This is a genomic window from Oceanimonas pelagia (assembly GCF_030849025.1).
Classification (GTDB): Bacteria; Pseudomonadota; Gammaproteobacteria; order Enterobacterales; family Aeromonadaceae; genus Oceanimonas; species Oceanimonas pelagia.
In genome coordinates this window covers 1082541-1137392 of record NZ_CP118224.1, presented here as the reverse complement: position 1 = coordinate 1137392, position 54852 = coordinate 1082541, and the positions used below count along the sequence as shown (strand labels likewise).

The window sequence follows — 54852 nt, the reverse complement described above, 5'->3', positions numbered from 1 at the left end:
CCTGGGAGGCCACCGACAAGGCCGCCCTGCTGCGCGACGCCGCCGGCCTGAAGTAAGCATCAAGGGGAAGCAAACGCTTCCCCTTTTTGTATGCTGATTACCCGTCCATCATGCGAATCAGCAGTGCGGTTGCACTTCACGACACGCTTCGGTGAAAGCCACTCACTAAAAATACCTGCTGCGGACATACTCAATGTTCGGTCAGGCATTTTTACTTCGTCACGGCGTGCCGGAGAAGCAGTGCGCTTTGCCTGACGAAAGCGCACCGTATCGCAAACGGCAAGGACCTGAGGCCCAAAGACAAGCTCACCGCTCTACAAACATGAAACCTGACGATTCCCTTTTTCAGCAAGTACAGAACCGGGTCAGCGAGTGCCTGGCCCTGGCCGAACGCCATACCGGCCGGCGGTTCGACCCACCCCTGGTGTGTTTTAACCAGCGCGGCCGCATTGCCGGCTCTGCCTGGCTGGAACAGTGGGAGCTACGCTTTAACCCGGTGTTGCTGACCGACAACGCCCACGACTTTCTGAGCGAAATCGTACCTCACGAGGTGGCCCATCTGGTGGTCTTTGCCCTTTACGGCAAGGTAAAACCCCATGGCCGGGAATGGCAGGCCATCATGGCAGAAGTATTCGGCCTTGAGCCCCGCACCCGGCACCGGCTCAACACCGAGAAAGTCGCCCCGGTTTTCAGCTATGATTGCGGCTGCCGCATTCATAAACTGAGCCTGCGCCGGCACAACAAGGTACTGCGTGGCCAGCTGCGCTACCAGTGTCTGCACTGCGGCCAGCCATTAATCCGGGTCAAAGCCCCACACAAGAGGAAAACAACATGATTCAGCCCGGCACCGCCCTGCCCCGGCACGACTTCACCTTTATCACCGACAGCGGCAAGACCAGCGCCGACACGCAAAGCCTGTTCGCCAGCAAGAAGGCGGTGATCTTCGCCGTGCCCGGCGCCTTTACCCCCACCTGCTCCCAGGCCCATCTGCCGGGGTTTGTGACCCTGGCAGACGAATTCCAGCGTCAGGGCGTGGCGCTGTTCTGCCTGTCGGTGAACGACGCCTTCGTGATGCGCGCCTGGCAGCAAAGCCAGAATGCCGGCGCCATTACCATGCTCGCCGACGGCGATGGCAGCTTTACTCAGGCCCTGGGGCTGGCCAAGGACACCGGCGCCTTTGGCGGCCTGCGCGCCCGGCGCTTCGCCCTGGTGGTGGACAACGGCATGGTCACTCAGGTGTGTGTGGAACAGCCCGGCAAGCTGGACGTCTCTTCTGCCGAGGCCATGCTGAAGCTGATTTAAACGTAAACGTCATACCGGGCACCGTCCCGGTATCCCCCCCCTTTTCCCCGCCCCGCCGCCGGTGGTAAGCTTGCGCGCACAAAAACCAACATAACAACGAGTCGTGCGCTATTTTCTTCTGATCCTGAGCCTGTGCTCCACACTGGCTTATGGCGAAGCCATGTCGTTTCGCCAGGCCAAAAAGGTGGCACCGGGCATTTACACCGATCATCCGGTAAGCTTTTACTGTGGCTGCAACATAGAAAAACAGGGTAAAAAACTGGTGCCCGATCTGGCCGGTTGCGGCTACCGGATTCGCAAACAGCAACAGCGGGCCAGCCGCATCGAGTGGGAACACGTGGTACCCGCCTGGGAGTTCGGCCACCAGCGCCAGTGCTGGCAGCAGGGCGGGCGCAAAAACTGCACCCGCAAGGATGAGCTGTTCCGGCAAATGGAAGGCGATCTGCACAACCTGGTGCCGGCGGTGGGCGAGGTCAACGGCGATCGCTCCAACTACCGTTTTTCCGAATGGAACGGCAAGCCGGTACAATATGGCCGCTGCCAGATGCTGGTGGACTTCAAGGGGCGCAAGGTGCAACCCCCCGAGCAAACCCGGGGGGCCATTGCCCGCACCTACCTGTATATGCAACAGCAATACAAGCTGAAGATTGCCCGTCAGCAGCAGAAACTGTTTGAAGCCTGGAACCGGCAATACCCGGCGAGCCCTTGGGAATGCGAGCGCGACAGGCGCATCGAGCGCATTCAGGGCAACCACAACCCCTTTGTTCAGGAGCAGTGCAAAAACTATGCGTATACCCCGAATCCATGAGCCGAGCGAGCTTGCCAGCGGCCGGGAGCTGACCCTGTCGGAAGACGGCGCCAACCACGTGGGCCGGGTGCTGCGCATGCAGGCCGGCCAGGCCCTGGTGCTGTTTAACGGTGAGGGTGGCCAGTATGCCGCCGAGATAGTGGAGGCCGGCAAAAAAACCGTGCGGGTGCGCGTGGGCGCATTCAGCGCCGGTGAGGTGGAGTCGCCGCTGCACTTTCACCTGGGCCAGGTGGTCAGCCGGGGCGAGAAGATGGAGTTCACCATTCAGAAGTCGGTGGAGCTCGGGGTGAACGTGATCACTCCGCTGTTTTCCAGCCGCTGTGGCGTCAAGCTCAGTGGCGAGCGGCTGGAGAAGAAGCTGCAACAGTGGCAGAAAATTGCCATTGCCGCCTGCGAGCAATGCGGTCGTAACCGCATTCCCGAAATCCGTCCGGCCATGGAGCTGAGCCTCTGGCTGGCAGAACACACCGACGAGCTCAAACTCAACCTGCACCCCCGGGCCGAATACAGCGTCAACACCCTACCCGCCCCCGAGGCCGGCGTGCGCCTGCTGATCGGCCCCGAAGGGGGCCTGTCGGACGAGGAAATCGTCGCCGCCCGCGACCAGGGCTTTATTGATATACTGCTCGGACCGCGGGTGCTGCGCACCGAAACCGCGGCGCTCACCGCCATTACCGCCCTGCAATGCCGATTTGGAGATCTCGCATGACCATCAAACTGGGAATCGTGATGGACCCCATTCAGTCCATCAACATCAAGAAAGACACCAGCTTCGCCATGCTGCTGGAGGCCCAGCGCCGGGGCTATGAGCTCTGGTACATGGAAATGAGCGATCTCAGCCTGCGCGACGGCGAAGCCTATGGCAGCATGACCCGGCTGTCGGTCAGGGAAGACGCCAGCCAGTGGTATACCCTGGCCGAGCCCGAGCTCAACCCCCTGCACAGCCTGGACGTGATCCTGATGCGCAAGGATCCGCCCTTTGACACCGAATTCATCTACGCCACCTACCTGCTGGAGCGTGCCGAGGGCGAAGGCGTGCTTATCGTCAACAAGCCCCAGAGCCTGCGCGACGCCAACGAAAAGCTCTACACCGCCTGGTTTGCCGAGCATACCCCCAGCACCCTGGTCACCCGCAAGGCCGCCGACATTCGCGCCTTTCACGCCGAGCACAAGGATATCATCATGAAGCCCCTGGACGGCATGGGTGGTGCCTCCATATTCCGGGTGAAGGAAGACGATCCCAACCTGGGGGTGATCATCGAAACCCTCACCGAGCACGGCAGCCGTTACTGCATGGTGCAGACCTATCTGCCCGCCATCAAGGACGGCGACAAGCGGGTGCTGGTGGTGGACGGCGAGCCGGTACCCTACTGCCTGGCGCGCATTCCCCAGGGCGGCGAAACCCGGGGCAACCTGGCCGCCGGCGGCCGGGGCGAGGCCCGCCCGTTAAGCGACAGTGACCGCCGCATTGCCGAGGCCCTGGGCCCGGTGCTGAAGCGCAAGGGACTGATCTTTGTGGGTCTCGACATTATCGGCGACAAGCTCACCGAGGTGAACGTCACCAGCCCCACCTGCGTGCGCGAGATCGAGGCCGCCTTTCCGGTCAACATTACCGGCATGCTGATGGACGCCATTGAAAAACGGCTATCCTGACAGTAACACTCACAGTACCCCGGTCACGCCGGGGCCTGATACTCATAACGAGACACCATGGATTCACTGGAACATCACTTTCTCATCGCCATGCCCAGCCTCAAGGATCCCTTCTTTGCCGGCTCCGTGACCTACATCTGCGAGCACAACGAGGAAGGCGCCATGGGGCTGGTGATCAACATTCCGGTCGAGATGCAATTGCACGAGCTGCTGCACCAGCTGGAGCTGGAGCCCGACGACGTGCCCGAGCTGGATCAGCCGGTACTGCAGGGCGGTCCGGTGTCCGCCGACCGGGGCTTTGTGCTGCACACGCCGGTGGAAGGCTTTGGCTCCAGCCGGCTGCTTTCCGACAACCTGATGATCACCACCTCCCGGGACGTGCTGGAAAGCCTGGGTACCCGTCAGGCGCCGGAAAAATTTCTGGTGACCCTGGGCTATGCCGGCTGGACCCCGGGCCAGCTGGAGCAGGAGCTGGTGGAAAACAGCTGGCTGACGGTGCCCGCCGACAACAGCCTGATCTTCGACACCCCCATTGGTCAGCGCTGGCATCAGGCCATTGGCCGGCTCGGCATCGACTCCCGCCAGCTGTCGTCCCAGGTGGGCCACGCATGAGCCGCACCCTGCTGGGCTTTGACTACGGCCTGAAAAGCATCGGCGTGGCGGTGGGCCAGGAGCTGACCGCCAGCGCCCGGCCGTTGCTGGCATTAAAGGCCAACGACGGCGTACCCAACTGGGAGCAGATCGAAAAGCTGCTCAGGGAGTGGCAGCCGGCGCTGCTGGTGGTGGGCCTGCCCCTCAACATGGACGGCACCGAGCAGGACATCAGCCGCCGCGCCCGCAAGTTCGCCAACCGCCTGCACGGCCGTTTTGGCCTGCCGGTGGAGCTGCAGGACGAGCGCCTGACCACCACCGACGCCCGCGCCCGGCTGTTTGAAGCCGGCGGCTACAAGGCCCTGGGCAAGGACGCGGTGGATGCGGTCTCGGCCCAGCTGATCCTGGAATCCTGGATGGAAGCCCACCCGTGAGACGTGAGACGTGAGACGTGAGACGTGAGACGCATGGAGTGCCCCCGATAAAGTAGACACTTAAGTTAAGCGGCAGCTGCGTAGGCATCGGGAGTCATCCCTCCCAGCGCCATGTGGCGCCGCACTTTCGGGTAATACTCGTCTGTATAATACCGGACTTCATCTGCCATTTCGTCTCTTCCGAGCACGCCCAGAGGGCGAGTCCACTCCTTCTTGAGTAGCGCGAAGAAGCTTTCCGAACAGGCGTTATCCCAGCAGTTACCTCGGCGTGACATGCTGATGGTGATTCCCCGTGTATTCAGCCATCTCATCACCTCTCCGTTGCGATACTGACTCCCTTGGTCCGAGTGGAACAACAGCTGTTTCCCATCTGGCCGCTGATGTTGCCATGCCTGCTCAAGGGCCTCCAGCACCAGTTGGGCGCTATTGATGGCACCCATGGCTCGGCCCACCACGCGGCGTGTGCCCAGGTCTAGGACTGCTGCGATGTAGAGCCAGCCTTCACTGCACCGGATTTGGGTGATATCTGATACCCAAACTCGGTTCGCTGAACCCACCGAGAACTGGCGATTCAACAGATTCGGTAACACAGGCAAGGACGATGTTGGCTTTTGATATCCTGCTTTAGGAGCCGTGCATGAACGATAACCAGCGTCTCTCAGCAAGCGCTGAACCTGGTTCTTGCCGCAGCAGAACCCGGCATCCCGTGCTTCCAGCCACAGCTTGCGATAACCCGGCACATTCTTCAGTTGCCTGGCTCGCTCGAGCAGGAAGGTGTTCAGCGTCCGTCGCTCGATGGCACGCGCCCCCGGAGAGTGTTGACGTGTTCGCCAGCGATAATATCCCGCTCGTGACACGTCGAGTACTTCACACATTATCGAGACCCGCCAGCGTTGACTTCGGTGGGCCTCGATAAAGGCAAACCTTACTTGCCGTGCTTGGCGAAGTACTCTTGCGCCTTTTTTAGGATTTCGTTCTCCAGCTCTTTCCGCTCAAGCTGCTTCTTCAGCCGAGCTACCTCGCGCTCCAGCTCCTGCAGGCTTTTTTCTGGTCCGGTGTTTTCAACGGCTTTGTCGGATGATTTCTTGGTCATGCTCCACTCTCTACGCCAGCGACTCAATTGGTTAGGATGGATCCCAAGTCTGCCAGCAAGCTGAGCTTGTGTCTCTGTGGTGGAGAGCGAGGCCTCGACGGCCTCACGTTTGAATGCATCGCTAAAGCGACGGTGGGGTTTGTATTTCATAACACCTTCTCATCTAATGAAGGTGTCTACTTTTCTCGGGCCAGTCCAACCCACGTTTTACCCCTGAGACAGCTGCCAGCAGTGCAGCAGCTCGGCCATATTGGCCGCCTCCAGCTTGGCCATGGCCGACGCCCTGTGTACTTCCACGGTGCGCACCGCCACGCACAGCTGCTCGGCAATGGCCTTGTTGGTCAGCCCCTGCGCCACCAGGCTCACCACTTCATGCTCCCGGGCCGAGAGCCGGGTTACCCGGAGCCGAGCCCCGGCCTGCTCGCCCAGCACCCGGGCCTGCTGTTGTGCCCGCGCCAGCACCTCGGCCAGGCGACGGGCATCCACCGGTTTTTCCAGAAAGTCCACCGCCCCCAGCTTCATCGCCTGCACCGCCTGAGGCACGTCGCCATGGCCGGTGAGCAGGATCACCGCCACCGGACACCGGCGGCGGCCCAGCTCCGTCAGCACCTCCAGCCCGTCCAGCTCCGGCATGGCCAGGTCCAGCAGCAATACCGCCTCGGCCTGGTCGTCAAACTCCGCCAGAAAGCGCTCCGGCTCCGACCAGCCCTGGCTCTCAAAACCCATCGCCTTTAACAGGAAGCCGTTGGCGGCCAGCACCTTGGGATCATCGTCCAGCAGGTAAATGTGCATTATTGCTCCTTTGGCAAAAACAGTTCGGCCCGGGTGCCCTCGCCCACATTGACCAGGGTCAGACTACCACCCAGCCGGCGGGCCAGCCGGTAACTGACCATCAGGCCAATGCCCATGCCGTGAATGCGGCTGGCGGGCAGGGTATGTCCAAGCGCCTCGATCACCGCCGGCGACACGCCGCCGGCGGTGTCTTCCACCGTCAATCGCCAGCCGTCGGCCCGCCGCGCGGCGGCAAGCCGCAGCCGTCCCCCCTGGTTTCGCCGCTCAAAGGCATCCAGACCGTTGCCCAGCAGATTGGACAATATCTGCTCCACCGCCGGCCGTACACTCAGCAGCACGCCCTCGTCCGTGGTCACGTCCAGCCGCACCCCGGCGGCCCTGGCTCTGGGCGCCAGCCGCTCGGCCAGCTCCCGGCACAGCTCCCGGGGCGAAAAGGCATCCGGCCCCGGCAGGGGCTGGCTGGCCCACTGACGAAAACGGCGAATAATGTCGGCACCGCGCTCGGTTTCACTGACAATATGATTAAACACCTCACGGCTGTTTTGCTCACCGGTCATCAGCTCGCCGGCCTGAGCATAGGCCTGAATGGCCGACAACGGCTGGTTCAGCTCATGGGCCAGGCCCGTGGCCATTTCCCCCAGCAGGGTGGCCTGACGCGCCCGGGCCAGCTCCTGCTCCCGGCTCTGAATAAGATGGTGCAGCCGGTCCCGTTCGTCGGTGCGCCTGAGCAGCAGACGGGTGACCCGCACATGGTGCAGGGCGATCACCAAGAGCACCAGCATCAGCCCCGCCAGCCACTGCCAGTAACCCAGCAGCACCCGGCGCAGGGTCTGCCAGGTCGGCGCCTCGCCGGCGTCGGGCTGCCAGTCCCGCAGCAACTGCTCCACCTCGTCCAGCCGGATGGGGGCGCCCCACAGCGGCCGGCCCTGTTGCTTCATGGCCAGCAGGGCCTGGGTGATGTCCCGCAGCAGGGTTTCGTTCCGGCTGTCGACGGCGGCAAAGCTCCAGCCCGGATACAGCGGCGTGGAACGCACACAGGGCGCGTCCGCCTGGATCATCAGCGCCCTGAACTCGGCCGCATTCACCAGCCCTTCCTGCGCCATTTGCTCCAGGGTGCAGGCAGGCACCATGGCCGCATCCAGGGCGCCATCGCGCAACAGATACACCAGGGCGTCCACCGGGTAGCCGCGAAACTGAATATCCAGGCTGTTCGGCGCCACGCCGCGCCGGCGCAACTGCTCGGCCACCAGCAGATAACCGCCAAAGGCCTGCTCGTGCACCGCCCCCACCCGCAACCCGGCCAGCAGCCGGGTACCGCTGATGCCGCTGTCGGCGCGCACCAGCAGGGTGGCCGCCACGCTTTCCCGGGCCGAGCCAAAGCGCGGATCCAGCCAGGACGCCAGCCAGTTCAGCCCCTGGTGGCGGCTCAGCACGTAATGGGCCGGGTTGGTCACCACAAAATCGAGCCGGCCCTCATTCAGTTGCCGATCCAGCTGCTGCTGAGTCAGAAACACCCCTTCGAAATGATGTGCCGGCAGCGCCCGGTTCAGGCCATCGAGCACCGGCTGCCATTCCGCCCGCCCCTGGGCTTCACCCCGGTAGGCCAGAAAGCCGATTCGGTAGTCATCCGCCATGGCCGGCAGTACCATCAGCAACCAGCAGGGCAACCACCGCAAAGGCCGTAACATGGGCTTACTCCTTGAGCACGCTGTCATATAAAAAAGCATAGGCGCCGGCCACGCCGGTGCGGCCAGTGTACACCAGAGTCAAATGGGCTGCTGGCTCGGTAAATGGCCATCATGAACGGAAAGCAGGCGGGAAACGGACGCTCCCGCCGAATATCAGGCCAGAGAAGGCACCGGCAGCCAGTGGGGAAGGTGGCCGGTCTGCTCGGTAAAGCGCAGCAAATCGGCGCGGCTCAGCAGCACGGTGGCGGTATTGCGCAGCGGGTGGCAGTGAAAATCGTCGCCATCTTGCAGGTCTTCATCCAGCCACAGTTCCACCTGCAACTGCGTATCGTTGACCAGTGCCAGCACGGAGACATGGCCCGGGGCCACCCCCAGGTAACGCGCAAGCCGCTCGGCCGAGGCAAAGCCCAGCCGCGACCAGCCCTGCTGGCGCGACAGCACCTTGAGATCCACCTGCTTGTCGTGGCGGGTGAGCAGCAGCGCGTGCCGGCGACCGTAGTTGTCCCGCAGAAACAGATTTTTCAGCCGGGTGCCGGGCCGGTTCACCAGCAGGCGGTCGGCATCGTCACAGGTGTGCAGCGGCGGATGCTCAATCAGCGGCGGCCTGATGTGCCAGTCCGCCAGCCGGGCCATGATGTCCATCACATTAACGGGCCGGGTTCACCGCCAGCACGTCGGCACGGATCACCGACTGCTCGGCGATCAGCTCGTTGACCACGGCGCGGCTGGCCTGGTAGTGCGGAGTTTCCTTGTGGGCGGCCAGGGCGGCTTCGTCCTGGTAGATTTCGTAAAGCCAGAACAGCTCGGGATCGGCCCTGTCCTGCAGCACGTCAAAGGTGTGGCAACCGGGCTCGTCGCGCACCGAGGCTTCGGCATTGGGCAGCATGGCGTCGAGAAAGGCCTGGGTGGTGCCGGGCTTGAGCTTGGTTTTGACAATAATTGAATACATTGTAAACTCCAATTGTTTATGTAAATTCAACAAATAGTACACAAATATTCAGGTAACTTCCAAGGAGCCCAGAATGGACAGACCCGGTCGTTTTAACGGCATGCGCCACATCGCCTTTACCATGCCCAACCTGGAGGAGTGCGTCCAGTTCTACACCGAGATCATGGGCATGGAGATCCTCAACCGCGCCAGCGACAACCTGGTGTACCTCACCTGCGGCAACGACAACCTGTCGCTGGGCCGCGCCGATGTGCCCGCCAGCGGCGTGCAGAGCATGGATCACTTCGGCTTTATCGTGGACACCAAGGAAGAGCTGGAGCAGTGGTACCAGTACTTCAAGGCCAAGGGCGTGACCCTGCTGGACCAGCCCCACGATCACCGCGACGGTGCCCGCAGCTTTCACATCACCGATCCCGCCGGCAACGTGATCCAGCCCATCTATCACCCGGCCATCTCCGGCCAGCGCTTCAGTTGAGTACGGTAATTAAGTCATAAAATTCAAAAGCCGTGGTTTTCCCTGCCACGGCTTTTGGTTATGTTAAGGGCATTGTGCTACCGCACGCCATTCTTTCAAGCAGGCCCTACCATGCCCTCATCCACCGACGAACTGAGAAGCCGCCCGCTGGCGACCCTGATCACCCCCCATCAGCTGGCCGAGCGCTATCCGCTCGACCGCACCATGACCGATACCGTCACTCAAGCCCGCGCCGAAATTGAAGCCATTCTCACCGGCCAGAGTCACAAGCTGCTGGTGATCATCGGCCCCTGCTCCATTCACGACCCGGCCGCCGCCCGGGCCTACGCCGAGCGACTGGCGGAGCTTAAGCGCCGCTATGCCGACCGGCTGTGCATTGTGATGCGCACCTATTTTGAAAAGCCCCGCACCATAGTGGGCTGGAAGGGACTGATTAACGATCCGCATCTGGACGGCAGCTTTGACGTCAACACCGGCCTGGCGCTGGCGCGCAAACTGCTGAGTGACATCAACGCCCTGGGGCTACCCACCGCCACCGAGTTTCTGGATATGGTGACCGGTCAGTATATAGCCGACCTGATCAGCTGGGGCGCCATTGGCGCGCGCACCACCGAGTCCCAGGTGCACCGGGAAATGGCCTCGGCGCTGTCGTGCCCGGTGGGCTTCAAGAACGGTACCGACGGCAATATTCAGATTGCCCTCGACGCGGTACGGGCCGCCGCCCACGGTCACATTTTCTGCTCGCCGGACAAACACGGCAAAATGAGCATCTACCAGACCGACGGCAACCCCTATGGCCATGTGATTTTACGGGGCGGAAAAGCGCCCAATTACGACGAGCACAGCATTGCCGATGCCGCAGCGCAGCTCAGCGCCCTTGGCCTGCCGCCCCGGCTGGTGGTGGATCTGAGCCATGGCAACAGCCAAAAGCAGCATCAGCGCCAGCTCGAGGTGGCAGACGACATCGCCCGCCAGCTTGTAAGCGGCAGCCGCCATATTGCCGGGGTGATGATAGAAAGTTTTATCGAAGCAGGCCGGCAGGAGGTGGAGCCCGGTACACCGCTGCTATTCGGACAAAGCATCACCGACGCCTGCCTGGGCTGGAAAGACAGCGAGCGGGTGCTGGAACTGCTGTACCGGGCTGTGAGGAGTGAGGCGGTTTGAGAATATCCTCACGCCTTACCCCCACCCCTCACATTTATTCCGGCAGCAGCAGCCGCTGGCCGTCCTGCTCCAGCAGTTTGACCTTGACCTCAAACACCTCGGCCACCAGCTCGGGGGTAAGCACCTCCGGGCCGCCACTGGCCACCAGCCGACCCCGGTGCAGACACCAGATATCGTCGCCGAACTGAGCGGCCAGGTTAATGTCGTGAATGGACGCCACCACCGTCAGTCCCTGTTCGGCATAGTGGCGCAGCAGCCGCAGGGTGGCGAGCTGGTGCTGCCAGTCAAGTCCGGCCAGAGGCTCGTCCAGCAGCAGCAGGCGGGCCTTCGGGTTCAGCCGGGGCGCCACCTGCAACAGGGTTTTGGCGATCAGCAGCCGCTGCTGTTCGCCGCCCGAGAGCGACGACAGCGGCCGGGCATAGAGGGTGTCCAGCTTGAGGTAATCACTTAACCGCGCCATTTCCTCGCAGGCGGCTTCGCTGACCTCCCCGTGCACCCCCAGCGCCAGCAGCTCATACCCTTTTAATCCGGCGGGCAGCACCGAGTGCTGCACCAGCATGGCTCTGAGATGCGCAAGCTCGCTCAGAGCCAGTGAATCCAGCAGGTCACCATTCAGCCGCACATGACCTTCCGCCGCCAGCAGCCCGGCCGCCGCCAGCAACAGACTCGACTTGCCACTGCCATTGGGCCCCACCAGCAGGGTCAGCCGGCCGGCGGCCAGCCGGCCACTCACCGGCCCTACCCTGTGTTCAACGGTTAATTCATCAAGCGTCAGCATGGCGTTTCACCAGCAACCACACAAACACGGGCGCCCCCAGGGTGGCGGTAACGGCGCCGATGGGCAACTCACCGGTCACCAGAGTTTGCCGCGCCACCACATCCGCCAGCACCAGCAGGGCGGCGCCCGCCAGGGCCGAGGCCGGCAGCAAAAACCGCTGGCGCCCGCCGGCCAGCAGCCGCAACAGGTGCGGCACCACCAGGCCCACAAAACCGATCACCCCGGCCATGGCCACGCTGAAAGCGGTGAGCAGGCACACCGCCAGCACCAGCCGGGGCCGCAATCTGTGGGCGTTCAGGCCCAGCAACCGGGCCTGTTGTTCCCCCAGCGCCAGCAGGTCCAGCCGGCCGCCCTGGCGTACCAGCCACAGCAAGGCCAGTATCGCCGGCAGCCACCAGCCCCAGGACAGGCGCTGGCCATAGCCCAGGCTGCCCATCATCCAGAACAGAAAGGTGCGCAGCGAGGCATCGTCGGCCAGATACAGCAGCCAGGTGAGCATGGCGTTGGCAAAAATGCCCACCGCCACGCCAAACAACAGCAGCGCGCCCTGTCCCAGCCGGCGCCGGGCCAGCAACATCAGCAGCACCGTCACCACCAGGGCACCGGCAAAGGCCGCCAGCGACACCCCCCAGTGAGGCAGGATCCAGCCCAGCCAGCCCGCCAGCGACAGGGTCAGCACCGCCGCCAGGCTGGCGCCGCTGGATATGCCAATCAGCCCGGGCTCCGCCAGCGGGTTGTGCAGCAACACCTGCAGCACGGCACCGCACAGCGCCAGGCTGGCCCCCACCAGCACCGCCAGCAGGGTGCGCGGCAACCGCAACTGCCAGAACACCTGTTGCTCCAGTGCCGACACCGGCCGCCAAAGGGCGTCCAGCCCCACGCCCACGGCGCCCGACTGCAGGCTGAGCAGCACTGCCACCATCAGCAGCAGCCCCAGGCCCAGCAGCCAGTGGCGGTAGCGCCGTTGCTGGACACCGAGCAAATGGCCCGGCGACATCGCTCCCCCGCGCATCTCAGCCCATCCAGTCGAACAGCTGCGGGTACTGCTGCCACAGCAGGCGCGCCGACATCACCAGCGACACCGTCACCAGCATGGGGCGAATCATGCGGGTACCCCGGGTCACCACCATTCTGGAGCCGAGCCGCGCCCCCAGAAACTGGCCGCCGGCCATGGCCAGGCCGGCAATCCACACCACCTGGCCGCCGAGCATGAAAAACAGCAGCGAGGCGAAATTGGAGGTAAAGTTCAGCAACTTGGTATGGGCGGTGGCCTTGCCCATGCTGTAGCCGGCCAGGGCGATAAAGCCCAGGGCAAAAAAAGAGCCGGTGCCCGGGCCGAAGAAACCGTCGTAAAAACCCACACCGGTGCCCACCACCAGGGCAAAGGGGATCACCCCCAGCCGCCGGCTGCGGTCTTCATCACCCACCCGCGGTGAGAACAGGAAGTACAGGGCAAAGGCCGCCAGCAGAAACGGCAGCACCTTTTCCAGCACCGAGGCGTCGATGCGCTGCACCAGCAGGGTGCCCAGCATGCTGCCCACAAAGGTGCAGGCGACCGCCCATTTCATGATGCGCCAGTCGATCAGCCCCCGGCGCAGATAATAAAACGACGCCGAAAAGGAGCCGAAGCAGCTTTGCAGCTTGTTGGTGGCCAGGGCCATGGTGGGCGGCATGCCGGTGGCCAGCAGCGCCGGCACCGTAATCAGGCCGCCGCCGCCGGCAATGGCGTCGATAAAGCCGGCCAGCAGCGCCGCCAGCGCCAGCAATCCCAGGGTCAGCAGATCCAGTTCCATCGTTTTCCGGTTTCAAATCAACAAAGGTGCCAAGATTAACAGGATGCGCCGCAAGGCAACAGAGAACCTTGCCCCGACCTTTGGCTATGGTAACGTAAGCCGAACCCACGAGGAGGAGACCCCATGAGCGACGAGGTTCTGGGCCTGTTGCCCAGTGATTTTCCCGATATCGACGACAGCGCCTTTCGCCACGGCGGCCGGCGCACCCTGGTGCTGGCCGGCGGCTGCTTCTGGTGCACCGAAGCGGTATACCGCCAGCTCGACGGCGTGATGGACGTGATCTCCGGCTATGCCGGCGGCGAGGCCCATAACGCCAACTACCAGGCGGTGTGCACCGGCACCACCCGCCATGCCGAGGCCATTCAAGTCGTCTACGACAGCGACCGCATCGGCCCGGGCACCCTGCTGAAGGTGTTTTTCGGCATCGCCCACGATCCCACCCAACTCAACCGCCAGGGCCATGATACCGGCACCCAGTACCGCTCGGCGGTCTTCTGGCAGAATGAACAGGAGCGCGAGCTGGCGAAAGACTATATTGCCCTGCTGGAGCAGGCCGGCGCCTTTAAGCAACCCATCGTAACCACCCTGGAGCCGCTCGACGCCTTTTATCCCGCCGAGGACTATCACCAGGATTATGCCGCCCGCAACCCCAACCAGCCCTACATTGCCGCCGTCGCCCAGCCCAAGGTGGCCAAGGTGCACCATTACTACAAACACAGGTTGAAGAAGGACATCTGACCATGGCCCAGACTCCCAGCCCTTACGATCTCTCGCCGCCCGGCGACGCCCAGCGGCAGGCCCTGGCCGACAAGCTGACCCCGGAAGAGCGCCGCATTCTGCTGAACCAGGGCACGGAGCCGCCCTTTTGCGGCGGCCTGCTCGACAACCACGAGCAAGGCTGCTATTTCTGCCGGCTGTGCGCCCTGCCGCTGTTTTCCTCCGCCTGCAAGTTCGAGTCGGGCTCCGGCTGGCCGAGCTTTTACGCCCCCTACCACCCGGATCACATTCGCGAGCTGGCAGACATGAGCCACGGTATGCGCCGGGTGGAAATTCGCTGCGCCCGCTGCGACGGCCATCTGGGCCACGTGTTTCCCGACGGCCCGCCGCCCACCGGCCTGCGCTATTGCCTGAACTCGGCGTCCCTCGGCTTTTGCACCGACGGCGAGCCCAAGCCGGATCCGCTCAAACGGGGCGAAACCGGCTTTCTGTAACCCTAGCGGCCGTCGCGCCGGGCCTTTTTGGTGACGACGGCCTGCCGCTCCTGTTCAAACCGGCGCACAAAGTCCTCGATCACCATGTCGTAGAGCCGGTCTTTCAGAAACACGTCTTCCACGCCGTGATCGATATTGGGGTTGTCGTTGACCTCGATCACCGCCACCCGGCCCTTGCCTTCCTTGATGTCCACGCCATACAGGCCGTCGCCGATGGGCTTCACCGCCTTGAGCGCGGCGTTAATCACCATGGGTGGTGCCTCGTGGGTGGGCAGGGTCACAAAGCCGCCGGAGTCCGCCTCCTTGCCGTCGTTGTGGCGGTAGATCTGCCAGTGCCCCTTCACCATGAAGTATTTGCAGGCAAAAATGGGCTGGTGGTTGAGCACGCCGATGCGCCAGTCGAACTCGGTGAAAAAATACTCCTGGGCCAGCACCAGCGCCGAGGCATTGCGCAGCTTGCCCAGGGTATCGGCCAGCTGCGCCCGGTCGGCCACCCGGTACACGCCCCGGGAAAAGGCCCCGTCCGGAATCTTCAGCACCAGGGGATAGCCCAGCTCGCTTTCCAGCCAGTCGGCGGCATCCTTCTGCTTTGGGTTGACCATCAGGGTTTTCGGCGCCGGCACGCCGTTGCGGGCAAAGCTCTCGGCCAGAAAAATCTTGTTGGCGCAGCGCAGAATGGAGCTGGGCGAGTCGATCACCACCAGGCCTTCGTGCTCCGCCTTCTGGGCAAAACGAAAGGTGTGATGGTCGATGGCGGTGGTTTCGCGAATAAACAGGCCGTCGTATTCCGCCAGCCGCTGGTAGTCCTTGCGGGTGATCATTTCCACGTTCACCCCGGCCCGCTCACCGGCGCGCACAAAGCGCTTCAGTGCCCCCGCGTCGGACGGCGGCAGGGCTTCGTCGGGGTTCACCAGCATGGCCAGATCGTAGCGATAGCGTTTGGCGGAGCGGGGCTGGCGCCAGATGATGCGGGAATACTTGTCGAGGGCGTCGGCAAACTGATCCTCTTCCTGCCCCGCCAGCTCCTTCGGCGACAGGGTGGCCAGACCGGTCAGCTCCCAGCGGCTGCGGCGCCTGAAGGTCAGCTCCAGAATGGGGCATGGCAGCCGCTCAAACAGCTCCCGGCACAGGCTTTCAAGTCCGGGCACGGCACACTGGCCGAAACAGCTTTTCAGTTTAAGTTTGGCTCCCGCCTCACCGCCGCCAAAATGCGCGTCCAGGGCCTCGGACACCCCCTCAAAACCAAAGGCAAACAGCCCCTTGTTGCGCAGGTTGTTGAGGGTGGAGACCGACGGAATCACCTTCTGGCCCCGGGCTTCCGCCAGCAGCGAACAGTAATAACCGTTGGACAGGTACTTCTCGGTGCGGCACAGGTTGATCACCCGGGTGCGGGGTGCGTTTTTTACCGGCGGCTGGGCCAGGTAGGTCTGAAAGTCCACCAGGTTTTCGCTGGGAAAATAGGGCGCCCAGGCGCTGAGCTCATCCACCACCAGAACCAGTTGTGTCATGAAGTGATTCCCTTGCTTGATTGGCCGTGATTGTGGCCCCTACTCTATGCCCTGCCACCGCCGGATGCACTGAAATTTTCTCGCCGGGCCGCCAAAATTATCGTATGTTGAAGCACTCTTTTCCTGATTTCGGGTGCCCTATGTCCGCGCCTGTCGTGCGCCCCGCCCTGCGTACCGATATCACCGCCCTGCTCCAGCTTGAAGCCCGCTGCTTTGCCCAGGACAGGGTCAGCCGGCGCAGCTTTCTGCGCTTTATCGAACACCCCCAGGATGTGCTGCTGGTGGCCGAGCTGAATGGCGCCCTGCTTGGCTATGTGCTGGTGCTGTTTCGCCGCAACACCCAGCTGGCCCGCATCTATTCCATTGCGGTCTCGCCCGACGCCCGCGGCCTGGGGCTGGGCCGCACCCTGCTTGAAGCTGCCGAGGCCAGCGCGCAGGCCCGGCGCGCCGTGTTCATGCGTCTGGAAGTACGCACCGACAACATTGCCGCGCAAAACCTGTATCAGCGCCAGGGCTACCGCCAGTTCGGCATTTACCACGACTATTACGAAGATCACGCAAGTGCCCTGCGCTACCAGAAGCGCATTCACCACTACCATCCCCTGGCCGGCGCCCGCGCCGTGCCTTATTACCGCCAGACCACGGAATTTACCTGTGGCCCGGCCTCGCTGATGATGGCCCTGAGCAGCCTGGCTCCGCACCATGCTCCCGAGCCGGATCTGGAGCTGCAACTGTGGCGCGAGGCCACCACCATTTTCATGACCCAGGGCCACGGTGGCTGCGGCCCTCACGGGCTGGCGCTGGCGGCCCACCGGCGCGGCTTTGCGGTGGAGCTGGTGCTGAACCAGGACGGCCCGCTGTTTATGAACAGCGTGCGCAGCCCCGACAAGAAACAGGTGCTGGAGCGGGTGCACCGGCAGTTTATTGCCAACCTGGCCCAGGCGGGCATAACGCCCCGCGTTGAGCACTTTACCCTGGACCAGCTGGAGCAGGGCCTGAGTGCGGGCCGGCTGCCTCTGGTGCTGATCAGCACCTATCATCTGGACGGGCGCAAGGCGCCCCACTGGGTGCTGGTGTGCGCCATGGACCGGGAATTTGTTTATATTCACGATCCGGATATCGACGAGGCGGCGGGAGAAAGCCCGGTCGACAAGCAGTACCTGCCCATTGCCCGGGAACGCTTTGACAGGCTGGCCCGCTATGGCCAGCATGCGCTGCGCGCCCTGGTGTGGGTGGCCAACCCCTGACCATGGGTCAGGAGCTGTCGGTCGGTTTTGGTCGTTACCATACGCGAAAAACTCTAAAAAAACATTTAAAAGCAATCACTTGAGTTAAAAACCAATTCAAATGGCACCCTGTTGTGCCGGCGGCCCGGCTCTTCCCATTGGACCAAAAGGCGCTATGGTTTCGGCAAGTTCAACTGCTGAGTAAAACAGCCATGCTTAAAAAGACCCTTGCAATTCTGATGTTGCCGATGCTGTTCGGCATTCAGTCGGCCATGGCCGGTGAAACCCTCAACACCATTCTCGGCGGCGGCGCCGGCGGTGCCGCCGGTGCCCTGATCGGCAAGCAGATGGCCGGCGACACCGGCGCCCTGGTGGGGGCCGCCCTGGGCGGCGCCGCCGGCGGCGCCGCCACCGCCAACCGGGGCAACAAGAACGAAGCCGCCCTGGGGGGTGCCGTGGGTGCCCTGGGCGGTGCGGCACTGGGCAAAAACGTGGGCGGTGACAGCGGCCAGCTGATCGGCGCCGGCGTAGGCGGTGCCGCCGGCTCGGCCCTGGGGGCCCGCTCCGGTGACGGTCACCGGGAAGTGCATCACCACTATCATGGCAAACACCGCAAACACCGCCATCGTCACGACTGGGACGATGACGACTGGGATGACTGAGTGTTCCGCCACATCAAGGCAGCCGTCGGGCTGCCTTTGTGCTGTTCCTCCTCTCTGACTGTCTTTTTCCTGTCATCCTGCCGTTATCAAACCGTCATCCTGAGCCGTCAGCATGGGCCTGCAAAATTCCAATACGCCGTGAGCAAAGGATAATCAACCATGAGTCGCTTTGAACGTCAGGACGAGCAGAACCACCCCCGCAATCAGGTTCCCGAGTTTACCCAACTGGTGGAAAAAAGCCTGAGCCGCCGTCGTTTTCTCGGTGGCGCCGCCGCCCTCGGTGCCGCCGCCTTTTTTGCCGCCTCTCCCCTTTCCCGGGCCGTGGCCGCCGCCACCCAGGGCAGCCCGCTGCTGGGCTTTGAGGCCGTACCCGCCAGCACCGCCGATACCATTACCGTGCCCAAAGGCTACAGGGTGGAGCGGCTGGTGTCCTGGGGCGACGCCCTGTTTGGCACCGTGCCCGAGTTCAACGAGTCCGGCAACAGCGCCGACGCCCAGGCCGGCCAGTTCGGCGACAACAACGACGGCATGAGCTTCTTTGCCCTCGACGACACCACCGCCATTCTGGCGGTCAACAACGAATACTGTAACTACGCGACTTCATTTCACTGAAACCCTCGAAAACCAGCGCCAGAGCGGCGCCACAGCTTGATTTCAACCCCATTCAATTTTTAATCACCCCCGCATATCCCCTCATTCCACCTCTAATTTTGCCCCAAAATTGCCCCAAAATTGCCCCAAGGCTAAACGCATACCACTACCGCCCAAAAGATCACCCTTTGAATTTTTAATGGCCCACTAAAAAGCCGGGCTCAGGGCCCGGCTCAGACTAAACTTCGCTCATGGCAGCAAGTGCAGCATCACTCTTCTCCATGATGACGGTCAACGCCGTTTGTATGTCGCTGTGATTTACTATGCCGTCCGAAATTCCATGGCACAGCAGCCTGGCCATCACGTTGATCTGGTGGGTGCAAACAGCCGAAATATCAATTTTTGTTGTTTTAATGGCGGCCGCTGATAGGTTACAACTTTGCACAATTTTCATCCCTAATTCATTGTTTTAATTAGCGTTGCGTGAATCGCAAAACGATAATAATCAAAAATCAGAAGTGCTTTCCACCGGTTGGAAAGGGTATCGGGATAAATGCGCCACAAGTGTCGTGAAAGTGAAAATTTCACGTCAATGTTGTCTTGTTGAGGTTGAAGCATTTGCCGGATCCTATCGTCTTGGTGCTCAAACGGCGCCGACAAGAACTCTCCCTGTCACAGGCGGAGATAGCTCAAAAAACGGGCATTTCGGCCAGAACGGTGCAAAGAATCGAAAACGGAGAGAGTGACATGACGCTGAGCCAGTATCGGCGCTTCATTCATGCCCTGAACATGACCGACATGGACGTTTCGGTGGCCATGCTCAAGTATCAGCCGGTAACGGCCGGCGATATCGCGGCGGCTGCCAGCACCCTGTCGCAGCGAGAGCGGAACGCAGTCATGAACCTCATCTTTGACCTGGCTGGCATCAGCAGGCCATAAAAAAGACCGGCCGAAGCCGGTCAAAACCTCCCAGAAATCAGGTGGCCCCGAGATAGTGGATTGCGCACCCCGCCGACACCGCCAGAGCGGGATACAAAACATCGGTGAACGCCTTTTTGTTCCAGTACCTGGGATCCAGTCCGCCCCACATGGGCATGCGCTCCCGCTTCGGCACCGGCAGGCTGGATATGTGACGGTACTCGGCCTGGGTTATTTCCCGACCAAGGAAGAAAGCGATACCAGCCAGGGCCCCGGGGAGCGGGTCACCAAGGACTATCAAGCCAGCAGCCTGTATGGTCAGAGCAATCAGGCTGTGGCTCATGGCTTGCAGCGTGCTCATCGAAATAGAACTCCTCGCCGGTGTCGTGTATGGGTCCATATTGCCCCCGAATCATCGGGAAGGTGGCCAGGATTTTCCGCTGCAGGCCATGGGTGTCGGCATGCTTGGCGTGAGCCAGCCAGCTGTGTACCACCGGGCGCACGTCCTCTAGGTCGATTTCGCCCCGGGCATACATTTTCTGCAGGCGCTTGAGGCTTCGGCAAATACGGCTGATGGAGCTTTTTCTGAGTTTTCTGTGGGTGGGCCACATTCGGTAGCCGAGAAAGTCGAGCGCGCGACCACTCTGGGTGTCCACCGGGAATACCTGGGTCTTGCGGTTGGTCTTGAGCTGCAGCGTGTCAGCCAGGAACGCCTCTACCTGGCGCCGAACGTGATGCAGGTGCTCTTTGTCGTGATGGACGATGCAGAAGTCATCCATATACCTCATGTAATTTGGCTCGCGCAGCACATGCTTGACGAAGTTGTCCAGCTCAGCCAGGTAGATGTTGGCGAACAGCTGCGACGTCAGGTTTCCCAGGGGAATGCCGGTTGGGTTAATATCGTCCGGATCTGCGCTGGAGGCAATGATTTCATCAATCAAAGCCAGGGTCCGCTGGCAGCTTATTCGGCGTCGAATGATCGCCCGCAGAATGGCATGGTTGATGTTGTAGAAGTAGCCGGATATGTCGCCCTTGAACACATACACCACACCATGCTCCCGCTTCACCTTGCGCAGCATGGCCTGAGCTCTGTCGGCACCAACGTGAGTGCCGCGCCCCTTGATGCAGGCATAGGTGTTGGTGATGAAGCTGCGCTCAAAGCAGGGGTTAATCACGTCCACCAGGGCGTGGTGTAACACCCTGTCACGGAACGGCAGGGCCGCACCAACACGATATACCGGCTCGTACAGGGTAAAGTGCCGGTATTCACCGGTTCGCCAGGATCCCCACATCAGGTGATTCTGAATATCAATGAGGTTGCCCTCATAGTCGTAGTGGAAGCGCATCACCTCGTTGCGGCTGCGCTTGCCCTTGCGGGCCTTGTGGTAAGCGGAAAGCAGGTTGTTGAAGTCGTAAATTTGCGGATAAAGGTTGTTATACGTCCTGGCCATGGCCCGTGCTTCTTATCGTTGTTATGGGGGTGGCGGCGGGAGCAAACGGTCGCTGCTGCTACTGGAATGTCCCGCCTGTTGAGTATTTCGGCCTCTGCCGGGGATCACACGTCCTTTTGATTCGGCACTGTCGGGCCGGCCCGTAAGCCGCCGATGCTGGCCTTTTATTTCAAGAGCGGGGCGCGCGCCGATGTTCGTGTTCACGTTCGAGCGGGCGTTGTTGAGGTTGACCGCGAAGACGCCAGCGCGCTCGCCGTTGTTCCAATTGCCGCCGCGATAAGGGACGCGCCTGATTGCCGTATGACCCTGAAGTCAATTTATCCCGCCTCGGCCCGGGTGCTTGGTGTGGTTTTCCTTTGAGTCCCTTTTTTCTCCCTCTCATGCTTGTACCAAGCGCCCAGGTCGCGGCCTATGCTGTCGTTTTGCCGGGCCCACTCCCGGTACATGCCGTGGGAAATCAGGTTGCGCTTGTGCGCCCGGCGCACCTTGGCGCGGAGCATGTCGAGGGCAATCACCGCATCTTCCAGGGTGGTGCTCTTGTGAAAGCGCCGGCCGGCGCGGGTAACCAGCTCCAGCAGCTGCCACATGGAATCTTCTATTTGCTTGCCGATAACCGGTTTCTGCGCCCTCGGCATTCTGTCGATGGCATCAAGGGCCAGATGGATCATGTCCTCGCACTTTTGACCCAGGGGCAGGAAGTGGTGATCTGCCTGAATTTGCGTGGTCTTTTCGCCCTTGCTCTGACTGCGTTGAAAGTGAGGCTCTGTCGCTGCTGATCTTGTTTTTCTTGTCACGGATCGATCAAACCTTAACCAGTTTCGTTATCCCAAAAAGAAGGGGCGGGCTATCGCCCACCCCAACGAATAAAAAAGCGCCAGAATTAAAGTGAGAAAGCGGGGCGCGCGCCGATGCTCGCGTTCACGTTCGAGCGGGCGTAGTAGAGGTTGACCGCGAAGACGCCAGCGCGCTCGCCGTAGTTCCAAACGCCGCCGCGATAAGGGACGCGCTCGCCGTCAAGAGTGAACCAGATGCCGTCACCACCCAGATCGGCGCCGACCGGGTAAATGCCGTGCAGCTTCAGCACCTTCAGCGCCGCTTCCGCCACCGGCGTGGTGCCGGGGTTGGTCATGGACTGGAAGGCGCCGCCGGAGCTGGCCACCAGGGTATAGGCAGCGGTGCCGGAGCTGGCAATCTTGACGGTGTTGGCGGAGCCGGGGGTTACCAGGGCGCCGGTGGCGCCGTCGATGGCGCGCCACTCCGAGCTGGCTGCGCTCAGGTCGATGGTGCTGCTGGCCGCGTTGTTGTCGGCGATAACCTGGATCTCGCCATCCACCAGGCGCAGACCGGGTGACCACTCCCACACGTTACCAACCAGATCGGCAATGCCGGCATGGGTGTTGTCGTGACGCCAGGAGGTGGGGCCTGAGCCGGCTTGGGTGCGGGCGATGCCGGAGGTGTTGCCGGGCAGGCCGCCGTCACCACGCACACCGGTCTCCCAGGGGGCATCCGAACTCTTGCCGTAGTTGGTGTTGCCACGCGGGACAAAGCCGTTCTTGCGGCACCACAGGCCCAGGCCGGACCAGTCCATGTTGGTCATCAGGCCCCAGCCGGGTCCGTTGGCCCGCGCCTGAGCCAGGAAGGTATCGAAGTTGGCGCTGGCGGCCGGGTCTTCGCCGGGCAGGGAGATCAGCTCACCATTTCGAACCACGCCCGGGTAGGCACCGATAAAGCGCTCGGTTTTGGCCTGACCGTTGGTCATGAACATGGGGTGCAGGCCAGCGGCCAGGCCGGGCTCGACGTCATCCGCATTAAAGGCGGACACAACGTGCATGTAAGAGGGCTGCCCCTTGGCGGTGTACAGCACGGTGATCTTGCCGCCGGTGGCGGCTTCGACGTTGGCCCGGAGGCTGTCGCGGTTATAGATAGAAGGCATGATTGCTCCTTGTTGTCAGATGGTTAGGCGACAGGCCACAGGGTCACAACGACTGCATTGTGGTCCAGAGGGTCCGCTACACGCTCGGACTGGGGCTGCTCGCCATCCAATCCCTCTTCACCGCCTTCGGCGGGCACTTCGGTATAGGTACGGGCCGGAATGTGGATGTGGGCCAGATAAGCGCCGTCCTGGCCACCCTCGACCACTTCGCCCTTATGAGCGCGGATCTCGATGGTGACAGCGGTGTCTTCCTGGCGGGCGGCGCAGTCAATGGACAGCCCAGCCACGGTGACCATGTTGCCGGAAACCGCAAAGTCGGCGACCGGCGAACCGGATTGCTTAAGATTGATTTGGGGCATCTTGCTCTCCTCAGTTATTCAGTTTGCTGACCCGCCAGCGCAGGACCACGTTGTCCACTTCGCTGGCGAGCTCAAGGGTAAAACCGTTGGTCGCGCGGCTGCTGACCAGGACTTGATCGGGACTGCAATGACCACCGCTGAACGACACCACGTCCACGTCCAGGCGATAGTCGGCCTTGGAAAGGGCTTCAATGGCTACCGCGTGCGCCACTGGGTTGTTGATGGTGCGGGGATAGGACGCTTCCACCCGGCGAACGCTGGTCAGGGTGACATTGGTCAGCTGGGGATCCGTCGCATCGGTGGAGTTCGGCGGAATGGTGATGTTGTAGAGGTGGATAGCACCGGTCGGCAGCTCCTCCCCGATATTGGTCACCGCCAGGCGCATGGTCTGGCTGCCGGAGTGAAAGTACAGGTAGGCCCGCACCGTTACGTTGCCGGATCCGGTGTTAGGCGGCACGGATGCGGCGTTGGTCGCGTCCGGCGCCCGGTACATGCGACCATTCATGAACACCTGCCCGCCAGCCAGGTTAAGGTTGCGGGTGGCAGTGGTGGACTTGACGCAGGTGCATCCGGCGACTACGCCCCGGTTGCGCAGGGTGATTTCGCCCTCCTGCTGAATGTGACGCCTGAGCGCTTTGACCGAATGGTTAGCAACGCCGGCCTGATCCAGTGCCATGGCTGCCATGGCCGCCAGTACATCCTGAAACTCGGGCGACATCTGATTGAGCTGCTCGGACATTTCAGTCAGGCGCGCGCCTATGCTTGCCTTACCGCCGCGTGCGCCGGACAATTCCTGCTCGTTGGCGCTGGTGCGGTCATCAATGTTCTTGAAGTTTTGGTCGATCTCCTCGTACCGAACGTTCCAGAGGCCGGGTACGGCATCCGGCTCATTGTTCGGGATGGGAGTGATATTGGGATGCGGGATCGGCATGTCAGTACCTCATCTTGATGGAAATTTCGTACCGCTCGTCGGATTCCTTCACCTTCGGAGCGAAGTTCTTGATCCCCATGATGTTGCCCTTCTCATCGACCAGGGCAGCTTCCGAGATCGACTTGCCAATCAGCTCGCCGTTCTCCAGGAAACCCCGGCCGGTGACCGACAGCAAATCCTCCTGAGCAACAGCCGCCAGGGGTTTGCGCAGCAGCTCATGATTTAGCGAGGTCTGGTTCTCATCGGGAGCGATGGCGCGATTGGTGGCGGGGTTGTGCCCACCATCACCGAACGCCATGAATGCGATTTTGGGTACCGCCGCCCCGCCCGCAGCTTGGGCTGCAAGCCGGCGCCGGTACGACAGCAGTGTTACGGCTTCCGCCATGGGTGTGTCCTCAAACGCGAGTGATGGTTAACATGAACTCGGGCTGGGACACCTGACCAAGCTGCCAGCTACCATCCAGCGGACGGCGGAAGGCGAGACCTGTGTCAGCGATGCCCTGCCCCGATAATTCATCAGGACTCAGTTTGAAGCCGCCCAGAGCGTAACTTTCTCGCATTTTCCGGTTTTGAAGCCGTGTGCCGTCCAGTGCGAAGCGGCCGAATCGGGTCACCGCCCCCAGCGGCCAGGCACCATCCAGGCGCCGGTTCCAGCGCCGCAACTTGACAATGGTCTGCCGCGGCAACTTGATGATGGCGCGAGTATTGGCCTCAGCGGACAGCTGCGCAGTGGTCGAAAGCTCAACGGCAATGCCCTGGTCTCGGCAGAGGCGGAAGGATCCCAGCTTGGCGCCGGTCACCGCCTTGCCCAGGCGAAGGCCGGCACCCAGCCGCCACCCATCACCCAGACCCCACTGCCGACCAAGGCGTTGCGCCTTGAACGGGAACTGCATGACCATGTTTTCGTGGTAGGTGATCTGCTCCATGCGCAGGGATTGCTGCAGCTCGATCCGTTTGTCCATGCCGACAGCACCGGAGGCCTCGGAGCGCACAGCGCCCAGTCGCCACCCACCACTCAACTGCAGACCCGGCTCACCTACCCGGAACACCGGCCCGGCGGCGGTAGAGCCCGCCACTTGCCCCAGCATGGCTCGCTCGGTTGATGGACCTCGGCGACCCAAGCGAAAGCCATTCAGCTTAATGCCGGACACCGAGCCAGACAGGGCGGCGGAGCCATTGAGCCGAACGCCGGTACCCAGCCGCCAGGGCGCCCCCAGCTTGTGCGCTGGCCCTGGTACGTTGATGTGGTGATGCTCATGGAAGGTAACGGAGGTGCTGGCGGACTGCGCCATCTCCACCCGCTTGGTCATTTCTGTATGGGACAGGGTGTCGATCTGTCGGCGCCCGAGCGCCCAGCCCCCATTCAGCCGCCGATCCATCTGCCCCAGCCGGGGCAGTTGGTAAAGCAGTGTCTCGGTGGCGCTCTGCATGGCGGTGGTGGACGCAATGCGGCATGACTTCAGGCGCCAATGACTGACTCCACCGCGCAGCTCGCCCAGTTTGAAGGTGCCAAACGGCTGAGGCAGTGTTACCGATTCCCCGTCTCGACCCAGCTTCCACCGTACATCATCCTGCTCGCCGATGACCCGCCCACACCAGGGGTAACGCATGCGGGAATGCTTTTCCATCAACATGCTGTAGCTGGTGCGCACGTATACCGACAACACAAACCGAAGCCAGAACCGGAACATAGGCACCAGGCGGGCAGGGATGACGGCGCGGATCACCTCGAGCAGGCCAGAGGTGGCCGACTTCCTCGGCATATCCAGCGGATTCTTGCCTTCGGCAATGGCCTCCAGTCCCAGCAGTATCTCTATGCGGGAGGTGAGGAACAGATCCTCTTCGCTCGGTGTGTGCGGCGGGATCTCGATGCTATCCAGAAGCAGTGGGCGGCCCAATTTCCAGCCGCCATCCAGCTTAAGCCCCCCCTTCCCCAGAAAGTGATACCAGTAAGGGTTACGGGGCTCATTCAGGATGAAGGCGGAGCCATACGGCTGATCCTTGGCATGCCACATCTGCCGCACCTCGGCCTGCCCGGGAAACAACAGCTGCAAGTAAGTGCGCACGAAGTGGAGCCCGCGCTTCTGAATGTCGCCCGACTTCCACGCCCGGTACAGATAACGGGTGGCTGCCTCTTCGCGCTCACCAGGCAGTAAAATGAGGCCGTCATGGTTAACCATGCGCCGCACCAGGTCGAACGAACCAAGGTGGGCCGAACCCAGCACGTTGGCGTCAAAACTGTCGCGGCCCAGGCGAGAAAAAAGCTCCAGGAATACCGCCTTCAGCTCGGCCTCTATCTGGCTGGCATCATGACTCCGCTGCAACGGCTCCGCCGTGGGAGCCTGAGAGCTCAGGAAATCAAAGTCGCTCATAACCCGGATCCCCAATACGGCGTGGTCACGTTGCCAGCGACGACACTCACTAGCAGGGAATCCGGTGACACATAGCGCCACAACTCAGGGCGGGAGTCGGTATCGATCGACTCATCGATGTAGACCTTGAGATCAGCCCTGCCCACGCTCAGCGCAGGCACCTCACGCCTCAGGATCTGGTAAACCTGCTGATAGAGAGGGGTGGACTGTCCGCGCCGGGACTGGGGCGCAGCCTCCCCGAAATGATCCAGCATGACCTTGGTTATCTGCTCCTGCACCACCTGCTCTTCATAGGACGTGGCCACTGTGGCCTGTATCCTGATTTCTATCTCTGAGCGAATGGGGGTGTAGAAATAGACTCGGTAGCTGTCGTCGGCCAGCCCGACCTTAGCCTTGATTTGCTCCTGGGTGGCGGTCAGCTCGGTCAGTTTCACCGGAGCGACCGTTTCACCTTTCGCCTCGCTCAGCACCGGCTCGCCACCCAGCCCGGACAGGCAGGCAACAAAAAGGGCGTTGATGTTGTCCAGACTCATGCCACGCACCGACTCTTCCACCCCCTCGTTCCACACTGAAAGGAATTGCAGGTCGGGAAAGTTGCGCCGGATCAGAAAGTCGAATTCGCCCAGAAACACGGCGTTGTGGTTGTAGACGCTGGGGTACTTGGCCAGTTCGCGCAGGGTGCGCATAGATGGCGGGTTCTGGCCTTTCACCAGCACCTCGTCAAGGCGCATTTCCACCATGGCCTCAGCGGGATCCTGCATGGTCTCAAACACCAGCAGGGCGCCGGCAGAGAACTCCACGTCACCCAGTGAGTAAAGGGCGTTGATGGTGATTTCGGTGCCGTCAGTGGGCTGAGTGCCCACTACGCCATCCTGACCAAAGCGCACATAAACCCGCTGCCGTTCGTCCGCCTCCACATGGTAGATGCGCTCCCCTTCACGGGTATTGACGTACCGCTCACGATATTCGTACGCACCAGATCCGTCGGCCACGGACAAGCCGCACAGGGAGGCGTCATCGTCGGCCATGCTGATCTGAATGGCGTAAAATGGGCGCGAGCCGCTGACCGTGTGGGCAACCTCCCGCTCGTACAGCTGCACGGCGCGGAACAGTCCACTGCCGCCGGCGGGTATCTCTACCGGCGCTTCAACCCGCAGCGACCGCCCCTGGGGATCCATCAGGTAGCGGCCGGCGGCAATGATGAATGGCGCTCCGGACTTGTTTTCGGCGATCACCTGCACCGTGGCCGGCCGTGATTTCGGCACCAGGCCGCGCATGGCGGCATCGGCCAGAACGGTGCTGTCCCGAGTCTTCTCAAAGGGCTCGGACTGGGCCACCTCCAGCTGCTGGGAGTACATCGCCAGCATGGTGGCCTGGGCCTCTATCTGCTGCAGGATGCGGGGGTCGCCGGCTTTGATCAGGGCAGCCACGGCCGGATATTTCGCCTGGCTGGCCTCTATCGCCATCTGGATGAATTGATCGCGGGTATACATCAGTTGCCCCCTGATAGGTCAAAGGTTCGCCCGGCGACCTCCAGCACAATATCGAAGCGATCAACGCCGCTCGGCACCCCATACAGGGAGACGGCGCCGGCCGGCAGGGACGTGGTGATGATGATGTCCTGCCTCAGCTTGCGAATAAGTTCGTCGGCCGCCTCATCGGTATGAGGCAGCTGCAGGATGGATTTGGCATCTTGGCCGTAGTCACTGCCCAGGTACCCGTTAACCGGGGTACTCAGCCAGTGCTCAACCATGCCTTCAAGCTCTTCGCCGGTAAGTGTTTTCATGATTTGCATGGTAGGTGGACGGCGGGGCGAAGAACCCCGCCGTTTTCCGCTTTACATCGCGGCGTAGGCGCCGGTGACGATGTGGGCGATCTGGCGATCGGGCAGGTCACGGGAAACGTCCTGCGGCGGGCGTGAAGCCTTGGGCTTGGCATTGTCGCGCAATGGCACTGTAAGGTTAGGCGCGGCCGCCACGGCGGGCGGCGCTGCGGGCGCCATGACGCCCATAGCCATCGGTGGCAGACGAGCGGCATCCACGCTGGTCGATACCGGCGGAAGCAGGATCTGGCTCAGGTTGCTATCGGGCACCCGGGCGGCCGGCGCAACATTGGGGCTGGTCATGCCGGCCAGGCCTTCTGGTGTAACCTCGCCGCCATGCCCCATGGACTCATTCATCCACGCCAGATCCCGCTCCAGCTCAGCAAGTGCCGCCGCCTTTTCGGCAGGATCTGTGATTTCCCGGCGAGTGATGCTGTTTGTTGCCCTGGCAGGCGCGTCAACTTGCGCCAAGGCCACCGCCTCAGGTTTGGATGTGGGCGCTATCGGTCTATCCCGATATTCGGCCAGGTACTGCTCGGTTTTGGCCTTGCGATCGGCCAGACCATTGGTGCCACCGTTAATCTTGCGGGTGACCTCCTCCACATCGCCACGCTTGGCGGCGTCTGACAGGCCGGGGCGCTGCTGCCAGTACCAAGTGGCAATCTTGGCCGCCACCTCCGGGTCTGCCGCCATGTCCGGGTTATTAACCAGGTCGATACCCAGATCCTTGCTGGCCGCTTCGTAGTTGTTTCGCCCAGTGAGCTGGGTGAAGCCGCGTCCGCGAAACTTGTAGCCGTCACCGGGCTCGGTGTTACCCATGCGCCCGCCATACATCAGCTCAGCCACCGCCTCCGGGCCCTGATCTATGGCTGCCTGCACGGCTTTCGGACCCTTCTTTCTGGCGGTGGCGCTGACCGCCATCAGGCGATCGGCGTTGCGGTAGTTGAAGCTCTCTTCCAGGCTGGTCATACCGCCGGACTCATGATCCATCTGCGCCATGAACATGGCCTGCTCGGCGGGGTCGGTAATGCCGGATGCTGCCATCTGCTTTTCAAGGGCGCTGCGGTTTTTCGCGTAATTGGCGCTGCGCTTGATGGCGCGGTACGCCTTGGATACGCCGGTGGCCTCGCCCACCGTGGACGCTGACTTTTTAACGAAGCTCCACGCATTCCCGCCCGCTTCCTTTAGGGCGCTGGCGGTGCTGTCATAGACGGCAGTGGCAGTCTCCTTAACGTCAATGCCGGTTTTTTCCTTAATCCAGTCATTAACCTTTTGGCCGGCCTCGGAAATGGAATCCCACCACCCTTCCAGCTTGCTGGTCACACTATCCCAGGCCGACGTCATCACGCCAACGGCGCTATCCCAAGTGCTCGTTATCGCTCCAGCAATGCCATCCCAAGTGGCGGATACAGCGTCTGACGTGGCCAGCCAGGCGCTGGACACTGTGGAGGATACGCTGCTCCAGGCTGCCCCCACGGTTTCCGACATGGCGCCCCAGAGCTCACCCACAGCACCGCTCACCTGCCCCCACAGGTGGCCGGTGAACAGCGTCATGGTGCGCCAGGCATCGGACATGCCCTGCACGAAGTTGGAGTCGCGCAGATCTGCCACCCAGGAGCCGAACTGAGCGCCAATTACCTCACCGGCAGACTCACCCAGCCAGGCACCGACGGCAGCACCCACAATGCCGCCAACTATGTTGCCCACCACCGGCACCACAGAGCCCAATGCCGCGCCGGCAGCGCCGCCGGCCATGGCGCCACCCAGCGCACCAGTACCGCGACCAATGGCCGCGCCTGTGGACACATCCTTCTGCTGCCGTGAATCGTTACTGGACTCGGAGCTGTAGATATCGCTGGCCATGTAGCCAAGCCCGATCAGGCTGCCCAATACCGGCACTCGGCGGGCAAACCGCCCGGCGCGACGCAGCATGCCCGGTTTCGAACCGGCGCCGCGAGCGTCAGGGGCTCCAGGCCGGCCGGCACCGGCAGAAGCCGCTCCTGTCGCACCCGCTGCCGCGCCACCCCCAGCGCGACCAGGTGCCCACTTTCCTGCCCCGGGGCCGCCCTTACCGGCGCCGATTCCAGTCAGCCAGGCCGGTAGTCGCTTCAGCAGCGCCATGGGCAGCAACGCAGTCAGGATGGCGCGCAGAAGCACCATGGCGGGAGCCAGGGCTAGCGCAAACCAGCCGCCACCGCTGCGATCCTTACCGCCCTGCTGCTTCTCGATATCCTCCAGCAGGGTAATGGTCTGCTTGCTCTCCTGGCGCCCAGCCTCCCGGGACTCGCGCATTTGACGCCATATCCGGCGAAACCAGCGCTCCTGCCCCTTGTCGCCCTCTCCGCCAAAAATCTTGCTGAAGCCGCGGCTGAGCGGCTGAGCCACCTCATTGAAGGCCTTAACCGACGGGTCGGCCTCCTCGTTAAGGGCCATTTCGTGCACAGCCCCGGCGATCCGGTCTCCCATGTCGCCAATAGCCGTTCGCAGCCCCAACTCGTTGGCGGCAGAGTCATCATCACCCGAGCCGACAAACCGCCCCTTTTCATCGCGATCACTTCGAGCGGCGCCAAATGACTGGGGAGAAGATGCCTTTACAAAGCGTCCGTTTTCATCCCTTTTCGGACCGACCCTGCCTATCGGCGTTACCACCGGCGGGCGCTGAACGTCCGGCGACGACGCCGGAGTGGTGGCGGCCTCTCGGGCGCTAGGAGCGGAATGGTTGATTGTTTGACGGTCGGTGAGGGCAATGGAACTTGACGTCGACCGGTCGCCCTGGCGGAAATGGGTGTCGCCACCATGCTGATAGCTGTCACCTTGACGAAGCACGACCACAGGAGCAAGAGCGGCAGTGGCGGCCAGGGTTGAGCCAGGCTCACCACCATGCCTGCCACCTGGCGTTACCACCGGCGGGCGCTGAACGTCCGGCGACGACGCCGGAGTGGTGGCGGCCTCTTGTGGCTTGGCATCACCCAGGGTAGCCCTGATGGCCTCCAGCTCGCCACGGATCAACTTGAGCTGGTCCAGCAGCTCGTCAGTTTGCTCTCTGGGCCCGACAAGAAAGCCCTGTTCGTCGTGTTTCAGCATCATCAGGGCTCCATGAAGGTGTCGATTTGGGTAAAGGTCATCTGGATTTCCTCGAGGGCGTCATCGCGCCGGGACAACGACACGTCGTAACTCACGGGGCGAAACAGCCCCTTGCCCTTGAAGCCGCCCAGCTCGCCCACAAAGGCGTGTTCGATGGTGAAAGTAATCGCGTACTGGCCAGGCACCCCCACGGTGCCGTCACGCGCCGCCACGGCAGCGGCGTGATCCTCAAACCACCGCTTCATGGTGCCGCGCTTGTCATCCAGGGTGGTAATGCGGAGCTCGTCGACCTCCGAGGCGTTGGGCATGTCCACGAACGCCGCGCCGACCTTGAACTTGTCGCCGGAAACGATAAAAGGCGTGTGCTCTATATCCACGCAAAAAAGGTTGAACTGGCGGGAGAAGTCGCCCTGCAACAGGCTGCTGACCTTGACCAGGAACAGGTTTTTCTTGGCCTTGCCGGTGGTGGTAGCTTCGGAGTGGATCTGTCTCGCCTCGCCCGGCGATATCCCCCCGTACAGAGGGTTTCCGTTACGCCAGAATCGCATCTGCGCTCCGGCCCGGCTGCCGAAGCTGCTCAGCACCCTGTCGGCCAGGCCCGCATCCAGCGCGGTAATGGCCGCGTCCTGAAAATTACCGGCCAGCAGGTTGCTGGCAACCGCGCCGCCGCCATTAATGGCCCGCCGCAACTCCGGCGTCAGCCCGCTACTGATGGCGCTGGATGCCATGGATCCGGCGATGGAGGTTGCCCGGCCAGCCAGGTTCTGGGCCAGCGCGCCGCCCCCGGCAAGTTGTGCCGCTCTGCCGCCAAGGTTGTTGATGCCGCCGCCCACGGCGCCCTGCAGATTGCCCAGCAGGCTGCCAGCGCCCAGCAGACCGAGACTGTCGGCCACGTTGTTGTATAGCCCCATCACAGCCCCCTGTCATCGTCATCCGGCTGCCTGGCCAGGTTATCGGCATACTGTTCGGCCTGATCTTCATCCAGCGCCATAATGTCGGTCAGGAAGTTGATCATCATCTTCTTGTCGGCGCCCAGCTCCTTGAGCTGCTGCATGCCCTGCACCAGCAGCAGGCCCACGCTCATGCCTTCACTGCGGGTGCGCTGCTTTTCGGCCTCCAGCGCGGAAATGGAGCCGTAGAAGTTGATGGACCAGGGGCGCTCGCTGGCCGGGAAGACCACGCCGTACTTCTGCAGGGTATGAACGTCGATCACCTGATTGAAGAAGTCGGCCAGGGCGACCCGAATAACCCTGGCCCGCTCAGCCACCTGCGCTGACGTTCGGAAGAAGCCACCCTCGCCTAGGCCGCCAGCCAGCTGATCGGCAAAACCCACCATGGACAAATCCACCCCAATGGCACCGGCGGTCAGCCGGGCATGCAGCATAATGTCCTCGATGCTGATATTGGCGCTGCGACCAGTCTGACCGCCGTTCGGCGCCTGCATGGACGCCAGCTGCTTTTCACCGAACACCGGAATGATATGCCGGATCCGCTCCAGTATCGGCTTGCCGCCCTTGGCGGCCTGCTCCGCCACTTCCTTGGACTTGGTGAGCATGGACTTGATGCTCTCAAGAAAGCGCTTTTGCTGTTCCCTGCTCATTTCGTTGAGGTTGACGGTCAGCATCTGCTCGTCAATGGAGTCGATCCAGCGCTGCCCAACCAGCCCCAGCAGGCTGGCGGACAGGTTGTTGTAGGGCTCCTCTGCCGGGTACAGCAAGGAGCCGCCAGCCATGGCCGGCATCAGCGGCAGGGCATCGATATCGTCCTGCTCCAGGGCCAGCTTGATCGACTTCTCAAACACGCCGTGCTGCGGCACCCACTGGGTGCGCGGCATTTTCACTCTGGCCATCTGGGTCTTGCTCAGGCGCTGGAAGTTCTTCTCACCGGTATAAACGGCAAAGCCCACGGTGCGGCTGCCGCGCTCGAACGGCTGCACCAGGGGCGGCCGGATCAGCTCGCCGGTATAAAGGTCGGTGACCCCCACCCCCTTATCGCTGTAAATGCGGGCATAGGCGTCACCAAAGGCCGCCGCCAGATAGCCAACGTTAAAGGCGGCGCCGTTGAAAATGGGGAGCAGGTCCTCGCGGATCTCCTCCACCATCCGCTGCAGGCGCTCATCGTCGCTGTAGCCGGGCCTTTTTTCGATGAAAATGAGGTCGCCATTGGTTTCGTGACCACCCAGAGCGGCGGTGACCAGCAAGCCAAGGGCCGATGAACAAATGGGATCCGCCTCCATCATTGACCACTGATCGTAGATGGATTGCCGGGTGCGGGCCTTCCGGTTGCCGGATGCCATCAGGCTGGCAACAGTGGTCATGCCGGCACCGTAGAGCACGGTATCCGCTGGTGTTATGTCGCTCGCCGACGCATCCTCTGCCTGGTAATCGCGAGTGTTTCCGCTGAACAGACCGAAGAATCCGCGCCGCTGCTTGTGGGTTTTAGTAGCCATGGCATGACTTTACGCAGTGCCATGGCTGAGCAGGCTGGTTCTTTTCCTGGCTTGATGGTGCCGAACGAAAAAAAACATCCATTCAGCACCAAATCCCCCTTATTGCAGTGCCGCGGCCCCAGAGTTGCAGTCAAAAATCGAGTCCAGCAGCGCCTTGTTGGCTACCGCCTTCTCAAATACCCGCTCCCGCTTGAGGGTGTCGAACAGCTCATCAATGGCGGCGTTAATGCGCAGGCGTTCTTCTCCCTCAGGGAACGGCTTGACCGGTGAGCTTCCGCCGGAATAGTGCTTGTTGTCTGCCAGGGCGCTGAGGTAATCGTTGCGCATGCCCCGCTCCGACATTTTGTCTTCGAGGTAGGACTGAAATGCCCTGGCCGCCATCTCTTCCACGCTCGACCAGTATTTGCCGGTGCTGCCAGCGTCCAATAGCTGAGCTGAACGCATGAAGTCGGATACCTCAGGACCTGTTTCCAGCTCTACCTGCTCTTCACCGTCGTGGTAATAAGCTGCCGCCAGTCGCACCCAGTCGGCAATGGTCTTGCGGCTGCGCTTGTCGGTACGGTCGCCGTAAATGGCCCGCACCGCCTTCACGGCATCGGTGGCGTTGCCGGCCTCACGGATGGCATCGGCCACTCGGCTGCCGCGCCGGCCATCTATGTTGTGCCGGGCCAGGTTGCCGTCGCCGGGCTTAAGCTTGATGATCTCAAGCAGCGGCTTGTCGCCCTGGGTCAGGGCTCGCCGGAAGGCGGCAAAGGCATCGCGCAGCGGCCCCTCTGGCAGCAGTTCGGGATTGGCAGACGCAAACTCGCCTTTACCACCTGGGGTTTCGTTCACCAGTGACGGAATGATGTTGTCCAGGGCGTGCAGCAGTTCGTGCCCCAAGGCGCCACCGCCGCCCATTTTTGTGAGGTTGATCACCCGCTGCACCGGCTCGTAGTGAGCCCTGGCCGCATTCTTGCCGCCTCGCCCCCGCGCGCCAAACGCCATGGCCAGACGACCACCCAACCCAAGGTGGTGCTCGTTAATACCGAGTACGTCGGCCATGTCCACCATGGCAGCAGCGGTCTGTTCAACGTGAAAACGGGCGCTGTTGGGATCGTTCAGCACCCAGTTGCCCGACTGCACCTCACGAAAGCCCATTCGCTCCTTGAGTTCGGCGGTGGAGCCGACGCTTATCTCCCTGCCACCCTGGCGGACGAAAGAGTCCGCCACCTGAAGCTGAAAACCAACCTCTCGCTTGGTGGCTCTTTTGGGCTGACTCGCCTTGCTCTTGTCGGCCCAGGACCAGTCATTGACCTTGCCGGCGGCGGCATTGGTAACGTGTCCACGGAAGGCGTCTGAGCCACCATGACGGCGGTAATTGACCAGCTTGGCAAAGCGCTCGCCAAAGCTTCGCCATGATCTGCACTCCTGGCTCTCCCGGCTGTTCCGTTCCCGGGCTTCAGCCACAATCAGGGCGGCCTGATTGTGGGTGTCGAGCATGGTGGCGCGCAACGTCTCACGTTCATCTTTGGTGTCCTTCAGGGCACTGCTCCAGCGGGCCTCGGCCTCGCTGTAGGCGGCCTGCGCATCGGCAAGCGCTTCAGCCAGGGTAGGATCCGGCTTCCAGCCCCGGCGTCCGCGGCTTTCTATCTTGTACTGAGCCTGCCGCAGCTCGGCGCCGGCCTGATACATCTCGGTCTGGGCTGCATCAATGGCCTGGCGGATCGCCACGTTACGGTCGGCAGCCTGCTGCCGTTGCTGCATAAGGGCGGTATAGCGTTCCGCTTCCTGCTCGTTAAGATTGGTGCCGATCATTTCATCGCGGATCACCTCCAGCGCCTCGCGCACGTCACTCACACTGGTGCAGGCTTGCATGCGGGCGCGAATGGCCTGTAACCCCCAGGCATAGTCCTGACGCAATTGTGGCGCTGCATCGCCGGCCGGCTTGGGGCCGATAGCGGCAAACACCTTATCCACCAGAAAGCCGGCAGCAGGATCCATGCCCCCTTGCTGCAATTGCTCCCAGTCGGTTTCACCAAACAGGTTGCCCTTGCTGATTAGCTCTTCCGCTTCACGCGGGTTCTCTTCAATGGCCTGCCAGTCGATATCCGTGACTTTCACGGCGTCACCGTTGGATTTGGCCAGCCTAATGGCGCTGGCAGCCAGCTCCTTGCGACTGCCGGACACCTCGCCGGTATCGCGGAACCGGTAGTGGGGGCTGTTGGGATCATCGCTCAAAGCGGGACCGTCCAGCTCCCCCAGCTCGGCGCGCAGCCGGTTGGCCTCGCGCACCAGAGCCAGCCTGGGTGCCAGCGAACCAACGCCAGCAGGCAGAGCCAGCAAATCCTTGCGGGTGCTCGCCAGTTGCGTGACCAGTTTCAGGCGGGCCAGCACCTGCTTGGCCCCCTCCCCATTGCTGTTGTCAAAAATAATGCTCACGATAGTTCCTTACTCAATATTGGCGGTGGCGTTCAGCATGGCGGTCTGGTAGGCCATTACGGCCTGCTCCAGCAGGGCTTCCATGTCGGGATTGTCGGCATGGCGCTCCAGCACGGCGGCGATCTCGTCGCCCAGCTCGGGGGCCAGCATGTCGGGTACGGCGCCGTCGATAACCGATTGCAGGAAAGCGGTGTCGGCCTCGGCCGGGCTGGGCTCACCCTCTTGGTTGACTGATGATTCATCGTTGGTTGACTGGTCAGCATTCGGCAGCCAGGCTTTCAGCTCTTCCAGGCTCATTTCACGGATGGAGCCCAGGCCATCCCAGCCAGCCTTGTAGCTGGATAGGTAGCCCTGCTTGGCGCTTTCTTCATCATCAAAGCCCAGCATGACCTTGTGCTCGTCCAGCTTGCCGGAGGGGTCAACCTGCTCGATCACAAACGCCTTTTCGCTTTCGAGATTGGGGCCGATAAAGGCGTCCACCTCGTCGCCGTCCAGCCCTTTGGTGCCTTTGATGTAGCCGTAATCGTGGGCCATGCTGACGGACCACTCATCGCCGTTTTCGCTCTTGCCGGAACGAACGTGCCCCTTGGGGTTTTCAATGACCAGTTCCAGGCTAAAGGCGCTCAGCTCGCCCTTCTGGTAATCACCATTCTCCTTTTGCCTATCGGTGGGATCGGTGTCGGTCTGCTCGCGGGCTTTCTGCAGGGCCTGCTCGGGGTCGCTCTCTGGCTGGGATTGCGCAAACAGATCCAGTGATTCAATGGCAAACGCGCCCTCGCCGTATTCCTGCTCCAGTTTGCGGTTGGCGGCGTCAATAATTTCCTGCAAGGTCACCTCCGTTGCGTCACCGAACATATCCACGGTCTGGCCGCGCTCGGCTTCCTGGCGCACAAACTCGGCCATGGCCTTGAATGCCACACCCAGGCGCTTGGCGCTGCGGTTATTGCGGTTAATGAACAACGCCATGGCGGCAGTGGCCGGCGGCACATCGCCAAACAGACCCAACTGATTAACGGTTTCCTCTACGCTGGCCCCTTCACTCTTGGCCTTGCGCACCAGGTTGGCAGCCTGAATGATGGCCTCTACCGCCTGCTCATTCATGGATGCTTCCACGCTGTCCACCAGCCGGCCGCTCAGCGCCTCGGCACCAGCCTCATCGGCAGAGCGGGCCAGAATGAACTCGGGGGCAGCCACGTTCAGTGCCTCGATGATATTGGCTACCTCCGGCTTGCTGGCGTCGGCGGACAACTCCAGTAGGCGATCATCACTGTATGCCTTGGCAAAAATGGCGGCCTGAATGCGGGCGATCAGCGCGCCGGTAGGCTGGCCGTTGGTGGTAACGTACTGCGCCGACTCGGACTCACCCAGCGAGGCCAGAAAGCCGGCCACAAAGTCACGGTTAGCGGCCGACAACAGGTTGCCGTCATCACTCAGGCGAGCCATCAGGTTGCTGTCCAGGCGGTCGGCATCGGCCTTGGCTTTTTCGGTGCCGGTCATGGCCAGCTTGTCGTCCTGATTGGCCTCAATGGCAAACTGGCGGCGATCAATGGCGCTGGTGCGGATACGAACCAGCACGGGCGCTTTCATGGCGGCCACCTTGCCCGCATTCAGGCCGTAAAACTCCGCCTCTTCCTGTAGCCACTGGCGATATTCCTCGGCCTTACCGGTGCGGTAAGCCTCCTGAATGGCCATGGTGCGACCGTTGCCGGACTCCACCACCAGATCGGGGCCCACAATCGGCGCACCAGAGTCGGCCCGGCGGGTTTTACCCAGGCTGTCGGGGTCAAGCTGGTTGGCGGTCTTCTTCACCCAGGCAACGGAAGAGGTGCGGCTGCGGTCGCGGGGTTGCAGCTCTTGCGGGTACGCCGGGTTGGGGTTGCCATCGGCATCATGGGAGGCGATCAGGGCGGCGGCTTCCACCACAGAAAAGCCGGTGATCACTTCGGAGCCTTTGGCGGTTTTGACTACGCTTTCCGCGCCCTCTGGCTGCAGATCTTCAGAGGCTGACTCAGGCTCGCTCACACCCTGCTCAATGGCGTTACGCAGGGCATCACGGCGGGCAATCAGCTCGGCAGAGGCATGGCCGGCGTCGTTGTATTCCTGCAAAATCTGCTCGGCTTCGGCAATCTGCTCGTCGGTGCCTTTGCGACGGGCCAGCAACAGCACGGCTTCGCTACGCAGGTTATCGGCTTCCAGTTCGGCCAGGGCGGCAGCAAACTGCTCGTCGTCCAGTTCGCGCACGCTTTCGGTGCTGGCGTTCCAGGTCTGCTGTTGCTCTTCGTCCTTGGGCAGCATGGCCACAATGGCGGCGCGCAGGCTGTCGGCGCTGTCGATCACCCGGCCTTCCGGGTCGTGGGGCTTGCCATCCAGCGACACCACGCCGCCATAGGACACACCGGCGCGCACCGTTACGCCACCAAATGTCAGGTTGGTGAAGGACCAGGCGCCGCCGGAGAATGACTCGTCCCGCTCCCAGCCCGACAGGCTGCCGTCAAATTCCCCGATCACGGTTTCCACCATGGCGATTGCGGCATTCATGGGGGCGTTGTCGGCGCTATTGCCACTATCGGCTGCCGGCTCGCTTTCCTGATCTTCCACCACGCCGTTCAGCGGCTGCGGGTCAAAGTGCAGATCCAGCTCGGCGTTGTTCTGGGTGAGTTCGTCAATGCTGATGTAGCCCAGCTCGCCGCCATGACCCAGATTGGCCCAACCAAAGGCCTGCTGAGTGCCGCCCTGGCTGTCCTTTTCGGTGATGTACCAGTCAGCGCCACCCTTGAAGTAATGCAGGTAGGCGGTCGCATCCATGCCCTTGCCATCCTGCTCGTAGGTTTCGGCCATGCCGTTGATAATGTCAGCCAGCAGCCGGGCTTTATCGATAAAGAACTGCTTCTCTTCGCCCTTCATGGCGGCGGCAATGGTGCGATACTGGGCCCGGCTCAGGAACCGCTTGATGCCGTTCAGCGCGGTCATGCCCTCTTCTGCGGACAGCTCCTTTTGGGCCAGTGCGCGACTCTCGGCCTCAACCCGGGCCAGCTCCAGATCCCGCTGCTTTTGCTCCAGGGTCTGCTCCAGCTCGCCAATCTCGTCCTTCAGGCCCTGAATGCGCTCCAGGCGCTCGGCGCGCCGGGCGTTCTGCCGGGCAAATGCCTGACTGTTGCGCTCGGCCAGGCGCATAATGCGGCGCGACACCTCCCGCACAGCCAGATCCCTGCCCTTCTCGGGCGCCACCACTATGGTGATGTCCTTCTTGTTGAGCATCCACTTCCAGGACACCATCTCATCGGTGGGGGTGAGCTTGTTCGGGGTGCTGTCGGGGTTGTGGAAATACACGGTCACGGTCTGACCATCGCTCAGCTCAAACACGGCCGCCACCTGGGCGACACCGTTGCGGCGGAACGGATCGGACACCTGCATAGCGGTGACGTCCAGCCCCTCAACGGCGCGGTTCATCACCTTGAGCATCTGCTCCATTTTGCGGCGCAGGCGAGAAAAGGGGGTCACCATGGCGTCAAAGACAAACTGCTCCACGCCGTCTTCGCTCAGAATGTCATTCAGGGTTACGCTGTCGAAAATCAGCCCCTCGCGGCCGTCATCCGATCGGATGCGGTACAGCAGCTGATCGATGGATACACCAATGGGGGAGCCCTGCTCGTTCCAGGCTAGGTTCATGTTATGGCCCTCGGGTTATTCGGGAGTGTGGTCAGGCCATATTACGGGCGGGCCGGACGGCGCCGCCCTTGGGTTTTCCTTTCTATCCCCCTGCAAATACGTTGGGTGAGCCGGCCGCCACAGCGGATCCGCAGTCCACCGGATCGCCCACCCGACCCAGCTGCTTGCCGTTGACTATCACGGTGCCGGACCCTGCCGCCAGGCTGCCGCCATGGCACGCGGGCACGTCGTTGCAGTGGGTCTCCCAGCCATCCCCTTGCCGGTGTGCGGGAATGCCGTTGATCATCACATTGCCGCTTCCGCTCACACTGTTGCGGGGCGGGTAGCTGCCATGGCCGGTGCAGCCATCACCTTGTCTTGTTACTGCGGGCATTTACTTCCTCCTTCAGCCGGTCTCGTCCGGCAGTCCATTCTTGGGTAATGGTGAGGGTGTAGCTTGCCTGCTCACGCTCACCGTTTGTCAGCTCGGCGGTCACCTGCAACAGGTAACTGCGACTGGTCAGCCGGCTCGGCCTGAACTCAATCACCTGTTCGGCTTGGGCTGGCAGCGCGCCCCAGCTCGTCACCCGCGCAATGACGCCATCCTGCAGGTAGTCGATAAAGTCGATACCAAACAGCCCGGCCAGGGTCTGCGCGCTCAGGGTTACCCCCTGCCCCGACACAGCCAGCTCCAGCACCGGCACGGGCGGCGCTGGCTCAATGATCGCCCGGTACCCCACCACCTCGGGAGGCGGCTCCGGATCTTCGCCATCCTCACCGGCGGGCGTGGGAATAATCACGCACCGGATCCGGTGCGATATGCCGCCGGCCGTTTCTGGCGCCTTGAAAAGCAGCCCGGGCGCCGGCAGCCACTCCACCGTGTAGCCCGGCGCCATCAGCCAGCCGCCAGCGCTTCCAGCTCGCTATCAATGGCCGCAATCTCGGCAGCCAGGCTATCGCGCCGCTGCACCAGTAGCGCCTCCATCTTGGGTGCCGCCGTCTTCACGCTGGACGGCAGTGCCACTCTGACCTTAGCAAGCTTGCGCTGAAATGCGGCGCGCCCTCGCTCCATCAGCTTGGCAACCTCCTTGATGGCGGCGCTGTGGTCATCCTGATCGCGAATGGGGACCACCTTCTTGTTGAGCAGCACCTGATAGATATCACCGGTTTCCTTGATGCGCAGAGTAACGATCTGGCTGTCGGTGAAAGACAGGTGGATTTCACGGTAGGCAATGCCGCTGGTGCGACGAATGGCCGGATTCACCTCTGCCTGCACCACATTGGCACCGGCCTTCTTGAAGTGGCGGGCCACCTCCTTCATCGCAGGATCGTTGCTGCTCATGGCAGTGAAGGGGAACAGGATATTTTTGGACATAGCGAAGCCTCAGTTCAGATAAATCATGCTGGCGAGTTGGGTTATGTCCTCGCCGGTCAGGGTAATGGTGGTGCCGCCCACCTGCAGGGTAATACTTTGCCCCGCTTCGATATGAATGGTCTGCTTGGAGATCATGCGCATCTGCTGGTCGGTCAGCAGCTCCATGTTGCGGTGATGCCAGCGCCGCCAGTCTTTGCTGTTTCCCACCGCAGGGTTTCGCCACCCGGTGATCAGTGGATAACGGGGGTCACCCTGAATAAATTCCACCCACACCAGATCTCCCGGCAGGATCTCAATCTCGGTCTGGGTGGCATGACGGGACTTGTCGCCCACCGGGTATTCAATTTCGGCACGCAGGTGGCCGCCGCCATCGGTCTGGCCCGGGATCGACACTTCGCAGGTGCGGCTGTCCTGGTCATAGCTTTCCACCACCGCCGGCCACTTGCCGGTCAGCAGGCCGCTGCCGGTGTTGCTCATCGCTCAAACCTCCCCAGCCACAGCTTGGTGTACTGGTTGGGCGGCTCGCCGTCGGTGCCCGCTTCCCACAGGCTGGCAGCGGTCATCACCACCAGGGGCGATCCTCCTTCTATTCCGAACAGCATGCCGGCGGTGACGGACGGAGCGTACTTGTACCTGGCGGTGCGGGTCAGCACCAGGCAAGAGGTCATATTGCGCAGCGTTGTTTCGGTGGCGCCGGGCTGGTAGCGCAGCGCCCGGGGCTTGTTGCGGTTGCCGAACACGAACTGGCCATTGGCATCCAGACTGTAAAATGCCGGTATCTCATGCCGTTCCAGAAAACCGCTATTCACTTTATCGGCTGCATGGCTCGGCAGGGAGTCATAGGTCGCCTGCTGAAATAGTGCCGGCAGCGGCACAAACCCCAGCCTGCCCTGATTCCAGCGCACCACGCCCCCCGCCTCCTGCAGCGCCCGGGCAATATGATAGGTCGGCACCTCTCCCGCCAGGCAGGCAAAGCGCGACACGGCAAAATCCCCTTCAATGCTGCGCAGGGTGGCGCCGGCAGCGCGATAAATCTCGGCCAGGGTGGCGTTGTAGCGCACAATGCCGTGGGTCTTGATGAATGACACGGCCTGCACCGGCTTCAGCACGGCGATCAGCCGCACAAAGGCGGCCTCAGCCCCCCCTTGGGCTTTGCCAGAGGGCACATATTCAGACTTGATAATCTCCAGCTGGTCGCCGATGTAAGTAGTAATGGACTGCCCCACCTCAAGGAATTGAGCCACTTCCCTGTCAGCCCTGATCTCCGCCTCCAGGGTCAGCGGCACCGGCACCAGATCAGAGCGCAGCACGGCCCGTTTTATCAGATCGCCGCGTATCACCTTGTCCTTGTCGTAAAGCAGCTCCATGACTTACACCGTGATAACCGGGATGCAGAACACCCGGCGCGGGTAGTCTGCCTCCATCTGGGTAATCTCGTTGCCCACCTCGGAGCTGGATCGACCGAACGGGTCGGCGCCCATGCTCCTGGTGGCCTCCAGTTGCAAGGCGGTCTCCCGCTCTACGTACAACAGGAACAAGGGGCGGATCTGAGCCCATTCAGACACGGATATGTCAGTATCGGCGGCAACGTCCGCCCCCTCGGGAATCGCCGCAATATCAGCAAAGCCCGCATGGAAACGGGCGGCCGCCAGAGCCTGGGCGGTTACGGACTCAAGCGGCAGGATGTTGGCCGCCCCCCGCTCCTGCTCCATAAACCGTTGTACCAACTCCGACAGCGCCGCCATTACCGGTAATCCGCGCTGTTGCCGTTCACCACTTCGCCGTAGTAGTGGTAGAACATGGTGCCGCTGAAGGTCAGGAGCTGGCTGCGGTTCTCCCAGTCGCGATCGGCGTCGTCCACCTGAATAAAGGCGTCGATAATGCGCTTGTAGCGCAGATGCTTTTCGGGGGTGCCTTCATAGATCTTGGCGTTGAAGGTGCCGCCCTGGGTGATCAGCTCCACCAGCATCTGGTCAATGGGCGCATCCACCGTTTCCATAAAGCGCACCTGGCCTTGCTTGGCCGCCTTGACCTGTTGCGGCTCCCAGGCCTCAACCCCAAGCGGAGTGGGCACCGAGATCTCACCAGCTACGGTAGTGACGGGCCAGGGGCACTGAGGGGCAAGCAGGAACATGCCCTCGAAGCCTTCAATTTCCAGAGTAAAGTCGGAGTTGACCACCTTTCGGCCGAGGGCCTTGGTGCGGTCGTAGTACCCTTTCAGGTAGCTTTTGTTCGATACAGTCATAGCAGACTCCATGGTGGTGACGGTTGGCTGGCTGCCGGACATGGCAAAGCCCCGACAGAGATCTTCCCTCAGTCGGGTGATTACCTTCCCTTCAGTTTTCCTGTTACCCAGCCACCTTACAGCCCCTTAACCACCTCGATCAGACCGTTGTTGCGCATGGCGCAGCGATGATATTGAGCCGCCCAGGACTGCATGGTCAGCACCACCTCCCGGCCCGTGCCATCAGCCAGGGGCGGTAGCCGTTCAGGGCATGGCACCAGCAGGTTTTGCTGTATCGCTGGCGGTGTCACCACTGGCGGCGGCGTTGAGCAGGCGAACAGCGGCAGGCTCAAGGCACACGTTGCGATAAATCGGCTTTTCAATTTCACGGATAATCCCCCGGTCAATCACGGTTTCAGCGGCCTGCAGGCCGGCCAGCTTTTGCTCCACCATCTCGGCAATGCCGGACTCCCGCGCCATGGCGGCGGCGATCGCCGCGTCTGCCGCCTCCTTTGCGGCCAGCCGGTTGCTGTCTTCCAGCCATCCTCGACCATGCCAGCCACAAATCGCACTGACAGCCAACATCATCATCAGAGTAATCACTTTCAACTGCGCGCTCACGCCACCTCCTTGTGCCGCTCATAGGCGTCCGCCAGCCGGTGATGGTAGCCATGGCGGCGGTAGGCCGGGCCGTTGTAACCTTCGGCAAAGGTGCTCCAGTCTTTTCGCTGCAACGCCTGGTGCAGGGTCGGGTTGCGCTCAATAAAGCGCACAAACGCCTCCAGGTGCTCGGCCTCATCGGTTTTCATGCGCGCCACAAAGTCGTGCACCGACTCGTAGCCCAGAAATTCCCAGTGATAGCCCATGATCTGAAACGCACCCCAGGAGCAGGACTCCAGCGCCGATACCTCATGGATTTGGCAGGCCTGATCCAGCCGGCGATATTCGGCAGGGCCGCCCAGGTAACCGCCGGCCTTGCTGCTCACCAGATCCGGCGGCCAGCCCGAAAGCCGTTGCTTGTGAACGCTGAGCCGGCGGCGCATGACATGGCGCTCAAACAAAATGGCGGGCTTGCCGGCGGCAAAGAAGCCCTCCCCCCGGCTCTCCACCTCGTTCACCGCGTACACGGCAGCCAGCTCCACGCTCAGGCGAACGGCAGCCACGGCCAGATCGGCGGCAGACAGCAGAATGGCGCAATCACCGCCGCGCAGTGCTTTCAGGGTTTTTGGGCCGACAATGCCGTCGGCAATCAGGCGGCGGCCATACTGAAAATCACGCACCGCCTTTTCGGTGGCGGGACCAAAATCGCCGTCCACCTCCAGCACATATCCCAGGCCCTTTAGCTGGCGTTGCAGGGTTGATACGGCGCCCCCCTTGCTGCCAAAACGTAACAGAGACATCAGCGCCCCCCTCTCATCATGGCGGCCACATTGCCCTTGCTGCGCACGGCGGCCACCGCAAACACCAGCGCAATGGCGCACTGGGCCGGGTTAACCGGCGGGCTGAACAGCAGGATCTCAATAGCGCCACACATCAGCAGACCCACCAGCAGGCTGGCCGTGATGGCGTAAAGGGGTTTGCGGTTAAAGCCCTGGCGGCGGAATGCCACCAGCCGGATAGCGGCCGCCAGATAGGCGGCCATGGTGATAACGGGGAAAATGTGAATACTGAGCCAGACCATTATTGCCCCCTCCACTTTTTCAGCAGCTCGGAAGCATTGGCCTGCTCAATATGATCCAACAGCTTGAGGGCCAGCGGCACAATCACAATGGCGCCGATAAAGCCGCCGGTGCCGCTCTCCTGAACCGGGGTGAGGTTGATCACCTCCCCGCTCATCAGATAGCCCAGGGCCGCCGAGAAGGCCAGGGCGCCAATGCGCTTGAGCGGGGAAATGTCGGACTTGCTGTAAGCCACCAGACCAGCCCCCAGCACCGCGCCCATCAGGGCGTTGGCGTCAATCCAGGGCAACAGGGCAGCAAGCCCTACCCCGGCGGTGGCGGTGGCGGCAGCAGCAGCGCTGCTTGTTGGTTCTGCCATGGTCACTCTCTTTCGTCAGGTGGGCATTGCGCCCGTGAATGTCGGCAGTGCCGCCACGGCCTGGCACCCCTCACCGCCCAGTGATGGCCTGTACCGACTTCACGATGGATCCGCAGGCGCGAATAACACCGTTCAGCCGTTCGGCAATACCGGCTTGCAGCTTGAGCTCTGCCTCTCGGCTTTTCTTCCAGTCCGCGTAGGCCTTACCCTCTACAAAGTCGCTGGCGTCGGATCTCGTCATGGCGAAGGCCTCAGTCAACGATGTGGACGAATATAGAGCGATGCTATGCGCCAACAGCTTGTGGTTTTCCTGCCATTCTTCGCGCAAGCGGGGTGATGCAGGCACCAGCGAGAAATCGGGCTGGCGGAATCGCCAGCTCACCTCCCTCTTTGTCCGCCGGCAAGATAATCAGCCCTTCCTCGTCATGGGACAGTTTGAGCAGGTGCTCGAGTTGCTTTTGGCCTGACTGGAACATGGCGGTCAGGCGAGCGAAAGCACTTTCCGGCAGCCCCAGCAGCACCAACATGCGCTGGTGGATAAAGGCATCCAGATCGCCCTCACTCAGCTCGCCGCCATCATCCCCGTTCGGGATCAGCTGGGCGGCCATCAAGCCCACCTGCCAGTGGGTGTCCGGGCTGATATCCTCAATCTCGCCTTCCAGGCGCTCGATGGACTCAGCCAGTCGGCCGGTCAACTGCCGAATGGCCCACTGATCGCCTTCCAGCTCACCCAGACCCAGGCTGTCGCAGGGGTAGTCATGGCCACCCATCAGGTAGTCAGAGTAATGGCTGACGCCGCCAGACAGAGCGAAGTCGGGGCCATCGTCCAGGGTGTTGGCCATGTAGTGGCAGATAGCCAGGGTGCGCTCCTGCACCGTCCAGGCGGAAATGTCTTCCACTCCTTTCACCTCGGCCACCGTCGCGCGCAGAAAGCGGCTGGCCGACTCCTGCTGCAGGTGCGCCGGAATGGCAGCCAGGGCGATGGCGTCACGAATGGACAGCTCACGCATATGCGCGGTCAGTCGCTTGGTTCTCAGCGGTGGTATCTCAATCAAAACCGTACTCCTTTCATGTTCATCCAGTCGTTGCGGTCCTTGGCGGTCAGGGTGCCCAGAGTGATCGGCAGGCGCAGCTGGGTAAACCGCCCCGTCTTGTCCACCGGGCTGCCCAGGGGGACACCAATCCGCTCGATTACCATGGGTGCATAGGTGCGCCCCTTGTAGGTCAACGCCAGCAGGCTCGGCACCTCTGACGGCAGCATGCTCTCGATCAGGGTTTTGTCGGTGGCGGCGTACTCTGCAGCCGCTGTCACCATGGTGCCCTCGGGTGCCAGGTGCTTGGGCAGCGCCCACTGCATCAGCTGATCAAGCAGTCGCTCCACCTCGTTTTCGGGGCTGATCCAGGCGCGCAGCAGCAGCTCACCCTGAATGCGCAGTGGCGGCATGCCGTTGAAAATCTGTGTACTGTTGAGCTTGGTCATGCCACTGCGGCCGATAGCCTCTGCCGTCACTCCAGACGGCCCGCTGGTATCCAGCCCCACTGTTTGCCCCAGCTTATCGGTGAGCGCCGGCAGCGCACCGGACTGCAGCATCTGTGACAACGCAGGAACCGCCCCTTCAGCCCCGGCATTCTCAAAGGGTGACTGCCAGTTAAGATCGACGTCCAGTTGCACATCATCACCAAATGGGGCGCGCACCACAGGCGCACCGGGAATGGGCTTGCCCTTGATATCCACCTCATACAGCCGGGCTATCAGGTGCGGGCTCAGTCCATCCCACAGTGACGACAACTCGCTACCCAGCACGCCGCTGAGTCGCCCGCCGGGCGGCCCCTGCATGGGGTTTATCGGTAAAACCATGGCGTGACCCTCTCATAAAAAAGGCGACCCTTGGGCCGCCAGTGGTGATTACAGCCCGAGCTTCTGACGCACCCGCATCGACTTCATGCGCCGCACCTTGGCGCCGGCGGAGCGGGCCTTCATCTGAGCCTTGCGAATCGCCAGCTTCTGCTTGCCGGACAGGCGCACATTGCCGGAAACGCGCTTGTTGATGCGCACCTTCTTGCCACCGCGCACCGCAATCTTCTTGCGGTAGGTGGCGTCGAAAATGGCCTCTTGCGCCTCAGGCCCGAACACAAAGCCGTCCATGTCGTCATCGGACTCGCTCAGCGCAGAGGAAACCAGCTCGCGCACCCGCTCGGCGGCATCGGCGTCCCACTCATTCAGCAGCAGGTCGAGATCCTGATCATCCACGCCCAGACCGGACAGGTAATCCCAGGCCGCCTCCATGGCAGAAAACACCACCTCTTGCTCGTCTTCGTCCAGCTCGCCGTCCTGGTTGCTGTCGGCAATGCCGACCATCAACGCCAACAGGCGGTCACTGGCCGATTCGCCGTCATCGAGGTCGAGCTCGTCAGCCCACTCCTGAATGGCAGCCACTGCATCCATGCGGGTCGCCATCATTTCGAATTTTGAAGCGGAGTCGAAAGCGCCTTCCCGGGCGCTGTCGAGGGCGGCGCGCCGGCGCCGCTCCATTTCTTCCTGCTCCATGGAGCCATACAGGTGGCCCCGCATCAGGTCATTCAGCATCTATCGCTCCTTAGCGGCTCAGGGTCTGGGTGACAAAGGTCTGACGGTTGGTGCCGTCGTAGCGCAGCCAGTAGCTCACGTCCATGCGGTCGTAAGGGCTGGCCTCGTTGGGCGCCACCACAAAGCGGAAGGCTGCGCCGCCCATTTCGGGATCGGCGGAAGGTACGATCCAGTCGGAAGCCTCGGCACCCTCAAACAAGGTCTGCAGAAAGTCAGTGGTCATCTTGACCGCCACCTTCATCGGCTTTTGCAGAGCATCCTTGGCGAAGCGGGTCACCGCGTCGTCAATGGAGCTGGACATATCCGCTACCGAGATCAGCTTGCGCAGGCTGTTGTCTACCGGGGCGCAGGTGAGCGAGTCGAACCACACATAGCGACCGCCACCGCTGTATACCGAGTAGATCACCGGGTTGATTTTGGCCCGGGCCAGCAGGTTCATTTCCGGGTCATCCGGGGTGTAGGTCTGGATGATGCCGGAGCGATCAACCGGCCAGTCCCGGCCGGCCACCGGGTAGTTCTTCGGCGCGAAACCCTTGGCGTTGGTCTGAGCATTACGCGCGCAGGCCTTGGCAATGTTCAGGGTCGCGGTGCCCAGGTGGAAACGCGGGTTAATGCCGGTGGGATCGTTGCACTTGAGCGGGGCCCAGAAGGCATGGGCCAGGTGGGCGCTATCGCGTCCGCTCACGTTCATCTGCTCCACCCAGGCCACAGCCGCCTCGGGGTCCAGATCGCCCGGTACATCAAAGCGGAACTGGCGGTTAACCCGGTGCATCAGGCCAAGCAGCGCATCCATCAGCGGTGCAGACTTGGTGCCGCCAGAGGCAATGTAGCCGTAGTCGTACTGGGTTTTCTCCAGCTGACTGGCAGCGCGCTGGGCATCCTCCACTGCATAGGTGGTTGACCCCTCAGTGAAGTAGATCAGCACATCGGAGCTCGCCCACTTGGGGGTAACGCCATCGTAGCCGTAGGCGGAAGAAGTGGGGGCAATCTCGGTAGTGGCGCCCACCAGCACTTCCAGGGTGTCGGTACGGTTGGCGATCACGTCCGGCAGGTACTTGGAGTTGCCGTTATCGTCGATATCGCCGGGTAGCAGTGAACCGGTGTATTCCGCCAGCTTTTCGTCGTCCTTGTCGAGCAGACGCAGGGTTACCATGCTGTTGCCCTGATTGACGCCGCCCACCCGGTTTTCATCGGCATGGAAGCTCACCTTGATGCCGTCGTTAAAGCACTCCAGGTGCTTGATGGCAAACAGGTAGGGCGCAACCGGCTCGGTGGCCGACACTTCAAAGGTGTAATTGCCGGTGGGCACCTCGCCCACGTCCAGCGTTTCCTTGACCACAATCCAGCTGAGCGCGGCTTCGCTGGTGTGCAGACGGCTGACCACGGCCGCATAAGCGCCCTTTTGCAGCGCCTCCACGGTCTGCACCCAGGCCTCGTTCAATGCGTTAACCCGGGTGGACTCGCCCTTGCCCAGGCGCGCCTTGACGTTACCCCGGGTGACCATAAACGCCTTATCGATGCGGCCACGGGTGGCGCGCATGGCAATGGCAAACACCTGATCGGAGTTACTGCCGGCAGGCAGCTCGGAGTTATCGCGCAACGGGTTAAGCTGCACACCTGACTCTGAGCCTAACTGCCGCTTGAATGGTGAAAACATCGCATTCCCCTTTTATGAAGTTACTTGGCTTTGCCGCGGCTGCCGGTGGCGGACTTGGGTTTTGCGGCCTGGCCACCCTGCTCAGCCTGCCCCTCCGCCTGCTCGGGCTCTTCACCCCCCTGGGCGTCGTCACCTTTGGCGGCATCGTCATCCGCCTGGCCACCCTGTTCGGCCGGGCCCTCGTCGGCCTGATCCGCTTCGCCAGACAGCACGCGCACGGATACCAGCCGCTCCACCTTGTTCAGCTGAGCTATCTGCATGGCGCTGTGCATGGCGCTGTGCAGCGCCTGAAGATCTCGCAGAATGACGCGCTCAACGGCATAAGGCCGGCACATCAAGCCGATTTCCGGCAGGCTCAGGTTGAAGGGCGCAAAGCTGGTCACTTCCAGCAAGACACCGGACTGGAACTCCCCTTCAAGCTGCTTTACCAGCTCAGCCATGGCGCTCGCCCCCACAGCGGGGGCGGCGCCGATAATCAGAACTTTGCTCATCGGCGCCTCCGGTTAGATCATGTTGATGACGTTGATCCGCGCACAGGCCAGAGCGGACGGCTTGTGCGGGTTCACGCTGGTGAAGTTGCGGGCATAGAAGGCCGCACCCTGCTTCAGGTCGCTGTTCACGGACAGCGGCACCACCATGGGCGCCACGGCGTCACCCAGCACGAAGGGGTTGCGGGTCACGTCAGTTGCCTGGCCGACACACAGGATTTCGCCGGAGCTGCCGTCAGCCTGCTCCTCGACCACCTTGGGCGAGTAGTAGACGTCGTACTTGCCGAACAGGCGGCCCAGGCGGTAGATGCCGGGGCGCTCCCACACACCGGAGGGCTGCCAGATATCGGCGGGCAGGCCCACCATCTGGGCGGCAATAAAGTCCTTCACGTACAGGTGGGTGATGCCGTGGTTCATGGTGTCGTTGGCCATCTGCTGGCTCAACTTGCCCAGCACGGCAGACAGATCGCGCCACACATCGGAGCGGGAGCGCATATCGCCGCGGTTGGCCCATTTGAAATCAAAGGTGGCCTGGTTGCGCACCGACATACGCTTGGCCTTGCGCAGCACCTCGTAATGACGCTCGTTGGCAAACTGGCCCTGAATGGCGATAACGCCTTCAGAGTACGGATCCAGCCCCAGTTCGTTGGTCATCTGGGTGCGGCTGTCGATGGACTGTGCGGTGATCACGCGGTAGGGGTTGGCAAACAGGGTGAAAGTTTCCACCTCGGTGATCACGCGCGGAGTCAGCTTGTCGTCCTGCTCGTAATCGATAAAGGCTTCCACCACCACTTCGGTACCCAGGGGAATGGGCGGGTTGGCAACCAGGGCAATGGCACCGGTGGCGTTGTCAATGGTACCGCTCAGGTTGTGGGTAGTGCCGGCGATCTCCACCTTGCCGCCGATATTGCCGGGGTTCTGGGGGGACTCGGCGGCGGACACCAAGCCGTTGACATAGACAATGGCGCGCCCTTTCAGCAGCGGCACAGAGGCGGCAGCCGGGTCACAGGTGTTGTCGGTGTCCTGTACGGCGGTGATCTTGCCGGTGATGTTGCCGGTGGGGGTGCCGGTGGTCTCTTCAATCACGCACTGATGCTCGCGGCTGGTGCTGATATAGCGACCGCCGGAGCTGACGCCATCCATCAGGCCACCCTTGTCGTAGGCGCCGTAATCGCTGCCCGCCTTGTGCACCATGATGGCCAGCTTGGCCTCGTTCGACTGAATGTCGGCCGGCAGGTAGTGGGCAAACGGAATGGCTTCGCTCAGGGTGGTGAGAATGGCCACCACGGCCCGGTTCGGCTGCAGTGAAGTCGCGGCGTGAGCGTCGGAGGTGGCAATGCTATCCAGTACCTTGCGGTGCGCGTCCGGCGTGGTGGAGGCAGCCAGGTGCATGGCTTGCTCCAGCAGGTCGCCGGGCGCCTGATTGCCGTGCATGCGCTCATAGGCATTGGCACCATCGATGATGGCGCGGGAAATCTTGCTGATTTCCTTGTCGTCGGCACTGTCGAACACCTGTTGCAGCGCCTTGGGCACCGGGGCAGAGGTGGCCTGACTGGTGGAGTTGTCGATAAAATCCTTGGCAGCAGCGCTGTCAAAAACGCCGCCCTTGGTGGCCTCACCGCGCAGGGCATCCACAAAAGTGGCCGCTTCCTGAGTTTCCCGGCGGACGTGGCTGGTTTTTTTAGCCATTGTAAATCTCCATTGTTGGATAGGGTTATGCCGACCAATCGGACGGGTAGGCACAGTTTGCCGGCAGCGAGAAGCGCCCATCGCCGACTTTTCCGGTTTGGGCTGGCACAAAAAAGCCGGCACTGGGCCGGCTGCATTGCGGTTGTCAGGTGGTCAGGGTTCGATACCCGGGTCGCCGGGCATCAAATCGAGATCGGCGCGGCGGTTGGTAACAAAGCGGGGCACGAACGGCGGCACGTTAACGGTAGATTCCACGTCCACAATTTCATGGGCAATCTTGGCGGCGGTGTCACCCTGGCCAACGATCAGGTAAATCACGTCGTTCTTCTTGACCTCAAAGCCGCCGGGGTCGCCCAGCTTGTGCTCGGGCTCCACCAGGAAGCGGAATTCATCAAGCCCGCCATAGGACGCATCGCGCCGGTCCACCATGGAAGACGGCAGGAATGCCTCGGCGGACAGGGCAAAGCCCAGCCCCACCAGCTCCCAGCCGATATTCTCCTCGTCCTCCACGGTCAGCACCATCATGCCGCCCAGGGTGGGCATGCCACCCTCTTCCGGCCCGGTGCGCTGTACGGTGCGCCGGTACACCTCGCAGTTGAAGGTGTTGGGGTGATTGATAATCACATTGCGGGCCACACTGTTGATGCCCGCGGGTACGTTGGTCAGCATTATTTGACTCCCTGAAGAATGGCAATGGCCTGCTCACGGCTGATGCCTAGCTGCTGAACGACCCCCATCAGGGCCGCCTCTGCCTTTGGATCGCCGGCCAGCGCAGAAACCCGCTTGCTGCCCGATGCCACCTTGGTGGGTCGGGTGGTGGTGGCCCGGCTTTGCTGCCTTAACGCCCGTCGCGCCCGGTCATAATCCCGATCGCCCGTTCTGCCGCCGTGGGTGGTGGGTCGCAGAGCCTGCTTTTGAATGATTTTCGATGCCGCTTTGTCGCTGGTGCGAATGGTGCTGGTGCCATCCATCCGCTCGCGGCCCTTGGCAATGGCCCGCTCCAGGAAGTTCTGTACCACACTGGAGCCTTCCACCTCAGCCATTACCCGCAACACATGCTTGCAGGCCACGCCGGCCAGGTTGGGGTTGCGGATCTTGGGGTAACCGTTCTCCGCCCGGCCGGCGTTGTAGTTGCCCACGGTGGCGATGTAACGATACCAGTAAGTGTGGCGGCCACAGTCGCAGTCGAAGCGGATCCCCTCCTTGCGCATCTGACTGGCAGCCTTGGCCGGCGTCAGCGCGCCGGACGCGATGGCTGTGGGGTAGCCAAGGAACTGCACGGTCACGAAATGGCGATAGGTGCCGTGCTTCTTGCTGGCGTTGGTGACAAAGCGTACCTCCAGCGAATCGGCAGAGCGGCCGGCGCCGCGCACAGTTCTGGCTGATGCCGGCACCGCCACGGTGATTTCCTGCCGGGCCTTTTTGCGGTCCACCGCCAGCGACATGTCGATCACCTGGCGCGGCGTAATACCCCCCTTGAACCGGCGACCCAGGGAGCGGGCATTCTGCCGGAATGCGGCCAGGTCATCCGACGTCAGCGGTCGAATCTCGCCCCCCAGGGTGGTATGCAGCAGCTCGCCGGCATCGTAATTGCCCTGCAGCCCTTTCGGGCTCAGGATGTTCTTTGCCTCCCGGCGGCGCTGGGCATCCGCCCGAACCAGCTGGCGAACCTCCGCCGATATCCCCTTGAGGCTACCGATATCCTCGGCCATCAGTTCACCCTCCAGCTAGGCCCGTTACCGTTGCGGTACTGCTGCCGGGACTCAAAGCCGGCCTGAAACTTGAGCTGGCGAAGCTGCGGGTCCGTTGGCAGCACAATGCGCCGCTGTTCAATGGGCAGATCCACCGAGTCCACCCCGGCCGCCGCCAGCACCGCCATAAACTCGTCACGGCGACCATACACCCGCTGGGATATCAGAGTGGCATCCCAGCGCTCGTCCGGCTTGACGTCGTAATAGATGGCCGGATCCCACGGCTTCACATTGGCCACAAAGTCCTGCACCAGGCGCCAGAACACCCGGGCGGCCTGCGTGTTATTGTCCAGGCTCACAGCGTCACCACCTCACCGCCCAGCAGCGCGGAAAGCTCGTCCATCATGTCCATCACATCACCAATGGCGCCGGTAAACGACGCATAGCGGCACATGGCCAGGGCCGCAACGTGCGCGTTCGATGCGTCCGGCGCAATCCGGTAGCGGGGGCCGTTCACGTCCACACCGTCTTTCTCGATCACCGAGCTTGGATCGGCCATGGCCGCCAGCTCCCCGAAGCGCAGCAGGGAAGTCTTGCCGTCTTCGGCTACCTCGCCCTTGAGCTTGAAATAGGCGGTGATTGCTTCGTGGATATGCTCATCGCTAAAGGTGGCGTCCCGGTCCCCGCGGCGATCGGAAGAAATCAGCACACAGCCATCCACCCGGGGGATCTGTGCCACCGACTTGGCCACCACCAGAATGCCGGTGCTTTCATCCAGGGCGCCCAGCAGGGTCACCGGCTTACCGTGAAAGCCGCTGATATTGGCCTGCATCTTGATCATGACTCCACCTCCCTGGCAGTGATATCTACATCCGCCACCAGCGGGAATCCGGCAGGATCCGCAGTGCCCGGAATGCCCTTGCCATCGTTCGCTTCACCCTCACCCGGCGCACTGAACAGCGGAATGGAGCAGATCAGGGTCAGGTCGATGGCCAGCA

General features: G+C 62.1%; 64 protein-coding genes (2 of these 64 running past the window's edge). 16 read left to right on the top strand and 48 right to left on the bottom strand.

From position 1 onward, the window contains the following. The 8 genes from metK to ruvX all read left to right on the top strand — a co-directional run. On the top strand, positions 1 to 56 hold the final stretch of the coding sequence (gene metK, locus PU634_RS05400) for a methionine adenosyltransferase (RefSeq protein ID WP_306763039.1). Its footprint begins 1102 nt before the window's first position; 56 of the gene's 1158 nt are visible here — the last part of the coding sequence; its start codon lies off the left edge, out of view; the stop codon is at positions 54 to 56. A gap of 266 nt (positions 57 to 322) precedes the next feature. Next, positions 323 to 835 carry a SprT family zinc-dependent metalloprotease gene (locus PU634_RS05395; protein WP_306763038.1) on the top strand — a complete coding sequence of 171 codons (513 nt, stop codon included), beginning with the start codon at positions 323 to 325 and terminating at the stop codon, positions 833 to 835. After that, positions 832 to 1302 (top strand): peroxiredoxin, encoded by a 471-nt coding sequence (locus tag PU634_RS05390; RefSeq protein WP_306763037.1) that lies wholly within the window; start codon positions 832 to 834, stop codon positions 1300 to 1302. Before PU634_RS05395 ends, PU634_RS05390 begins: the two co-directional genes overlap by 4 nt. A gap of 160 nt (positions 1303 to 1462) precedes the next feature. Then, positions 1463 to 2110, top strand: a complete 648-nt coding sequence (locus tag PU634_RS05385) for an endonuclease (RefSeq protein WP_306763666.1) — start codon at positions 1463 to 1465, stop codon at positions 2108 to 2110. Then, positions 2088 to 2819: a 16S rRNA (uracil(1498)-N(3))-methyltransferase gene (gene rsmE / locus PU634_RS05380; RefSeq protein ID WP_306763036.1), complete on the top strand. Its 732-nt coding sequence runs from the start codon at positions 2088 to 2090 to the stop codon at positions 2817 to 2819. The genes PU634_RS05385 and rsmE overlap by 23 nt, the downstream gene beginning before the upstream one ends. Continuing rightward, positions 2816 to 3763 carry a glutathione synthase gene (gene gshB / locus PU634_RS05375; RefSeq protein WP_306763035.1) on the top strand — a complete coding sequence of 316 codons (948 nt, stop codon included), beginning with the start codon at positions 2816 to 2818 and terminating at the stop codon, positions 3761 to 3763. The genes rsmE and gshB overlap by 4 nt, the downstream gene beginning before the upstream one ends. 57 nt (positions 3764 to 3820) lie before the next feature. Beyond that, positions 3821 to 4375 (top strand): YqgE/AlgH family protein, encoded by a 555-nt coding sequence (locus PU634_RS05370; RefSeq protein WP_306763034.1) that lies wholly within the window; start codon positions 3821 to 3823, stop codon positions 4373 to 4375. Further along, the gene (ruvX, locus tag PU634_RS05365; protein ID WP_306763033.1) at positions 4372 to 4788 is read left to right on the top strand and encodes a Holliday junction resolvase RuvX; all 417 of its coding nucleotides are present in this window, start codon (positions 4372 to 4374) and stop codon (positions 4786 to 4788) included. The genes PU634_RS05370 and ruvX overlap by 4 nt, the downstream gene beginning before the upstream one ends. 65 nt (positions 4789 to 4853) lie before the next feature. Here ruvX and PU634_RS05360 read toward each other — a convergent pair. From PU634_RS05360 to PU634_RS05340, 5 genes are all read right to left on the bottom strand, one after another. Next, a protein-coding gene (locus PU634_RS05360; protein ID WP_306760800.1) for an IS3 family transposase occupies positions 4854 to 6031 on the bottom strand; the annotation gives its coding sequence in 2 pieces (ribosomal slippage) (positions 4854 to 5740 and positions 5740 to 6031; 1179 coding nt in all). A 57-nt stretch (positions 6032 to 6088) separates the two neighbouring features. Further along, a complete protein-coding gene (locus tag PU634_RS05355; RefSeq protein WP_306763032.1) occupies positions 6089 to 6673 on the bottom strand; it encodes a response regulator transcription factor in 585 nt (194 codons plus the stop codon). After that, positions 6673 to 8361, bottom strand: coding sequence for a sensor histidine kinase (locus PU634_RS05350; protein WP_306763031.1), 1689 nt, complete (start codon positions 8359 to 8361; stop codon positions 6673 to 6675). Before PU634_RS05350 ends, PU634_RS05355 begins: the two co-directional genes overlap by 1 nt. A 153-nt stretch (positions 8362 to 8514) precedes the next feature. Beyond that, the gene (locus tag PU634_RS05345) at positions 8515 to 9003 is read right to left on the bottom strand and encodes a prolyl-tRNA synthetase associated domain-containing protein (RefSeq protein ID WP_306763665.1); all 489 of its coding nucleotides are present in this window, start codon (positions 9001 to 9003) and stop codon (positions 8515 to 8517) included. A gap of 4 nt (positions 9004 to 9007) precedes the next feature. After that, entirely contained in the window at positions 9008 to 9310 is a 303-nt protein-coding gene (locus PU634_RS05340) for a putative quinol monooxygenase (protein WP_306763030.1), read from the bottom strand. 73 nt (positions 9311 to 9383) lie between these two features. Here PU634_RS05340 and PU634_RS05335 point away from each other — a divergent pair, with 73 nt between their 5' ends. Then, positions 9384 to 9785: a VOC family protein gene (locus tag PU634_RS05335; RefSeq protein ID WP_306763029.1), complete on the top strand. Its 402-nt coding sequence runs from the start codon at positions 9384 to 9386 to the stop codon at positions 9783 to 9785. A 111-nt stretch (positions 9786 to 9896) separates the two neighbouring features. Further along, positions 9897 to 10949 (top strand): 3-deoxy-7-phosphoheptulonate synthase, encoded by a 1053-nt coding sequence (locus PU634_RS05330; RefSeq protein WP_306763028.1) that lies wholly within the window; start codon positions 9897 to 9899, stop codon positions 10947 to 10949. Positions 10950 to 10983: 34 nt separating this feature from the next. Here PU634_RS05330 and PU634_RS05325 read toward each other — a convergent pair whose 3' ends face one another. Genes PU634_RS05325 through PU634_RS05315 form a run of 3 tightly spaced genes read right to left on the bottom strand, consistent with a single transcriptional unit; the run spans position 10984 to position 13520 of the window. Then, the gene (locus PU634_RS05325; protein WP_306763027.1) at positions 10984 to 11727 is read right to left on the bottom strand and encodes an ATP-binding cassette domain-containing protein; all 744 of its coding nucleotides are present in this window, start codon (positions 11725 to 11727) and stop codon (positions 10984 to 10986) included. Beyond that, positions 11714 to 12739, bottom strand: coding sequence for a vitamin B12 ABC transporter permease BtuC (btuC, locus tag PU634_RS05320; RefSeq protein ID WP_306763026.1), 1026 nt, complete (start codon positions 12737 to 12739; stop codon positions 11714 to 11716). Before btuC ends, PU634_RS05325 begins: the two co-directional genes overlap by 14 nt. 1 nt (position 12740) lies before the next feature. Next, positions 12741 to 13520: a TSUP family transporter gene (locus tag PU634_RS05315; protein WP_306763025.1), complete on the bottom strand. Its 780-nt coding sequence runs from the start codon at positions 13518 to 13520 to the stop codon at positions 12741 to 12743. A gap of 123 nt (positions 13521 to 13643) precedes the next feature. Here PU634_RS05315 and msrA point away from each other — a divergent pair, with 123 nt between their 5' ends. Further along, the gene (msrA, locus tag PU634_RS05310) at positions 13644 to 14258 is read left to right on the top strand and encodes a peptide-methionine (S)-S-oxide reductase MsrA (RefSeq protein ID WP_306763024.1); all 615 of its coding nucleotides are present in this window, start codon (positions 13644 to 13646) and stop codon (positions 14256 to 14258) included. Between the two features lie 2 nt (positions 14259 to 14260). Then, positions 14261 to 14731, top strand: coding sequence for a peptide-methionine (R)-S-oxide reductase MsrB (msrB, locus tag PU634_RS05305; RefSeq protein WP_306763023.1), 471 nt, complete (start codon positions 14261 to 14263; stop codon positions 14729 to 14731). Between the two features lie 2 nt (positions 14732 to 14733). Here msrB and PU634_RS05300 read toward each other — a convergent pair whose 3' ends face one another. After that, the gene (locus PU634_RS05300) at positions 14734 to 16239 is read right to left on the bottom strand and encodes a RimK family ATP-grasp domain-containing protein (RefSeq protein WP_306763022.1); all 1506 of its coding nucleotides are present in this window, start codon (positions 16237 to 16239) and stop codon (positions 14734 to 14736) included. Between the two features lie 140 nt (positions 16240 to 16379). Between PU634_RS05300 and PU634_RS05295 the strand changes: the two genes are divergently transcribed. The 3 genes from PU634_RS05295 (at position 16380) to PU634_RS05285 (ending at position 18739) form a co-directional block, all read left to right on the top strand. Continuing rightward, positions 16380 to 17486, top strand: coding sequence for a GNAT family N-acetyltransferase/peptidase C39 family protein (locus PU634_RS05295; protein ID WP_306763021.1), 1107 nt, complete (start codon positions 16380 to 16382; stop codon positions 17484 to 17486). 191 nt (positions 17487 to 17677) lie between these two features. Continuing rightward, positions 17678 to 18127, top strand: coding sequence for a YMGG-like glycine zipper-containing protein (locus tag PU634_RS05290; RefSeq protein ID WP_306763020.1), 450 nt, complete (start codon positions 17678 to 17680; stop codon positions 18125 to 18127). 159 nt (positions 18128 to 18286) lie between these two features. Further along, positions 18287 to 18739 carry an alkaline phosphatase PhoX gene (locus PU634_RS05285; protein ID WP_306763019.1) on the top strand — a complete coding sequence of 151 codons (453 nt, stop codon included), beginning with the start codon at positions 18287 to 18289 and terminating at the stop codon, positions 18737 to 18739. 217 nt (positions 18740 to 18956) lie between these two features. Here the strand turns inward: PU634_RS05285 and PU634_RS05280 are convergent, their stop codons facing one another. Further along, positions 18957 to 19172, bottom strand: coding sequence for a hypothetical protein (locus tag PU634_RS05280; RefSeq protein WP_306763018.1), 216 nt, complete (start codon positions 19170 to 19172; stop codon positions 18957 to 18959). A gap of 185 nt (positions 19173 to 19357) precedes the next feature. Between PU634_RS05280 and PU634_RS05275 the strand changes: the two genes are divergently transcribed. Next, on the top strand, positions 19358 to 19657 hold the full coding sequence (locus tag PU634_RS05275; protein WP_306763664.1) for a helix-turn-helix domain-containing protein: 300 nt from the start codon (positions 19358 to 19360) through the stop codon (positions 19655 to 19657). Positions 19658 to 19920: 263 nt separating this feature from the next. Here the strand turns inward: PU634_RS05275 and PU634_RS05270 are convergent, their stop codons facing one another. From PU634_RS05270 to PU634_RS05085, 38 genes are all read right to left on the bottom strand, one after another. Beyond that, the gene (locus tag PU634_RS05270; RefSeq protein WP_306763017.1) at positions 19921 to 21087 is read right to left on the bottom strand and encodes an RNA-directed DNA polymerase; all 1167 of its coding nucleotides are present in this window, start codon (positions 21085 to 21087) and stop codon (positions 19921 to 19923) included. 317 nt (positions 21088 to 21404) lie between these two features. Beyond that, a complete protein-coding gene (locus PU634_RS05265) occupies positions 21405 to 21881 on the bottom strand; it encodes a hypothetical protein (protein WP_442604709.1) in 477 nt (158 codons plus the stop codon). 86 nt (positions 21882 to 21967) lie between these two features. Next, the gene (locus PU634_RS05260; RefSeq protein WP_306763015.1) at positions 21968 to 23020 is read right to left on the bottom strand and encodes a hypothetical protein; all 1053 of its coding nucleotides are present in this window, start codon (positions 23018 to 23020) and stop codon (positions 21968 to 21970) included. A gap of 23 nt (positions 23021 to 23043) precedes the next feature. Continuing rightward, the gene (locus PU634_RS05255) at positions 23044 to 23379 is read right to left on the bottom strand and encodes a hypothetical protein (protein ID WP_306763014.1); all 336 of its coding nucleotides are present in this window, start codon (positions 23377 to 23379) and stop codon (positions 23044 to 23046) included. A gap of 10 nt (positions 23380 to 23389) precedes the next feature. Beyond that, positions 23390 to 24310, bottom strand: a complete 921-nt coding sequence (locus tag PU634_RS05250; RefSeq protein WP_306763013.1) for a hypothetical protein — start codon at positions 24308 to 24310, stop codon at positions 23390 to 23392. A gap of 1 nt (position 24311) precedes the next feature. Further along, positions 24312 to 24695: a phage tail protein gene (locus tag PU634_RS05245; protein ID WP_306763012.1), complete on the bottom strand. Its 384-nt coding sequence runs from the start codon at positions 24693 to 24695 to the stop codon at positions 24312 to 24314. A 10-nt stretch (positions 24696 to 24705) separates the two neighbouring features. After that, the gene (locus tag PU634_RS05240) at positions 24706 to 26682 is read right to left on the bottom strand and encodes a hypothetical protein (protein ID WP_306763011.1); all 1977 of its coding nucleotides are present in this window, start codon (positions 26680 to 26682) and stop codon (positions 24706 to 24708) included. Continuing rightward, positions 26679 to 28175 (bottom strand): baseplate J/gp47 family protein, encoded by a 1497-nt coding sequence (locus PU634_RS05235; RefSeq protein WP_306763010.1) that lies wholly within the window; start codon positions 28173 to 28175, stop codon positions 26679 to 26681. Before PU634_RS05235 ends, PU634_RS05240 begins: the two co-directional genes overlap by 4 nt. Beyond that, the gene (locus PU634_RS05230) at positions 28175 to 28468 is read right to left on the bottom strand and encodes a hypothetical protein (RefSeq protein WP_306763009.1); all 294 of its coding nucleotides are present in this window, start codon (positions 28466 to 28468) and stop codon (positions 28175 to 28177) included. Before PU634_RS05230 ends, PU634_RS05235 begins: the two co-directional genes overlap by 1 nt. A gap of 51 nt (positions 28469 to 28519) precedes the next feature. After that, positions 28520 to 31591: a glycoside hydrolase family 19 protein gene (locus PU634_RS05225; RefSeq protein WP_306763008.1), complete on the bottom strand. Its 3072-nt coding sequence runs from the start codon at positions 31589 to 31591 to the stop codon at positions 28520 to 28522. After that, positions 31591 to 32499, bottom strand: a complete 909-nt coding sequence (locus PU634_RS05220) for a hypothetical protein (protein WP_306763007.1) — start codon at positions 32497 to 32499, stop codon at positions 31591 to 31593. Before PU634_RS05220 ends, PU634_RS05225 begins: the two co-directional genes overlap by 1 nt. Then, a complete protein-coding gene (locus PU634_RS05215; RefSeq protein WP_306763006.1) occupies positions 32499 to 34037 on the bottom strand; it encodes a hypothetical protein in 1539 nt (512 codons plus the stop codon). Before PU634_RS05215 ends, PU634_RS05220 begins: the two co-directional genes overlap by 1 nt. Before the next feature lie 99 nt (positions 34038 to 34136). Next, positions 34137 to 36458, bottom strand: coding sequence for an LPD1 domain-containing protein (locus tag PU634_RS05210; RefSeq protein WP_306763005.1), 2322 nt, complete (start codon positions 36456 to 36458; stop codon positions 34137 to 34139). Between the two features lie 9 nt (positions 36459 to 36467). Next, entirely contained in the window at positions 36468 to 40127 is a 3660-nt protein-coding gene (locus PU634_RS05205) for a pyrophosphatase-like OB fold-containing protein (RefSeq protein WP_306763004.1), read from the bottom strand. An 82-nt stretch (positions 40128 to 40209) separates the two neighbouring features. Further along, entirely contained in the window at positions 40210 to 40500 is a 291-nt protein-coding gene (locus PU634_RS05200; RefSeq protein WP_306763003.1) for a PAAR domain-containing protein, read from the bottom strand. Next, a complete protein-coding gene (locus PU634_RS05195) occupies positions 40475 to 41002 on the bottom strand; it encodes a hypothetical protein (protein ID WP_306763002.1) in 528 nt (175 codons plus the stop codon). Before PU634_RS05195 ends, PU634_RS05200 begins: the two co-directional genes overlap by 26 nt. Beyond that, positions 41002 to 41481: a defense against restriction DarA-related protein gene (locus PU634_RS05190; RefSeq protein WP_306763001.1), complete on the bottom strand. Its 480-nt coding sequence runs from the start codon at positions 41479 to 41481 to the stop codon at positions 41002 to 41004. Before PU634_RS05190 ends, PU634_RS05195 begins: the two co-directional genes overlap by 1 nt. A 9-nt stretch (positions 41482 to 41490) precedes the next feature. Continuing rightward, complete coding sequence (locus PU634_RS05185) at positions 41491 to 41958, bottom strand: DUF2345 domain-containing protein (protein WP_306762999.1); 468 nt, start codon at positions 41956 to 41958, stop codon at positions 41491 to 41493. Then, positions 41955 to 42848, bottom strand: coding sequence for a hypothetical protein (locus PU634_RS05180; protein WP_306762998.1), 894 nt, complete (start codon positions 42846 to 42848; stop codon positions 41955 to 41957). The genes PU634_RS05185 and PU634_RS05180 overlap by 4 nt, the downstream gene beginning before the upstream one ends. A 3-nt stretch (positions 42849 to 42851) precedes the next feature. Continuing rightward, complete coding sequence (locus PU634_RS05175) at positions 42852 to 43226, bottom strand: hypothetical protein (protein WP_306762997.1); 375 nt, start codon at positions 43224 to 43226, stop codon at positions 42852 to 42854. Next, positions 43226 to 43726, bottom strand: coding sequence for a hypothetical protein (locus PU634_RS05170; protein WP_306762996.1), 501 nt, complete (start codon positions 43724 to 43726; stop codon positions 43226 to 43228). Before PU634_RS05170 ends, PU634_RS05175 begins: the two co-directional genes overlap by 1 nt. A gap of 116 nt (positions 43727 to 43842) precedes the next feature. Next, a complete protein-coding gene (locus PU634_RS05165; protein ID WP_442604708.1) occupies positions 43843 to 44016 on the bottom strand; it encodes a hypothetical protein in 174 nt (57 codons plus the stop codon). Next, positions 43970 to 44326, bottom strand: a complete 357-nt coding sequence (locus tag PU634_RS05160; RefSeq protein ID WP_306762994.1) for a hypothetical protein — start codon at positions 44324 to 44326, stop codon at positions 43970 to 43972. Before PU634_RS05160 ends, PU634_RS05165 begins: the two co-directional genes overlap by 47 nt. Continuing rightward, on the bottom strand, positions 44323 to 45105 hold the full coding sequence (locus tag PU634_RS05155; protein ID WP_306762993.1) for an N-acetylmuramidase domain-containing protein: 783 nt from the start codon (positions 45103 to 45105) through the stop codon (positions 44323 to 44325). Before PU634_RS05155 ends, PU634_RS05160 begins: the two co-directional genes overlap by 4 nt. After that, positions 45105 to 45386 (bottom strand): phage holin family protein, encoded by a 282-nt coding sequence (locus tag PU634_RS05150; RefSeq protein WP_306762992.1) that lies wholly within the window; start codon positions 45384 to 45386, stop codon positions 45105 to 45107. Before PU634_RS05150 ends, PU634_RS05155 begins: the two co-directional genes overlap by 1 nt. After that, a complete protein-coding gene (locus PU634_RS05145) occupies positions 45386 to 45742 on the bottom strand; it encodes a putative holin (protein WP_306762991.1) in 357 nt (118 codons plus the stop codon). Before PU634_RS05145 ends, PU634_RS05150 begins: the two co-directional genes overlap by 1 nt. 70 nt (positions 45743 to 45812) lie before the next feature. After that, a complete protein-coding gene (locus PU634_RS05140; RefSeq protein WP_306762990.1) occupies positions 45813 to 45983 on the bottom strand; it encodes a hypothetical protein in 171 nt (56 codons plus the stop codon). A gap of 43 nt (positions 45984 to 46026) precedes the next feature. Then, positions 46027 to 46797, bottom strand: coding sequence for a hypothetical protein (locus tag PU634_RS05135; protein WP_306762989.1), 771 nt, complete (start codon positions 46795 to 46797; stop codon positions 46027 to 46029). Continuing rightward, positions 46794 to 47600, bottom strand: a complete 807-nt coding sequence (locus PU634_RS05130) for a hypothetical protein (RefSeq protein ID WP_306762988.1) — start codon at positions 47598 to 47600, stop codon at positions 46794 to 46796. The genes PU634_RS05135 and PU634_RS05130 overlap by 4 nt, the downstream gene beginning before the upstream one ends. Before the next feature lie 48 nt (positions 47601 to 47648). Beyond that, a complete protein-coding gene (locus tag PU634_RS05125; RefSeq protein WP_306762987.1) occupies positions 47649 to 48329 on the bottom strand; it encodes a hypothetical protein in 681 nt (226 codons plus the stop codon). 10 nt (positions 48330 to 48339) lie between these two features. Further along, positions 48340 to 49944, bottom strand: a complete 1605-nt coding sequence (locus tag PU634_RS05120) for a hypothetical protein (RefSeq protein ID WP_306762986.1) — start codon at positions 49942 to 49944, stop codon at positions 48340 to 48342. Positions 49945 to 50006: 62 nt separating this feature from the next. Then, positions 50007 to 50477 carry a hypothetical protein gene (locus tag PU634_RS05115; RefSeq protein WP_306762985.1) on the bottom strand — a complete coding sequence of 157 codons (471 nt, stop codon included), beginning with the start codon at positions 50475 to 50477 and terminating at the stop codon, positions 50007 to 50009. 12 nt (positions 50478 to 50489) lie between these two features. Further along, the gene (locus tag PU634_RS05110; RefSeq protein ID WP_306762984.1) at positions 50490 to 52163 is read right to left on the bottom strand and encodes a hypothetical protein; all 1674 of its coding nucleotides are present in this window, start codon (positions 52161 to 52163) and stop codon (positions 50490 to 50492) included. 153 nt (positions 52164 to 52316) lie between these two features. Then, entirely contained in the window at positions 52317 to 52832 is a 516-nt protein-coding gene (locus tag PU634_RS05105) for a hypothetical protein (protein ID WP_306762983.1), read from the bottom strand. Further along, positions 52832 to 53875 (bottom strand): hypothetical protein, encoded by a 1044-nt coding sequence (locus PU634_RS05100; protein ID WP_306762982.1) that lies wholly within the window; start codon positions 53873 to 53875, stop codon positions 52832 to 52834. Before PU634_RS05100 ends, PU634_RS05105 begins: the two co-directional genes overlap by 1 nt. Continuing rightward, a complete protein-coding gene (locus PU634_RS05095) occupies positions 53875 to 54213 on the bottom strand; it encodes a hypothetical protein (RefSeq protein ID WP_306762981.1) in 339 nt (112 codons plus the stop codon). Before PU634_RS05095 ends, PU634_RS05100 begins: the two co-directional genes overlap by 1 nt. Beyond that, positions 54210 to 54695, bottom strand: coding sequence for a hypothetical protein (locus PU634_RS05090; RefSeq protein WP_306762980.1), 486 nt, complete (start codon positions 54693 to 54695; stop codon positions 54210 to 54212). The genes PU634_RS05095 and PU634_RS05090 overlap by 4 nt, the downstream gene beginning before the upstream one ends. Beyond that, on the bottom strand, positions 54692 to 54852 hold the 3' portion of the coding sequence (locus PU634_RS05085; RefSeq protein WP_306762979.1) for a hypothetical protein. Its footprint extends 565 nt past the window's final position; only the last 161 of its 726 coding nucleotides appear in the window; its start codon lies beyond the right edge, outside the window; its stop codon occupies positions 54692 to 54694. Before PU634_RS05085 ends, PU634_RS05090 begins: the two co-directional genes overlap by 4 nt.

Bases quoted from the DNA above. Each gene is read 5' to 3' on its own strand.
- PU634_RS05395 (WP_306763038.1), top strand. From the start codon at position 323: ATGAAACCTGACGATTCCCTTTTTCAGCAAGTACAGAACCGGGTCAGC.
- PU634_RS05390 (WP_306763037.1), top strand. From the start codon at position 832: ATGATTCAGCCCGGCACCGCCCTGCCCCGGCACGACTTCACCTTTATC.
- PU634_RS05385 (WP_306763666.1), top strand. From the start codon at position 1,463: ATGTCGTTTCGCCAGGCCAAAAAGGTGGCACCGGGCATTTACACCGAT.
- rsmE (WP_306763036.1), top strand. From the start codon at position 2,088: ATGCGTATACCCCGAATCCATGAGCCGAGCGAGCTTGCCAGCGGCCGG.
- gshB (WP_306763035.1), top strand. From the start codon at position 2,816: ATGACCATCAAACTGGGAATCGTGATGGACCCCATTCAGTCCATCAAC.
- PU634_RS05370 (WP_306763034.1), top strand. From the start codon at position 3,821: ATGGATTCACTGGAACATCACTTTCTCATCGCCATGCCCAGCCTCAAG.
- ruvX (WP_306763033.1), top strand. From the start codon at position 4,372: ATGAGCCGCACCCTGCTGGGCTTTGACTACGGCCTGAAAAGCATCGGC.
- PU634_RS05355 (WP_306763032.1), bottom strand. From the start codon at position 6,673: ATGCACATTTACCTGCTGGACGATGATCCCAAGGTGCTGGCCGCCAAC.
- PU634_RS05350 (WP_306763031.1), bottom strand. From the start codon at position 8,361: ATGTTACGGCCTTTGCGGTGGTTGCCCTGCTGGTTGCTGATGGTACTG.
- PU634_RS05345 (WP_306763665.1), bottom strand. From the start codon at position 9,003: ATGGACATCATGGCCCGGCTGGCGGACTGGCACATCAGGCCGCCGCTG.
- PU634_RS05340 (WP_306763030.1), bottom strand. From the start codon at position 9,310: ATGTATTCAATTATTGTCAAAACCAAGCTCAAGCCCGGCACCACCCAG.
- PU634_RS05335 (WP_306763029.1), top strand. From the start codon at position 9,384: ATGGACAGACCCGGTCGTTTTAACGGCATGCGCCACATCGCCTTTACC.
- PU634_RS05330 (WP_306763028.1), top strand. From the start codon at position 9,897: ATGCCCTCATCCACCGACGAACTGAGAAGCCGCCCGCTGGCGACCCTG.
- PU634_RS05325 (WP_306763027.1), bottom strand. From the start codon at position 11,727: ATGCTGACGCTTGATGAATTAACCGTTGAACACAGGGTAGGGCCGGTG.
- btuC (WP_306763026.1), bottom strand. From the start codon at position 12,739: ATGCGCGGGGGAGCGATGTCGCCGGGCCATTTGCTCGGTGTCCAGCAA.
- PU634_RS05315 (WP_306763025.1), bottom strand. From the start codon at position 13,520: ATGGAACTGGATCTGCTGACCCTGGGATTGCTGGCGCTGGCGGCGCTG.
- msrA (WP_306763024.1), top strand. From the start codon at position 13,644: ATGAGCGACGAGGTTCTGGGCCTGTTGCCCAGTGATTTTCCCGATATC.
- msrB (WP_306763023.1), top strand. From the start codon at position 14,261: ATGGCCCAGACTCCCAGCCCTTACGATCTCTCGCCGCCCGGCGACGCC.
- PU634_RS05300 (WP_306763022.1), bottom strand. From the start codon at position 16,239: ATGACACAACTGGTTCTGGTGGTGGATGAGCTCAGCGCCTGGGCGCCC.
- PU634_RS05295 (WP_306763021.1), top strand. From the start codon at position 16,380: ATGTCCGCGCCTGTCGTGCGCCCCGCCCTGCGTACCGATATCACCGCC.
- PU634_RS05290 (WP_306763020.1), top strand. From the start codon at position 17,678: ATGCTTAAAAAGACCCTTGCAATTCTGATGTTGCCGATGCTGTTCGGC.
- PU634_RS05285 (WP_306763019.1), top strand. From the start codon at position 18,287: ATGAGTCGCTTTGAACGTCAGGACGAGCAGAACCACCCCCGCAATCAG.
- PU634_RS05280 (WP_306763018.1), bottom strand. From the start codon at position 19,172: ATGAAAATTGTGCAAAGTTGTAACCTATCAGCGGCCGCCATTAAAACA.
- PU634_RS05270 (WP_306763017.1), bottom strand. From the start codon at position 21,087: ATGGCCAGGACGTATAACAACCTTTATCCGCAAATTTACGACTTCAAC.
- PU634_RS05260 (WP_306763015.1), bottom strand. From the start codon at position 23,020: ATGCCTTCTATCTATAACCGCGACAGCCTCCGGGCCAACGTCGAAGCC.
- PU634_RS05255 (WP_306763014.1), bottom strand. From the start codon at position 23,379: ATGCCCCAAATCAATCTTAAGCAATCCGGTTCGCCGGTCGCCGACTTT.
- PU634_RS05250 (WP_306763013.1), bottom strand. From the start codon at position 24,310: ATGCCGATCCCGCATCCCAATATCACTCCCATCCCGAACAATGAGCCG.
- PU634_RS05245 (WP_306763012.1), bottom strand. From the start codon at position 24,695: ATGGCGGAAGCCGTAACACTGCTGTCGTACCGGCGCCGGCTTGCAGCC.
- PU634_RS05240 (WP_306763011.1), bottom strand. From the start codon at position 26,682: ATGAGCGACTTTGATTTCCTGAGCTCTCAGGCTCCCACGGCGGAGCCG.
- PU634_RS05235 (WP_306763010.1), bottom strand. From the start codon at position 28,175: ATGTATACCCGCGATCAATTCATCCAGATGGCGATAGAGGCCAGCCAG.
- PU634_RS05230 (WP_306763009.1), bottom strand. From the start codon at position 28,468: ATGAAAACACTTACCGGCGAAGAGCTTGAAGGCATGGTTGAGCACTGG.
- PU634_RS05225 (WP_306763008.1), bottom strand. From the start codon at position 31,591: ATGATGCTGAAACACGACGAACAGGGCTTTCTTGTCGGGCCCAGAGAG.
- PU634_RS05220 (WP_306763007.1), bottom strand. From the start codon at position 32,499: ATGGGGCTATACAACAACGTGGCCGACAGTCTCGGTCTGCTGGGCGCT.
- PU634_RS05215 (WP_306763006.1), bottom strand. From the start codon at position 34,037: ATGGCTACTAAAACCCACAAGCAGCGGCGCGGATTCTTCGGTCTGTTC.
- PU634_RS05205 (WP_306763004.1), bottom strand. From the start codon at position 40,127: ATGAACCTAGCCTGGAACGAGCAGGGCTCCCCCATTGGTGTATCCATC.
- PU634_RS05200 (WP_306763003.1), bottom strand. From the start codon at position 40,500: ATGCCCGCAGTAACAAGACAAGGTGATGGCTGCACCGGCCATGGCAGC.
- PU634_RS05195 (WP_306763002.1), bottom strand. From the start codon at position 41,002: ATGGCGCCGGGCTACACGGTGGAGTGGCTGCCGGCGCCCGGGCTGCTT.
- PU634_RS05190 (WP_306763001.1), bottom strand. From the start codon at position 41,481: ATGTCCAAAAATATCCTGTTCCCCTTCACTGCCATGAGCAGCAACGAT.
- PU634_RS05185 (WP_306762999.1), bottom strand. From the start codon at position 41,958: ATGAGCAACACCGGCAGCGGCCTGCTGACCGGCAAGTGGCCGGCGGTG.
- PU634_RS05180 (WP_306762998.1), bottom strand. From the start codon at position 42,848: ATGGAGCTGCTTTACGACAAGGACAAGGTGATACGCGGCGATCTGATA.
- PU634_RS05175 (WP_306762997.1), bottom strand. From the start codon at position 43,226: ATGGCGGCGCTGTCGGAGTTGGTACAACGGTTTATGGAGCAGGAGCGG.
- PU634_RS05170 (WP_306762996.1), bottom strand. From the start codon at position 43,726: ATGACTGTATCGAACAAAAGCTACCTGAAAGGGTACTACGACCGCACC.
- PU634_RS05155 (WP_306762993.1), bottom strand. From the start codon at position 45,105: ATGTCTCTGTTACGTTTTGGCAGCAAGGGGGGCGCCGTATCAACCCTG.
- PU634_RS05150 (WP_306762992.1), bottom strand. From the start codon at position 45,386: ATGGTCTGGCTCAGTATTCACATTTTCCCCGTTATCACCATGGCCGCC.
- PU634_RS05145 (WP_306762991.1), bottom strand. From the start codon at position 45,742: ATGGCAGAACCAACAAGCAGCGCTGCTGCTGCCGCCACCGCCACCGCC.
- PU634_RS05140 (WP_306762990.1), bottom strand. From the start codon at position 45,983: ATGACGAGATCCGACGCCAGCGACTTTGTAGAGGGTAAGGCCTACGCG.
- PU634_RS05130 (WP_306762988.1), bottom strand. From the start codon at position 47,600: ATGGTTTTACCGATAAACCCCATGCAGGGGCCGCCCGGCGGGCGACTC.
- PU634_RS05125 (WP_306762987.1), bottom strand. From the start codon at position 48,329: ATGCTGAATGACCTGATGCGGGGCCACCTGTATGGCTCCATGGAGCAG.
- PU634_RS05115 (WP_306762985.1), bottom strand. From the start codon at position 50,477: ATGAGCAAAGTTCTGATTATCGGCGCCGCCCCCGCTGTGGGGGCGAGC.
- PU634_RS05110 (WP_306762984.1), bottom strand. From the start codon at position 52,163: ATGGCTAAAAAAACCAGCCACGTCCGCCGGGAAACTCAGGAAGCGGCC.
- PU634_RS05105 (WP_306762983.1), bottom strand. From the start codon at position 52,832: ATGCTGACCAACGTACCCGCGGGCATCAACAGTGTGGCCCGCAATGTG.
- PU634_RS05100 (WP_306762982.1), bottom strand. From the start codon at position 53,875: ATGGCCGAGGATATCGGTAGCCTCAAGGGGATATCGGCGGAGGTTCGC.
- PU634_RS05090 (WP_306762980.1), bottom strand. From the start codon at position 54,695: ATGATCAAGATGCAGGCCAATATCAGCGGCTTTCACGGTAAGCCGGTG.